This is a genomic window from uncultured Porticoccus sp. (genome assembly GCF_913061305.1).
Classification (GTDB): Bacteria; Pseudomonadota; Gammaproteobacteria; order Pseudomonadales; family Porticoccaceae; genus Porticoccus.
Genome location: NZ_CAJXST010000003.1, coordinates 1 through 57671, shown reverse-complemented (window position 1 = coordinate 57671; position 57671 = coordinate 1). Strand labels below are relative to the sequence as shown.

55 protein-coding genes (1 of these 55 running past the window's edge) are annotated in these 57671 nt (G+C 53.6%); 9 read left to right on the top strand and 46 right to left on the bottom strand.

Annotated elements, in window-relative coordinates:
- Together hrpA and QZ516_RS04060 are read right to left on the bottom strand one after the other, a co-directional pair.
- A protein-coding gene (hrpA, locus tag QZ516_RS04065) for an ATP-dependent RNA helicase HrpA (RefSeq protein WP_297186582.1) crosses the window boundary here: on the bottom strand, positions 1-1356 show its 5' portion. It extends 2523 nt beyond the left edge of the window; only the first 1356 of its 3879 coding nucleotides appear in the window; the start codon lies at positions 1354-1356; its stop codon lies beyond the left edge, outside the window.
- A gap of 21 nt (positions 1357-1377) precedes the next feature.
- Positions 1378-3060 (bottom strand): AMP-binding protein, encoded by a 1683-nt coding sequence (locus QZ516_RS04060; RefSeq protein WP_297186579.1) that lies wholly within the window; start codon positions 3058-3060, stop codon positions 1378-1380.
- A 168-nt stretch (positions 3061-3228) separates the two neighbouring features.
- Between QZ516_RS04060 and QZ516_RS04055 the strand changes: the two genes are divergently transcribed.
- Positions 3229-5169 (top strand): ATP-binding cassette domain-containing protein, encoded by a 1941-nt coding sequence (locus tag QZ516_RS04055; RefSeq protein WP_365332860.1) that lies wholly within the window; start codon positions 3229-3231, stop codon positions 5167-5169.
- Between the two features lie 4 nt (positions 5170-5173).
- Here QZ516_RS04055 and QZ516_RS04050 read toward each other — a convergent pair whose 3' ends face one another.
- The 10 genes from QZ516_RS04050 to QZ516_RS04005 all read right to left on the bottom strand — a co-directional run bounded on the left by QZ516_RS04050 (position 5174) and on the right by QZ516_RS04005 (position 13041).
- A complete protein-coding gene (locus QZ516_RS04050; RefSeq protein WP_297186576.1) occupies positions 5174-5545 on the bottom strand; it encodes a hypothetical protein in 372 nt (123 codons plus the stop codon).
- A gap of 165 nt (positions 5546-5710) precedes the next feature.
- On the bottom strand, positions 5711-6157 hold the full coding sequence (locus QZ516_RS04045; protein ID WP_297186574.1) for a YcgN family cysteine cluster protein: 447 nt from the start codon (positions 6155-6157) through the stop codon (positions 5711-5713).
- A gap of 11 nt (positions 6158-6168) precedes the next feature.
- Positions 6169-6453, bottom strand: coding sequence for a YcgL domain-containing protein (locus QZ516_RS04040; protein ID WP_297186571.1), 285 nt, complete (start codon positions 6451-6453; stop codon positions 6169-6171).
- The gene (rnd, locus tag QZ516_RS04035; protein WP_297186568.1) at positions 6446-7618 is read right to left on the bottom strand and encodes a ribonuclease D; all 1173 of its coding nucleotides are present in this window, start codon (positions 7616-7618) and stop codon (positions 6446-6448) included. Before rnd ends, QZ516_RS04040 begins: the two co-directional genes overlap by 8 nt.
- Before the next feature lie 57 nt (positions 7619-7675).
- Positions 7676-8269: a recombination mediator RecR gene (recR, locus tag QZ516_RS04030; protein WP_297186564.1), complete on the bottom strand. Its 594-nt coding sequence runs from the start codon at positions 8267-8269 to the stop codon at positions 7676-7678.
- Positions 8270-8348: 79 nt separating this feature from the next.
- Positions 8349-8666 (bottom strand): YbaB/EbfC family nucleoid-associated protein, encoded by a 318-nt coding sequence (locus QZ516_RS04025; protein ID WP_297186561.1) that lies wholly within the window; start codon positions 8664-8666, stop codon positions 8349-8351.
- Positions 8667-8683: 17 nt separating this feature from the next.
- The gene (gene dnaX / locus QZ516_RS04020) at positions 8684-10726 is read right to left on the bottom strand and encodes a DNA polymerase III subunit gamma/tau (RefSeq protein WP_297186558.1); all 2043 of its coding nucleotides are present in this window, start codon (positions 10724-10726) and stop codon (positions 8684-8686) included.
- A 70-nt stretch (positions 10727-10796) separates the two neighbouring features.
- Entirely contained in the window at positions 10797-11660 is an 864-nt protein-coding gene (gene ttcA / locus QZ516_RS04015; protein WP_297187288.1) for a tRNA 2-thiocytidine(32) synthetase TtcA, read from the bottom strand.
- An 88-nt stretch (positions 11661-11748) separates the two neighbouring features.
- Positions 11749-12366, bottom strand: coding sequence for a dUTP diphosphatase (locus tag QZ516_RS04010; protein WP_297186556.1), 618 nt, complete (start codon positions 12364-12366; stop codon positions 11749-11751).
- Positions 12367-12399: 33 nt separating this feature from the next.
- Positions 12400-13041, bottom strand: a complete 642-nt coding sequence (locus QZ516_RS04005) for an MBL fold metallo-hydrolase (RefSeq protein WP_297186554.1) — start codon at positions 13039-13041, stop codon at positions 12400-12402.
- 401 nt (positions 13042-13442) lie between these two features.
- On the opposite strand from QZ516_RS04005, the gene QZ516_RS04000 reads away from it, so the two are divergent.
- On the top strand, positions 13443-14048 hold the full coding sequence (locus QZ516_RS04000) for a hypothetical protein (protein WP_297186552.1): 606 nt from the start codon (positions 13443-13445) through the stop codon (positions 14046-14048).
- A gap of 74 nt (positions 14049-14122) precedes the next feature.
- On the opposite strand, the gene QZ516_RS03995 is transcribed toward QZ516_RS04000, so the two are convergent.
- Positions 14123-14401, bottom strand: a complete 279-nt coding sequence (locus QZ516_RS03995) for a hypothetical protein (protein WP_297186550.1) — start codon at positions 14399-14401, stop codon at positions 14123-14125.
- A 97-nt stretch (positions 14402-14498) separates the two neighbouring features.
- Positions 14499-14648, bottom strand: a complete 150-nt coding sequence (locus QZ516_RS03990; protein WP_297186547.1) for an SDR family oxidoreductase — start codon at positions 14646-14648, stop codon at positions 14499-14501.
- A gap of 324 nt (positions 14649-14972) precedes the next feature.
- Here QZ516_RS03990 and QZ516_RS03985 point away from each other — a divergent pair, with 324 nt between their 5' ends.
- From QZ516_RS03985 to QZ516_RS03970, 4 genes are all read left to right on the top strand, one after another.
- On the top strand, positions 14973-16268 hold the full coding sequence (locus QZ516_RS03985; RefSeq protein ID WP_297186541.1) for a nodulation protein NfeD: 1296 nt from the start codon (positions 14973-14975) through the stop codon (positions 16266-16268).
- Positions 16268-17014 (top strand): slipin family protein, encoded by a 747-nt coding sequence (locus QZ516_RS03980; protein WP_297186538.1) that lies wholly within the window; start codon positions 16268-16270, stop codon positions 17012-17014. Before QZ516_RS03985 ends, QZ516_RS03980 begins: the two co-directional genes overlap by 1 nt.
- Before the next feature lie 120 nt (positions 17015-17134).
- Complete coding sequence (locus QZ516_RS03975) at positions 17135-18592, top strand: NAD(P)/FAD-dependent oxidoreductase (RefSeq protein ID WP_297186537.1); 1458 nt, start codon at positions 17135-17137, stop codon at positions 18590-18592.
- A gap of 40 nt (positions 18593-18632) precedes the next feature.
- Positions 18633-19577 carry an alpha/beta hydrolase gene (locus QZ516_RS03970; protein ID WP_297186535.1) on the top strand — a complete coding sequence of 315 codons (945 nt, stop codon included), beginning with the start codon at positions 18633-18635 and terminating at the stop codon, positions 19575-19577.
- A 227-nt stretch (positions 19578-19804) separates the two neighbouring features.
- Here QZ516_RS03970 and QZ516_RS03965 read toward each other — a convergent pair whose 3' ends face one another.
- Together QZ516_RS03965 and QZ516_RS03960 are read right to left on the bottom strand one after the other, a co-directional pair.
- The gene (locus QZ516_RS03965; RefSeq protein ID WP_297186533.1) at positions 19805-20179 is read right to left on the bottom strand and encodes a hypothetical protein; all 375 of its coding nucleotides are present in this window, start codon (positions 20177-20179) and stop codon (positions 19805-19807) included.
- Between the two features lie 57 nt (positions 20180-20236).
- Positions 20237-20446: a helix-turn-helix domain-containing protein gene (locus tag QZ516_RS03960; RefSeq protein ID WP_297186530.1), complete on the bottom strand. Its 210-nt coding sequence runs from the start codon at positions 20444-20446 to the stop codon at positions 20237-20239.
- A gap of 333 nt (positions 20447-20779) precedes the next feature.
- On the opposite strand from QZ516_RS03960, the gene QZ516_RS03955 reads away from it, so the two are divergent.
- On the top strand, positions 20780-23713 hold the full coding sequence (locus QZ516_RS03955; protein ID WP_297186527.1) for an EAL domain-containing protein: 2934 nt from the start codon (positions 20780-20782) through the stop codon (positions 23711-23713).
- A 330-nt stretch (positions 23714-24043) separates the two neighbouring features.
- Here QZ516_RS03955 and QZ516_RS03950 read toward each other — a convergent pair whose 3' ends face one another.
- The 20 genes from QZ516_RS03950 to QZ516_RS03860 form a co-directional block, all read right to left on the bottom strand.
- Positions 24044-24937: an energy transducer TonB gene (locus QZ516_RS03950; RefSeq protein WP_297186524.1), complete on the bottom strand. Its 894-nt coding sequence runs from the start codon at positions 24935-24937 to the stop codon at positions 24044-24046.
- Positions 24934-25362 carry a TonB system transport protein ExbD gene (gene exbD, locus QZ516_RS03945; protein ID WP_297186522.1) on the bottom strand — a complete coding sequence of 143 codons (429 nt, stop codon included), beginning with the start codon at positions 25360-25362 and terminating at the stop codon, positions 24934-24936. Before exbD ends, QZ516_RS03950 begins: the two co-directional genes overlap by 4 nt.
- Before the next feature lie 3 nt (positions 25363-25365).
- The gene (gene exbB, locus QZ516_RS03940) at positions 25366-26322 is read right to left on the bottom strand and encodes a tonB-system energizer ExbB (protein WP_297186519.1); all 957 of its coding nucleotides are present in this window, start codon (positions 26320-26322) and stop codon (positions 25366-25368) included.
- Positions 26319-26744 (bottom strand): DUF6746 family protein, encoded by a 426-nt coding sequence (locus QZ516_RS03935; RefSeq protein ID WP_297186516.1) that lies wholly within the window; start codon positions 26742-26744, stop codon positions 26319-26321. Before QZ516_RS03935 ends, exbB begins: the two co-directional genes overlap by 4 nt.
- A gap of 49 nt (positions 26745-26793) precedes the next feature.
- Positions 26794-27147: a DUF3325 domain-containing protein gene (locus QZ516_RS12740; RefSeq protein WP_365332992.1), complete on the bottom strand. Its 354-nt coding sequence runs from the start codon at positions 27145-27147 to the stop codon at positions 26794-26796.
- An 8-nt stretch (positions 27148-27155) separates the two neighbouring features.
- Positions 27156-28865 carry a PepSY-associated TM helix domain-containing protein gene (locus QZ516_RS03930; RefSeq protein ID WP_297186513.1) on the bottom strand — a complete coding sequence of 570 codons (1710 nt, stop codon included), beginning with the start codon at positions 28863-28865 and terminating at the stop codon, positions 27156-27158.
- Positions 28862-29119, bottom strand: coding sequence for a DUF3649 domain-containing protein (locus tag QZ516_RS03925; protein WP_297186510.1), 258 nt, complete (start codon positions 29117-29119; stop codon positions 28862-28864). The genes QZ516_RS03930 and QZ516_RS03925 overlap by 4 nt, the downstream gene beginning before the upstream one ends.
- Positions 29120-29324: 205 nt before the next feature.
- Entirely contained in the window at positions 29325-31595 is a 2271-nt protein-coding gene (locus QZ516_RS03920) for a TonB-dependent receptor (RefSeq protein WP_297186507.1), read from the bottom strand.
- Between the two features lie 133 nt (positions 31596-31728).
- Positions 31729-32706 (bottom strand): FecR family protein, encoded by a 978-nt coding sequence (locus QZ516_RS03915; protein WP_297186503.1) that lies wholly within the window; start codon positions 32704-32706, stop codon positions 31729-31731.
- A gap of 12 nt (positions 32707-32718) precedes the next feature.
- The gene (locus tag QZ516_RS03910) at positions 32719-33228 is read right to left on the bottom strand and encodes a sigma-70 family RNA polymerase sigma factor (protein ID WP_297186500.1); all 510 of its coding nucleotides are present in this window, start codon (positions 33226-33228) and stop codon (positions 32719-32721) included.
- A gap of 453 nt (positions 33229-33681) precedes the next feature.
- Positions 33682-36117, bottom strand: a complete 2436-nt coding sequence (locus QZ516_RS03905) for a TonB-dependent siderophore receptor (RefSeq protein ID WP_297186498.1) — start codon at positions 36115-36117, stop codon at positions 33682-33684.
- A gap of 155 nt (positions 36118-36272) precedes the next feature.
- Positions 36273-37244, bottom strand: coding sequence for a FecR domain-containing protein (locus QZ516_RS03900; RefSeq protein WP_297186496.1), 972 nt, complete (start codon positions 37242-37244; stop codon positions 36273-36275).
- Positions 37244-37759, bottom strand: coding sequence for a sigma-70 family RNA polymerase sigma factor (locus tag QZ516_RS03895; RefSeq protein WP_297186494.1), 516 nt, complete (start codon positions 37757-37759; stop codon positions 37244-37246). Before QZ516_RS03895 ends, QZ516_RS03900 begins: the two co-directional genes overlap by 1 nt.
- 165 nt (positions 37760-37924) lie before the next feature.
- A complete protein-coding gene (locus tag QZ516_RS03890) occupies positions 37925-40354 on the bottom strand; it encodes a TonB-dependent receptor (RefSeq protein WP_297186492.1) in 2430 nt (809 codons plus the stop codon).
- 76 nt (positions 40355-40430) lie between these two features.
- Complete coding sequence (locus tag QZ516_RS03885; RefSeq protein WP_297186489.1) at positions 40431-41438, bottom strand: FecR domain-containing protein; 1008 nt, start codon at positions 41436-41438, stop codon at positions 40431-40433.
- A complete protein-coding gene (locus QZ516_RS03880; RefSeq protein WP_297186487.1) occupies positions 41435-41959 on the bottom strand; it encodes a sigma-70 family RNA polymerase sigma factor in 525 nt (174 codons plus the stop codon). Before QZ516_RS03880 ends, QZ516_RS03885 begins: the two co-directional genes overlap by 4 nt.
- A gap of 195 nt (positions 41960-42154) precedes the next feature.
- Positions 42155-43255 carry a histone deacetylase gene (locus QZ516_RS03875; protein WP_297186484.1) on the bottom strand — a complete coding sequence of 367 codons (1101 nt, stop codon included), beginning with the start codon at positions 43253-43255 and terminating at the stop codon, positions 42155-42157.
- Between the two features lie 146 nt (positions 43256-43401).
- A complete protein-coding gene (locus QZ516_RS03870; protein ID WP_297186482.1) occupies positions 43402-44367 on the bottom strand; it encodes a putative zinc-binding metallopeptidase in 966 nt (321 codons plus the stop codon).
- 137 nt (positions 44368-44504) lie between these two features.
- Positions 44505-44957, bottom strand: a complete 453-nt coding sequence (locus QZ516_RS03865) for a DMT family transporter (RefSeq protein ID WP_297186479.1) — start codon at positions 44955-44957, stop codon at positions 44505-44507.
- Between the two features lie 116 nt (positions 44958-45073).
- Complete coding sequence (locus QZ516_RS03860; RefSeq protein ID WP_297186478.1) at positions 45074-45871, bottom strand: class III extradiol ring-cleavage dioxygenase; 798 nt, start codon at positions 45869-45871, stop codon at positions 45074-45076.
- A gap of 185 nt (positions 45872-46056) precedes the next feature.
- Here QZ516_RS03860 and QZ516_RS03855 point away from each other — a divergent pair, with 185 nt between their 5' ends.
- Positions 46057-47325 carry a diguanylate cyclase gene (locus tag QZ516_RS03855; RefSeq protein ID WP_297186475.1) on the top strand — a complete coding sequence of 423 codons (1269 nt, stop codon included), beginning with the start codon at positions 46057-46059 and terminating at the stop codon, positions 47323-47325.
- A 94-nt stretch (positions 47326-47419) separates the two neighbouring features.
- On the opposite strand, the gene QZ516_RS03850 is transcribed toward QZ516_RS03855, so the two are convergent.
- A complete protein-coding gene (locus tag QZ516_RS03850) occupies positions 47420-48544 on the bottom strand; it encodes a GGDEF domain-containing protein (RefSeq protein WP_297186472.1) in 1125 nt (374 codons plus the stop codon).
- Positions 48545-48938: 394 nt separating this feature from the next.
- Here QZ516_RS03850 and QZ516_RS03845 point away from each other — a divergent pair, with 394 nt between their 5' ends.
- On the top strand, positions 48939-50261 hold the full coding sequence (locus QZ516_RS03845; RefSeq protein ID WP_297186469.1) for an ankyrin repeat domain-containing protein: 1323 nt from the start codon (positions 48939-48941) through the stop codon (positions 50259-50261).
- A 132-nt stretch (positions 50262-50393) separates the two neighbouring features.
- Here QZ516_RS03845 and ybaK read toward each other — a convergent pair whose 3' ends face one another.
- From ybaK to QZ516_RS03800, 9 genes are all read right to left on the bottom strand, one after another.
- A complete protein-coding gene (gene ybaK / locus QZ516_RS03840) occupies positions 50394-50861 on the bottom strand; it encodes a Cys-tRNA(Pro) deacylase (RefSeq protein ID WP_297186466.1) in 468 nt (155 codons plus the stop codon).
- 133 nt (positions 50862-50994) lie between these two features.
- Positions 50995-52032 carry a M48 family metalloprotease gene (locus QZ516_RS03835; protein WP_297186463.1) on the bottom strand — a complete coding sequence of 346 codons (1038 nt, stop codon included), beginning with the start codon at positions 52030-52032 and terminating at the stop codon, positions 50995-50997.
- 2 nt (positions 52033-52034) lie between these two features.
- Positions 52035-52613 (bottom strand): LemA family protein, encoded by a 579-nt coding sequence (locus QZ516_RS03830; protein ID WP_297186460.1) that lies wholly within the window; start codon positions 52611-52613, stop codon positions 52035-52037.
- A 439-nt stretch (positions 52614-53052) separates the two neighbouring features.
- Positions 53053-53658: an urea carboxylase-associated family protein gene (locus QZ516_RS03825; protein ID WP_297186457.1), complete on the bottom strand. Its 606-nt coding sequence runs from the start codon at positions 53656-53658 to the stop codon at positions 53053-53055.
- The gene (gntA, locus tag QZ516_RS03820) at positions 53655-54371 is read right to left on the bottom strand and encodes a guanitoxin biosynthesis heme-dependent pre-guanitoxin N-hydroxylase GntA (protein WP_297186455.1); all 717 of its coding nucleotides are present in this window, start codon (positions 54369-54371) and stop codon (positions 53655-53657) included. The genes QZ516_RS03825 and gntA overlap by 4 nt, the downstream gene beginning before the upstream one ends.
- Positions 54372-54657: 286 nt before the next feature.
- Positions 54658-54903, bottom strand: a complete 246-nt coding sequence (locus QZ516_RS03815; RefSeq protein WP_297187285.1) for an FMN-binding negative transcriptional regulator — start codon at positions 54901-54903, stop codon at positions 54658-54660.
- 45 nt (positions 54904-54948) lie between these two features.
- Positions 54949-55296 carry a VOC family protein gene (locus QZ516_RS03810; protein WP_297186452.1) on the bottom strand — a complete coding sequence of 116 codons (348 nt, stop codon included), beginning with the start codon at positions 55294-55296 and terminating at the stop codon, positions 54949-54951.
- A 74-nt stretch (positions 55297-55370) separates the two neighbouring features.
- A complete protein-coding gene (locus QZ516_RS03805) occupies positions 55371-56270 on the bottom strand; it encodes an FRG domain-containing protein (RefSeq protein WP_297186449.1) in 900 nt (299 codons plus the stop codon).
- Between the two features lie 495 nt (positions 56271-56765).
- On the bottom strand, positions 56766-57623 hold the full coding sequence (locus tag QZ516_RS03800; protein WP_297187283.1) for a nucleotide-binding protein: 858 nt from the start codon (positions 57621-57623) through the stop codon (positions 56766-56768).
- Positions 57624-57671 lie beyond the last annotated feature (48 nt).

The following is a 57671-nucleotide window of genomic DNA, read 5'->3' as shown; positions in this document are numbered from 1 at the left end:
CTGGTCCGGGGCCTCGACAAACGGAAAGTCACGGATATCACCAATTTTCAACTGCAGCATTTGTAGAATCACTGAAGCCAGGTTGGTGCGGACAATTTCGGGATCGGTATAGGCCGGACGGTTATTGAAGTCCACTTCGCTGTAGAGGCGAAAACAAACCCCTTCACTGACCCGGCCACAGCGCCCCTTGCGCTGGTTGGCACTGGCCTGAGAAACCGGTTCTATTGGCAGTCGTTGTACCTTGGTGCGATAACTGTAGCGACTGATTCTGGCCGTGCCCGGGTCAATCACATAACGGATGCCGGGCACTGTCAGGGAGGTTTCCGCCACATTGGTGGCCAGTACCACCCGTACACCCTTGTGGGGCAAAAATACCCGGCCCTGCTCCGCCAGACTCAAACGGGCATAGAGTGGCACCACCTCGAGGTGAGGCAGTTGCGCCTTGCGCAACAGATTGGCCGTTTCGCGAATCTCGCGCTCGCCGCTGAGGAACACCAGGATGTCACCCCGCTTTGGCAACGTCAGAATCTCTTCTACCGTATCCAGCACCTGCAGCGACAGGTCCCGGTCTTCCTCGGCGGGACGGTATTCAACGTCCACGGGATAGGTGCGGCCGGATACCTCGATAATCGGCGCATTATCAAAATGCCGGGAGAAGCGCTCTACATCAATAGTCGCAGAGGTGATAACCACTTTCAGGTCGGGACGCTGGGGGAGAATATTTTTCAGATAGCCGAGCAGGAAGTCGATATTCAGGCTCCGCTCATGGGCCTCATCAATAATCAGGGTATCGTAGCGCTGCAGCAGTCGATCGTGCTGAATATCGGCGAGCAGAATACCGTCCGTCATCAGTTTGACCAGCGTGTTGTCACCGCTTTGCTCACTGAAACGAACCTGATAACCGACCGTTTCGCCAAGTGGTTGCTGCAACTCCTCGGCGATACGGTTGGCCACCGTTCGGGCTGCAATGCGGCGCGGCTGGGTATGGCCAATCATACCGGCGACGCCCCGACCGAGCTCAAGACAGATTTTGGGTAACTGGGTGGTTTTACCGGAACCGGTTTCCCCGGCCACAATCACCACCTGGTGGCCGGCAATTGCTTTGCAAAGATCTTCCCGACGGGCCGCAATGGGCAGATCGTCCGGATACGTCAGCGGCGGCACACTGGCCCGACGCGCTTGATACTGTTGGCTGGATTTTTCCAGCCGTACCAAAAATGCCTGCATCTCCCGGTCAAACGGCTTGCCCTGCGCAGCCCGCCGGGCAATCTTGTCCAGTTGCCGGTTCAGCGGCCCACGGTCAACCCCGAGGCACAGCGCAATCCTGTCCCGCCATTGTGAAACATCGTCCGTCATCGTTGCATTCGTGCCATCCGGTCAGCTGTCACGCAACTCTCGACGCAAAACCTTACCGACGTTGGAGAGCGGCAGCTCATCACGGAACTCAATGTATTTTGGTAATTTATAGCGGGCCAGCTGCTTCGCACAGTAATCGTGCATATCGTCCGCAGTCAGCTTGGGGTTGGTACTGACCAGATACAACTTGACCGCTTCACCCGAGTGCTCGTCTGGCACGCCAACGACCGCGCAGTAACTGATGTCGGGGTGATGCGACACCACGTTTTCAATCTCATTGGGATAGACGTTAAAACCCGACACACTGATCATGTCTTTTTTACGGTCGTGGATGCGGAGAAATCCATCCCGGTCCACTGATGCAATGTCACCGGTTTTCAGCCAACCCTCGTCAGTAATGGTTTTGGCTGTCTCTTCAGGGAAATCCAGGTAGCCGGACATCACCTGCGGACCCCGTACCCAGAGTTCACCGTGTTCATCAACGGTTAATGCCTTCCCCTCGTCATCGACAATTCGCAACTCTGTCTCAGGAACGGCAATACCCACAGAGCCGGCCTTGCCTGAACCCCGTGGAGAAAATGACACGATCGGAGAAGCCTCGGTAAGACCATAGGCTTCGCTGATCTCGCAGCCGGTCTTGTCCTGCCAGGCCTTACCGGTGTCACTGGCCAAAGCGGAACCGCCTGACAGGGTAATTTTCAGGCCGGAAAAATCAATGCGGGTAAAGTCGGGATGTTTGAGCAATGCCACAAACAGGGTGTTCAGCCCGGAAAACAGCGTGGCGGGCCAGCGCCGCAACAGCTTGACGAAGCCCTTGATATCCCTCGGGTTTGGCACCAACAGGGAGTGAGCCCCGATATACACGCCGGTGGTTACAGAGAGCGCAAAGGCATAGATATGATAGAGCGGCAGCGGTGAGACAATCCGTTCTTTGCCCCGCTCCAGACCCGACATCTCAAGCAATGCCCAGGCCTGGCGAGTGACATTGACCATATTGCCATGACTGATGATGGCGGGTTTGGAGACACCCGTTGTCCCACCGGTGTATTGCAACAGCGCCATATCGTCCAGTGTCAGCGCAACTGGTTGATATTCGGCGTCGGCAGTCTCGGCAAATACCTGTTGCAAAGGGATTGCACGGCCGGGCTTCACCGCTTTACCCATCAGTTTAAGCACCACACTCATCAGCCGACGTTTAAGGGGTGGATGAAGATCGAAAGGAGTGGTGACAAACACGGTTTCAACCGGTGTCTGATCGCGTACGGCTTCCACGATACCCAGGAAGCGGTCAAACACCACCACGGCCTTCACCCCGGCGTGGTTGAGCTGATAGTCGAGTTCCACCTCGGTATACATTGGGTTGATATTCACCACCACCAACCCGGCTTTAAAAGCACCGTAAGCCACCACCAGGTACTGGATCAGACTGGGCATCTGAATAGCCAGGCGGTCACCGGGCTTTAGCTGGGTGTGCTGCTGCAAATAGGCGGCAAACCGGGTGGAAAGGGTATCCAGCTCAGCAAAGTTTAGCGTCCCCCCCAGGGACGTTACCGCTGGATTATCCGGAAAATGCGATACCGCATCCTCCAGCACATCCAGCAGTGACTGAAAATCACAGGGCGGCAACTCGGCGGGTAACCCAAAGTGCACCCACGATTTGCGTACTGCTTCGTTCACATCCATTGGCTGATGATTCTCAGACATTGCTCTCCCCCGGGATTGTTATGTTTTTACCGCACGGGTCATTCTGCAATGGTTTTAGCCCGATAACCAATGCTAACCAAATGGCTGGCGGACGTACAACAGAACTTGTAGTGGTTTGCTGACCATCATTGAATTAATTGCCAAAAGCACTGTAAACGACGTCCGCCAATGCGGCTTAAAGACCACAAATCCGTCATAATGCCGGCCATGATCATTCTGGAAAACATTACCCTGCAGCGGGGCACCAAACGGCTACTGGAAAAAACCAGCGCAACCATCCACCCGGGTCGAAAAATAGCATTGATTGGTGCCAATGGCGCTGGTAAATCGAGCCTTTTCAGCCTGCTTCTGGGGGAGTTGACAGTGGAGGAAGGCACGCTGCAGATCCCCGGTCAATGGCGCATGGCCCATATGGCACAGGAGGTGCAGACAACCGACCGGGCTGCGCTGGACTTTGTCATTGATGGTGATCAGGTCCTGCGCAAGCTGGAGGCAGACATCGCCCGGGCCGAAACCGATCAGGCCAACGACCGTCTGGCCAACCTGCATCAGGCACTGGACGAGATCGATGGTTATACCGCCCCACTGAGGGCAGAACAGCTACTGGAGGGACTGGGCTTTTCTGCAGTGGAAAGAGCTTCCCCGGTGAGCAGCTTTTCAGGTGGCTGGCGGATTCGCCTGAATCTGGCCAGAGCATTGATGTGCCCATCCGATTTTCTAATGCTCGACGAACCTACCAACCACCTGGATATGGATACGACTCTCTGGCTGGAGCGATGGCTGCAGAATTACCCGGGTACCGTTCTGCTGATATCCCACGATCGGGATTTTATCGACAACGTCTGCGAGGAAATTTTTCATATCGAACACGCCAGCCTGCTCAGCTACCGCGGCAACTACTCGGCGTTTGAGCGCCAGCGCAGTGAGCGACTCACCCAACAGCAGGCTGTTTATGAAAAGCAGCAACGTCGTATCGGAGAAATCAATCGGTTCGTCGCGCGCTTCAGGGCTCAGGCCACCAAAGCCCGACAGGCCCAGAGTCGCCTGAAGGAACTGGAGCGAATGGCGACCGTCGCTCCGGCTCATATTGATTCACCATTCGACTTTGAATTTTTCCCACCGGGGCGTATCAGCGATCCGCTGCTATCGCTCAGTAAAAGTGTGGTGGGTTATCCCGACCAGCCCATCCTCAGCGAAGTCGGCCTGACATTGCATCCGGGCAGTCGAATCGCACTGCTCGGCGCCAACGGCGCCGGTAAATCGACGCTGATAAAAACCCTCGCCGGTGATTTACCGGCCCTCGGTGGCGAGCGCGTTGCAGGGGAACACCTCTCCATCGGCTATTTCACCCAACACCAACTCGATGCTCTCGATATGTCCGCCAGTCCCCTGCTACATTTGCAGCGACTGACACCGACCGCCACAGAACAGAGCATGCGCAATTTTCTCGGTCGCTTTGATTTTCGTGGCGATATGGCACTGGATGTGATCGAGCATTTCTCAGGTGGCGAAAAGGCACGACTGGCGCTGGCGATCATTGTCTGGCTAAAACCCAACCTGCTGTTACTCGACGAACCCACCAACCATCTGGATCTTGAAATGCGCCATGCGCTGACCATGGCGCTACAGGACTTTGCCGGCGCCGTGGTATTGATCTCCCACGATCGGCATTTGATACGCAATACCGTTGATGAACTATTGCTGGTAAACGATGGCAGAGTGGCACCCTTTGAAGGCGATCTCAACAGCTACACCCACTGGCTGCTGTCACGTTTGCGCGACAAGGGCGGAGAAACATCTCCCGGGCCAGGGCCTGCTATACAGCGAAAACAGCAACGGCGTGAAGGGGCTGAAATCCGGCAACAGCTGCGCCCGCTCAAGAAGGCCCTGAGTGAAGCAGAAGTTCGCATGAACAAGCTGGATGAGACTGTCGGTGATATTGAAAATCGTCTTGCCGACCCGGCAATTTATCAACCCGAACACAAAGAGGCGCTGCAGTCACTGCTGCTTGAACAGAATCAGTTCAAACAGCAGCGAGAGGCGGTGGAGATTCAATGGCTGGAACTGGCCGAACAGCTGGAAGCGCTTGAAGCAGCCCTGACTCTCTAAGTCTCTAGGACTTCATTTCGTGGTCTGCAGTCCTGGAAGATCGAACTAGCTGACTGGCAATCAGCTGTCCACCGGTATACACCAGCAATGCTGCAAAAAAACATACGAAGATGGGCAGCGCTCCACGCAAGTAACCCTGCTCTGAAACACTGGTTAGCCCCTCATACAGGCTGACAAACCAGGCAGGTGCAAGATAGTTGAGGTCGGGGTAGGCATTGATTGGTACCAGTAGAGTGGCACTGATCAACAGCAGTAGCACATTGCGAAAATGTCTACCGGGTAACAGATCGCGAAAACGCCACAAAAAAAGCAACACCAGCCCACTACCGACATAATAGGCGACCAGCCCCCAAAGATAGTTTTCATCTGAATACATAAATACGCTCCTTTCCCTTTGATACGTCCGTTATTCAATCCGTGATCAGCGAGTATAACCTAATGGCGATGATTGCTTGGGATGTTTTGATTCACCGGCTGAAGCCGGGGTCGCTACTAAAAACCAGTTGGCAGAAAATGTCAAAGAGAACTCAAACAAACCGGATCAGCTGTTCACCCAGTGGATTACATGGTCCTCCATATCCTGCTCTGCCACTGAAAATTCTTCAACCACCCTGCCCCGGACCGAAATACCTGCCCGATGTACTGATTCAGGATCACCGGAAACCAGCGGATGCCAGGCTTTCAATTGACGACCGGCAGCCAGCAGGCGGTAGGCGCAGGTATCTGGCAACCAGTGAAATTGATCTATCTTTTCGGGTGACAGGGCCAGACAATCCGGCACTTTCGCCAGCCGATGCCGGTAATCGACGCAACGGCAGCTGGTCTGGTCGAGCAGCTGACAGGCAACATCCGTATAAAAGATATCGCCATTCTCCTCATCTTCAAGCTTGTGCAGACAACATCGGGCGCAACCATCACAGAGCTGCTCCCATTCGTACCGACTCATCTCTGCCAGTGATTTTTCTTCCCAAAAAGGTTTTTTGCTCAATCACTTACCCTTTAAAGCTTGTCGTTTTTATTACGCAATTCCTGCATATATGCCTCGGGACTTGGTGGCAACTGCAGGTAATAACCCTGCTCTCTGATCGCTTCGAGCACCTTGGCAATATCGGCTCTGGCCAGCTTTTTATCCAAAGACAACGCCAGGGTCATTGCCAGTTTGGGTTTGCCAAATCGCTGCAACAACGGCTCGGGGATTCGATCCAGGTCCTCCTGATGATCGACATAGAGATACATGGCTTCGTTTTTCGAGCTGCGATAGATTTTGCAGATTTGTTTACTCATTGACGGCACTCGGATTGGATGACAAAAGACGACTGACTTCTGCAAGAAGCGCCTGTCCGATCAGCTCATAGCGCCAACCTTCCCGCAAAGCAGCGGAGAGACGGGGCTTGCCGGTACCGACCGCCGAACGCACCAACTCTTCGATATCGCGCTTTCTGACCAGCATTTCAACCGACAGGTTGCGGGATTCTGCACATTCGCTGGCCACCGCCTTAAGCGCCTTTGCCATATCCCGGGCCGCTTTTGGCAAAGGCGCATCCAGCGGCGGCAAGGGTTTGGGATTTGATACATGATCACCCTGCGCCCGATGAATCAGCGACAGAAGATCGTCGCCATACCGGCGTAAAAAACCGGGAAATATACCTTCGATGCCGGCCAGTGACTGCTTGTTGGCCGGTTGCGCGATGGCGATATCCAGCAGGGTCCGGTCAGCTATCAGGCGGTTGCGCGGACGATTGCGCTGCCGCGCTTCGGATTCCCGCCACTGGCAAATTGCCTGCAATACCTGCAATGCTTTCGCTTCCAGCTTCCAGGCACCCTTAACCTTGCGATAATAGTCTGCAGTGTCATCGGTCTGAAGCGAACGACCGACCAATGTCGCCATTTCCTCGTCCATCCATACCGTCCGGTCAAGTTTTTTAAGGGCTTCAACCAGCAAATGGTAGACAGGCAGCAGGAAATAGACATCGGAAGCCGCATAACCCAGTTGCGCTTCACTGAGGGGCCGCTGCAGCCAGTCTGAGCGGGTCTCGCCCTTGGGCACATGATGACCCAGCATGTCATCCACCAAGGCAGCATAGCCCCGGGAGAACCCGAAACCGGTCAGGGCAGCCGCAATCTGGGTATCAAACAGGGGTTGAGGCAGAGTACCCATCACATGCTGCAACACCTCCAGATCCTCAGAACAGGAGTGGAACACCTTGATGATTGCCGGGCTTTTAAAAACGCTGCCCAGCGCATCGAGTGATTCCAGCGCCACGGGATCAATTAGCCAGCATTGCTGTCCGTCAAATATCTGGATCAAACCCAATATCGGGTAAAACGTATCGGTCCGCATAAACTCGGTGTCAACGGCCAGCACATCGGATTTATGCAGCGCTTCGACACAGTGGCTCAAAGCGGCACTGTCAGCCACCAGAATCGGTGGCGGCATTTGTTCAGACATCAGTGCTTCCCGTTACAAAGGTCATTAAGAAATCTGCGGTATGAATTGGCAGACCCACTATAGTTGTTTGCGGCTGGTAAAGGCATGGGACAGGGTTCCGCCATCCACATATTCAAGCTCGCCACCCATTGGCACTCCGTGGGCGATACGACTCACTGTCACATTGAGCATTCTGGCTCTTTCACTGATGTAATGAGCCGTGGTTTCGCCCTCGACGGTGAGATTCGTGGCCAGAATCAATTCATTGATCTCTTCTTCAGCCAACCGGGACATCAGATGATCGACACCGATGGCATCCGGCCCAATACCATCAATCGGCGAAAGATGGCCCAGCAGGACAAAATAACGCCCCCGATAGCTGCCGCTATGCTCAATAGCAAACATATCGGCCGGTGTTTCCACCACGCATAACTGATGGATGTCGCGACGCCCGTTACTGCATATTTCACACAGGTCGGCTTCTGTCAGCGTCCGGCACATCTGGCAACGCCGCACGTGTTCAGCGGCCTGACTCAGAGCACTGGAAAGGCGAACGGCGCCATCGCGGTTGCGCTCCAGCAGTTGCAGCGCCATTCGCTGGGCGGACTTTGGGCCCACACCGGGCAGACAGCGCAAGGCATCAATCAATTCGTCTATCAAGGGGCTGAACACAATCTGTTTCCAATCTCCGGGGAATTATTCGAACGCACCCTTCAATCAATGCGTCCTGTCTTGCCGCCTGATCAACAGTTCAAAAAGGCATCTGAAAGCCCGGCGGCAGCTGCATGCCACCGGTGAGCTTTTCCATCTGTTTGCGCTGGTCCTCCTCGACCTTCCTGACGGCATCATTGACAGCCGCTGCCAACAGATCTTCCAGGAACCCTTTTTCTTCACTGAGCAGGGATGGATCCAGATTGACCTTCCGCACATCGTGGCGACCATTCATCACCACCTGAACCAGACCGGCACCCGCTTCCCCGGTGACCTCTGTTTTGGCCGCCTCGGCCTGCAATTGCTGCATCTTTGTTTGCATGTCCTGAGCTTGCTTCATCAATTCATTTATATTCATAAAGTTACCGATATTTATTAATCTATTGGTTTAATCGTATTTTCCAGCAAAACCCCGTTAAACAGCTCGGTGATTCGCCGGACATTGGGATCCAGTCGCAGCTGCTCCACCGCCTGCGACTGGCGTTCACGGCGCAGTCTTTCAGTGCGGGCCAAAGGGGTTTCAGTAGCGACTGCACCTACTTCAATCTGCACGGTCACTGGCTCGCCAAAGTATTCTGTGAGGACATCGGCGAGGCGCTGCTGATGCGATTCCTCATACAGCGAACTACTGGCGATATCCAGCACAAAGTGCAACGTTGGGCCATCGACTTCCACCAGGCACAAATTGGCGGCAATATTTTGCAGTAAACCAGCCACCTGAAGTCCCTGGTAAATCTCAATCCAGCGATCCGGCACAGCCTCAGCCAATAGCACCTTAGTCACTGTATCGGGAGTCACTGTACCTGGAGTCACTGCTGCTGAAGGAATCGCACTTTCAGCCATCTCAGGCACCACGTCATCGGTCTGCACTGCCGGCGTCAAATCACGAGTTACCCCTGGCTGCTGACCCGATACAGGCCCCGTTTTATTCTCAACAGCAGCCTGATGTCGGGCCTGACGGGAAAATGAGGCCAGCGTCTCCGACTCAACCCACGGTGCCGGCTCTATGGACGTTACCGCCACACCTGTAGTTGATGGCTTGGGCGGATCGACGACAGCGGGATTGGCGGGCAGCGTTTCCGTTGCCTCGGCTGCAATGGCACCATCCATCGCAACATCCGGGGCAGCGTCAACCGATGATCGATCCACAGCTGGTTTCAATGTTTCTACAGAGAAGGTTTCTACAGAACCTGCCTGTACAGTCGCTGACGACGCGCTGTGGTGATCACCGGATAGGGGCTTTTTTGGCGCCCCCTCCGCCTCCTCTGCGGTCGGAGCAGCGGACACAGTAGGCGCACCCCCTGCAACCGGGGGTGGTTGTACAGCACTTTCTGCCGCTGGCTGAAATGCCAGCATTCTCAGCAGAGCCATTTCAAAGCCGATTCGGGGTTCCGGTGCCAGCGGCAAATCGCGTCGCCCCAACAGGGCTATCTGGTAAAACAACTGAACATCTTCGGGGCTGAGTGCTTTTGCCAACTCGCGCACCAATGGGTCATCACCATGACGATTGTCCAGCGCATCGGGAACGGTTTGGGCGATGGCAACCCGGTGCCAGACCGACAGCAGATCGGCCAGTGCGGCACCAAAATCCGGAGCGTGCTCCGCCATACGCCCGACTACCGCCAGTACATCCACCGCATCACGGTTGGCCAGTGCCCGGGCAATATCGGCAATAGCCCCAAGGTCGATGGTGCCCAGCATGTCATAGACTTCCGCCTCGGTGATTTTGCCACCACCGTGAGCAATGGCCTGATCGGCTAGGCTCAGGGCGTCTCGCATACTGCCGTCGGCAGAGCGGGCCAGGGCCCAGAGACCCGCCTCCTCGCAGGGAACCTTCTCCTCACCCAACACAAACTGCAGATGCGCCACAATCCGCTCGGGGCTTAGATGCTTGAGATTAAATTGCAGGCAGCGCGACAGAATCGTCACCGGCAATTTTTGCGGATCCGTGGTGGCCAGCAGGAATTTTACGTGAGGCGGCGGTTCTTCGAGGGTCTTCAGCAGTGCGTTGAAGCTGTGACCAGAGAGCATATGCACCTCATCGATCAGGTAGACCTTGAAGCGCCCCGCCGTCGGTGCGTATTGAACGTTGTCCAGCAACTCCCGCGTATCCTCGACCTTGGTACGGGAAGCCGCATCCACTTCAATCAGATCGACAAATCGACCCTCTGCAATCGACACACACGCACTGCATGTACCGCAGGGATTAGAGCTGATACCCGTATCGCAATTGAGACACTTGGCCAGAATCCGGGCAATAGTGGTTTTCCCCACGCCCCGGGTACCGGTAAACAGGTAGGCATGGTGCAGCCGGTTGTTATCGAGGGCATTGATCAGGGCCCGCAACACATGCTCCTGCCCAACCATCTCGCTGAAGTTGCGAGGGCGCCACTTGCGGGCCAGAACCTGATAACTCATGGGGCAGTATCCGCCTTGCTGAAAGGAATGATTATAGGGTGATCACTCCGGCATCGAAAGCCGCAGCGCATCAGGCAGACTCGCGAACAGTGTCGCTGTCGGCATCCCAGAGATTGACCGCACCGATACGTGGCGCCCGTTCCAGTTTTAAATCCGCAAAGTCAAACAGGGCGGCATCGGCCAGCTGGGAGGGCTCAACGGACTGAATGGCACTAAAGATCGTTTCCAGCCGTCCGGGATGCTCTTTTTCCCAGGTTTGCAACATGTCCTTGATGACCTTGCGCTGCAAGCCATCCTGAGAACCGCACAGGTTACAGGGAATAATCGGAAACTGCTTGGCTATGGCATAGCGCTCCAGGTCACTTTCCTTGCAGTAGGCAAGTGGGCGTATCACCATATTCTGCTTGTCATCGCTGAGCAGTTTTGGCGGCATGGACTTCAGTTTTCCGCCGTAGAACATATTCAGAAACAGGGTTTCAATGATGTCATCGCGGTGGTGGCCAAGGGCGATTCTGGTGGCACCAATCTGCTCGGCAAAACCGTACAAGGTCCCGCGCCGCAGCCGCGAACAGAGACTGCAGTAGGTCTTACCTTCCGGAATCAACTCGGTGACAACACTGTAGGTGTCCTTTTCCAGAATATGAAAGGGAACCCCCAGTTCGGTCAAATAGCGGGGCAGCACCTCCGGCGGAAAGCCGGGTTGTTTCTGGTCGAGATTGACGGCGACCAGCTCAAAGCTGACCGGTGCGGTTTTCTGCAGGCCCAGCAAAATATCCAGCATACCGTAGGAATCTTTCCCGCCGGACAGGCAGACCATCACCTTGTCACCCTCTTCAATCATATTGAAGTCGGCAATGGCCTTGCCCACATTGCGGCGCAGGCGTTTTTGCAGCTTGTTGAATTCCAGCCGCTGTTTGCGAGTATCAAAATCGATCATGGTTGTCTTGTAACAGTTTTTAGGTTGTGGAACCACTCAGAAAAGAGGCTATTCTAACGGTTTTTAGCGCATGCGCCCAAACAGGTCAGGCGCTGTCGGCATAGCGGTTCTGCAAGGCCTGATAAAGATCATCCTTGAATTCCGGGCAACGATGATCAAGCTCGGCAACCGCTTCCACTAGGTGTTCATTATCTTCCTTGCTGCCCCACTGCTTGCGGTAGCTGCCGTCCTGGTAACCGTGGTCCTGGCGAAAAAAATTCAGCACATTTTTACCGACATAGCGGGTGTAGAGCTCATCAAAACTCAACCCCACCCCCGCCATCAAGGCACCGAACCCGGCCACATCAAATTTTTTGGTTTGCAGGGTGTTCAGGGTAAAGGCCTCGAGGTCTTCGCGAAAATCCCCGGAGGGTCCCGCATTTGCCAGCTGCTGTTCCACCAACTGGGCAATATCGCCATGATTCCGGGATTCCAGCAGCAGGATACTGAGACCGAAATGCCAGATATCCACCAGCTCCAGTTTTACCTGGTTGGCATCCGGCATCTGTTTTTTCCACCACTTCCAACCGTAGTGATCAAGCAATTCGGCACACTCCACCCATATCGCCCGATACCACGCAAAATGCTGCTCTGCCCAGTTCTCGTTCACCCTGCTGTTCATCGCATTCTGCAACTCCAGCATCGCCAGTATCTGTTGCTTCATAAGCACTCCGTCTCTGTTGGGGGAAGCGGGCACTCAGGCCCGCACGAATCTGTTGTGGTGCTTCTCATCACCGATCGTGGTGCCCGGACCATGTCCGGTGACCACGGCCACATTGTCATCCAGGGTGTAGAGCCGCTCGCGAATGGACTTGACGATCTGGCCGTGATTGCCACCAGGTAAGTCGGTGCGGCCGATACCACTGCGAAACAGGGTATCTCCGGCGATCAATAGATCGGCCGGCTCGAACCAGAAACTGGTGGAACCAGGCGTGTGCCCCGGGGTATGCAAGGCCACGCCGCCACAACAACCCAGATCATGGTCATCCTCAAAGTAATGATCCGGATCGGGCAGGGTCACCAGGGGCACGCCAAACATGGCACATTGTTCCGCTACACCACGCCACAGAAACATGTCCTGCCGGTGCAGATAAATCGGTGCACCGGTGGCCTTTTTGATCTCACCAGCGGCCAGTATATGATCCAGATGCGCATGGGTATGAATAATTGCCACAACCACCAGCTGCAGTTCAGCCAGAATGGCCTGAATATCTGCGGCATTGCCACCGGGGTCAACCACCAGTGCCCGGCGGGTGGCCGGGTCGCCTATGACCGTGCAGTTACACTGCAACGGCCCCACTGGAAAGGTTCGAACGATATAGGGTGTCGCTTGGTTCATAACAGGCTGAATTCATCAATCGCAAACCCGGCATCTTAGCATAGTTGGCACTATTCATTGAGCACACGGGGATCCTGAAAAAACAGAGAAACCCGACCTCGGACTCCTGCTTCGTTTTCGCTGATCCAGATATCTTCCTCCCGCGTAATTATTGACGAAAGGTTCTTGCACCAGCTGTGATCAAAATTGTCCTGCTCAGGAACCATCGATAACGGAAAGACTCATAGTTGCCGATATATCGGTAACATCTGTGTTTAACAGCACCATTTGCGAAACGGCTATGAGGCGATGCTGGAACGTTATCCAGCAATAAACAGGTTGAAATGCACAGGCAAAAGCGCAAGCATACCGACCAACAAAAATGAACGCGTCAAGCACTCATCAATACCATGGAGTCACACATGAAAATAATTCCACAGATCCTTGCCCTGTTGGCACTGGCTTCCCTGCAGGTCCACGCCAGTTCAGACAGCGAACCTGTTTCCCAGGAAGCTTCCAAAGAAGCCAAAATCAATTGGCAGTCCCCCGAGGAAATCAGCACCCTGATCGAATACAAGATGGATCCGGTGAACGGTGAAATCACCTACGGACCAAACTTTGCCCTCTCGGAAAAAAAGCTGTCCGAGAATTTTTCCGAGATTTACCTGGTGCGCGCTGTCGACCTTGAAGGTGAGGACCAGTACATCCTCTACGTCACAGCTCAGTACAACGATGAGGGCTGGCGCTCCTATAGCAAGGCAACCACCAAGGATGGCGAGCTTCGCCTGGTCCCCATGTCGAAAGATGAAAATGTCTGCGAGGCAGCCAATTGCCGCTACGAAGAGAGAATCGCCCTGCCAATCTCATTTATCAATTTCTTTGATAGCGCCAATATGGGAATGGATCTCACCATCACAGGCAATCGCACTTACCAAATCAAACTGCCCAGCAGCTACTTCAAGGCAATCCTGAATGCCGCACCCGATGACGAGGTCTATGAGAATCTCCCGAAAGGCCAGAAAATTTGATGTAATACTGACTCAAATATTATAAAAAAGGGGCTGTACGCCCCTTTTTTATGCCTATTGCTGTTTGAATGACGCTACCTGCTTCCCCAGATTTTCACCACGGCCCCATCGCTGCCTAGCAAAGCGACCACAAGACAAACAGTGCCCGCAACCAAAAAGCCTATTACAGGAATCAGCCCCCCGATCACTGCTGCTGCAATCACGAAATAGAGAGATACGCCGGTCAGCAGCAAAAAAAGAATGCCCACAAAAAGCAGAATTTTTCGATTCAGTGGACGATAGCCCTGGGCCGGCGCATCGCGCTCGAAAATACGCAGGATAGGCCAGAAGATTTTTCGAAACACCGTTTTCATAAAACAACCTGTTCAGAGTTGATAACAACTTTCCAGTTTCGGCAAACCACTGCCGCCTCTACGCCAGCTAATAGAGTTCCGTGCTAATAGAGCTTCATTAATAAAGTCGCGTGGTATCACCACCGTCCACTGGCAATACAGCGCCGTTCACAAAACTTGCCGCATCAGAGCAAAGCCAGGCAGTGGCTTCGCCCAACCCGGAAGTTGCGCCGGTGACAATCACGACTTTTTCGGCAAAGGTCTTCATCAATATTCTCTACTGTGTGTTCACTTCATCCATTGGCAGATGGCTTATTTTTTATCTGGTTCTGCCCTTTTGACGCAGTCTACCCGTCGGCCCACCCACCGGCAAAGACAATTGGCAGCACTGCTCACCCGGCAAAATCTGCTGAACAGCTGATATTCACCCTGATTCGGCCGGGTCAGAAGGGCCGATAAAGTAAACAGCGCCAACTGTCTGTTCTATACTGGCATCATGAAACTTTTGTCATGTTGCACGAGTTACCTCCCTCGCAGCTGTCTGCTAATTTGCCTTTTGCTCTTCTCTTCTGTCCTCCGGGCAGACATCTGGGTGATCGATGTCGACGGCGCCATTGGGCCAGCGACGGCTGACCATATGGAACGGTCTCTGGACAAGGCCATCACAGCCGAGGCCAGCCTGATCGTGCTGCGCATTGATACGCCGGGTGGCCTGGATATGGCCATGCGGGAGATGATCAAGGTCATCCTGGCTTCCCCTCTGCCAATTGTCGGCTATGTGTCCCCGAGTGGGGCCAGGGCCGCCAGCGCTGGCACCTACCTGTTGTATGCCACACACTTGGCCGCCATGGCACCCGGCACCAATCTCGGTGCAGCAACGCCTGTTCAGCTCGGCGGTGGATCACCGGGGTTGCCCAACATGCCGGGTAGCGATGACGCCAAAGATGGCAAAGCTGAGGGAGAAAGCAAGGGAGAAGCAGCTGCCCCGCCGGGCGATGCCATGGAGCGAAAGGTGGTAAATGATGCCGTGGCCTATATCCGTAGCCTGGCACAATTGCGAAACCGCAACGGCGACTGGGCGGAACGTGCAGTGCGGGAAGGAGTCAGTCTCTCGGCAAACGATGCCCTTGAACAGGGTGTTATCGAACTGGTTGCAGACTCCATGGAAAACCTGCTGACGCAACTGGATGGCCGCCAGGTCGCGTTGGCAAAAAAATCCGTGACACTGTCCACTGACGGGGAAACCATCCACTATCAGCCGGTGGACTGGCGCAGCGAATTTCTGGCAGTTATCACCAACCCCAATATTGCCTACATCCTGCTCATGGTCGGTATCTATGGCCTGATTATCGAATTCTACAACCCGGGTATTGGCCTGGCGGGTATTGTCGGGGCAGCCAGCCTGCTGGTTGCCATGTATGCCCTGCAAATGCTGCCAATCAGCTACGCAGGGATGGGCTTGATCCTGCTGGGCATCGCCCTGATGACCGCAGAGGCCTTTGCCCCCAGCTTCGGTCTCATGGGTATCAGTGGAGCGATCACCTTTTTGACCGGCTCGGTCATGCTGATGGACACCAATTTGCCCGCCTACCAGATTGCCCTGCCGATGATCATTGCATTGACAGTCTTCAGTATCGGCCTATTGGTGTTTGCCCTGAGCATGCTGGTTAAGGCGCGACACCGCAAAGTGGTCACAGGCACGGAGCATCTGATCGGCACCATGGCAACGGTGGGACGGGTCGATGGTGCAAGCGCCTGGGTTTGGCTCGAGGGAGAACTCTGGCATACCCGGTCAGAATCACCCCTGCAATTGAATGAACAGGTACGGGTAACGGCAATTGACGGGCTGACCGCCGTGGTCAGCAAACCCACTGAAGGAGACTACTGATGTTCGAGATGCAAACATTTTTTGGGATACTGCTGGTATTGGTGGTCGTATTACTGGCCTCCATGTTCCGTATTTTGCGAGAATATGAACGCGGCGTAGTGTTTATGCTGGGCCGCTTCTACAAGGTGAAGGGCCCCGGTCTTGTCATCATCATCCCGGTGCTGCAACAAATGGTACGGGTGGATTTACGCACCCTGGTCATGGATGTGCCCACCCAGGACGTTATCTCCAGGGATAATGTCTCTGTCCAGGTCAATGCGGTTATTTATTTTCGGGTCATGGACCCCGAGCGCGCCATCATCCAGGTGGAAAATTACCTTGAAGCCACCAGTCAACTCTCGCAGACCACCCTTCGCTCGGTGCTGGGGCAGCACGAGCTCGATGATATGCTGGCCGAGCGCGACCGCCTCAATGCCGACGTGCAGACCATTCTCGACAAACAGACCGAGGCCTGGGGTGTCAAAGTGGCCAATGTGGAAATCAAGCATGTGGACCTGAACGAATCCATGATCCGCGCCATCGCCAAGCAGGCGGAAGCCGAGAGAGAGCGTCGCGCTAAAGTCATTCACGCCATGGGTGAGGCCGAAGCGGCAGAAAAACTCGCAGAGGCAGCAAAGATACTGGCCACAGAGGAATCCGCCATTCAATTGCGCTACCTGCAAACCCTGGTGGAAATTGCCGGGGACAAGAGTTCCACCATTGTGTTTCCGCTGCCCGTCGACATCATGAAGAAATTTACCTCCTGAGGCTGGCAATCAACCAACATTCCGTCGATAGCCAGGATGATGTTGGGGCCAACCGATGACATGGTGGAATGGCCCTTGTAATGTCATGGCCGGAGCGTACGCCGGCAGAGAGAAACCACCGTGCCAGCACAAGACATCGATGTATTGATTATCGGGGCCGGACTGTCCGGTATCGGCATGGCTTGTCATCTGGCCCGGCAGTTGCCAGCCAAACGCATCATGCTTCTGGAGCGCCGCGATGCGATTGGCGGCACCTGGGATCTGTTTCGCTATCCCGGCGTGCGCTCCGACTCCGACATGTTCACCATGGGCTATGATTTTCAGCCATGGATGAAGCCAAAAATCCTCGCCGAGGGCTCACTGATCCGCGATTACATCAGGCGGACGGCCGAGCAATACGGGGTTGATCAATACATCCACTTTGGCCTGAAAGTCACCGCTGCCGACTGGTCCAGCAGCCGATCTCAGTGGACGGTCACGGCGCTCAATGAAACCACCGGTGACATCGCAACCTACCGCTGCCATTTCCTGATCAGTTGCGCCGGTTACTACAACTACGATGCTGGCTATTCACCGGAATTTCCCGGCATCGAGTCTTTCAAGGGGCAGTGTATCCATCCCCAATTCTGGCCTGAATCCTTAAATTATCGTGACAAAAAAGTGGTGATTATCGGCAGCGGAGCCACCGCAGCCACAATCGTGCCAGCAATGGCTCGAGAGGTCACCCAGATCACTCTGTTGCAGCGGTCACCGAGCTACTATCTCAGCACCCCCCGCTACGACAATCTGATCAAGCTGCTCGAAAAAATACTTCCACGGCAGTGGCTCTACCACATCCTGCGCTCTGCCAACATTTTCCTGCAGCGCCTGCTGTACAAAAGCGCCCTGCGTTGGCCTGGGAAAATGCGTAAATACCTGCTGTGGAAAGTCAAAAAGTCGATTGGTCAAGATGCCGACATGCGTCACTTCACGCCGCATTATCCACCCTGGCAGGAACGACTTTGCGTGGTGCCCGGTGGGGACCTGTTCAAAGCCATCAAATCCGGTAAAGCCCGCATAATAACCGATCAGATAGACCACTTTACCGAGCGGGGTATTCAACTCAAATCCGGACAGGCACTGGATGCAGATATTGTGATTAAGGCTACCGGCCTACAGTTACAGACCTTTGGCGGCATGGCCCTGAGTATCGACAACAGGGCAATACCGGCAAACAGGCTGCTGAGCTATAAATCTGTGCTCGTGCAAAATTTGCCCAACATGGGCTTTATCCTCGGCTATACCAACGCGTCCTGGACACTCAAATCTGATATCGCGTCCCGCTATATCTGTCGCTTGCTTCAACACATGGACAGTAACAACATCGCCGCTGTCACGCCCCGCGCACCCGACAACGAAGCAACCGAAGAGAATGTCATGAGCATACTGAGTTCGGGCTATATTCTACGGGGTAAAGATCAGCTCCCGCGCCAGGGCAGACATGCTCCGTGGCGAGTGTCTCATGCTCTGGAAGCTGACCGGACCATGTTGCTCAGCGAGCCGATTGATGATGAATTGCTGGAGTTTACCGCCAGATGAGTACCACACACGCCCACAAACCCGTTAAGGTGATTCGTCAATGAATCCTATCTTTGGCTTTCTGCTCGCGAGCTTTGCCGTAGTTATTGTCTGGGTCACGTTGAACCGGGTATTTCCCCGGCAGGCGGCAAAAGCTGTGATTGGTCTTGAACAATGGCGTTCCTGTCTCAACAGCAAAATAGCCACTGTTCCAGGTGCTACCATGCCCTACCTGGAGGGAGGTTGTGGTGAGCCGTTGGTACTGATTCACGGCTTTGGCGGTGACAAGGACAACTTCACCCGTATTGCTCGTTTTCTCACCCCCCATTACCACCTGATCATCCCGGACCTGCCGGGCTTTGGTGATGCCAGCCGCGACCCGGAGGCCAGCTATCAGGTCACCGATCAGGCGAAAAGCCTGTGCGAGTTTTTGAATGTGCTTGGTCTCAAGCGCGTTCACCTGGGGGGCAACTCCATGGGCGGCTTTATTGCGTGCCAATTTGCCGCTGAACAACCCGAACGGGTTGCCAGCCTGTGGCTTTTGAATGCTGCCGGCACCACCCCCGCCTACGAGTCGGACCTGCTGAAACGTTATCTCGCCACTGGCGAACTGCCCATGCTGTTGCGCACGGCCAGTGACTTCAATCAGCTAATGCAGATGACAACCAGGCACCCTCCCTTTCTGCCCTATTCCCTGAAATACACACTGGCCCAACGAAGCGCCGCCGATTACGTCTTGCACAGCGAGATCATGCGGCAATTCATCGCATCGCCCATGCTGGAAACACAGTTCAACACCATCAACACACCCACTCTGATTGTCTGGGGCGACGAAGATCAAGTCCTGCACCCTGCCGGGGCTGCGGCCCTGCAATCCCTGCTGCCGGACAGCGAGGTTCAGATGATGGCCGACATTGGTCATCTGCCCATGCTGGAAGCACCCCGTCGGACTGCCCGGGATTACATTCGCTATCGCAACGGGCTCTCGGCCGAAAACAATAAATAGAGAGAATTAGAGAAACAGATAAAGGGCAGAATACTTAAGCCATAAATAAGCCGTCTCGGAAAGGCTGTTTGCCTCTGCAATGGCCTAAGCAGGCTGTCGTCCAGCCATGAGGCCAGCAGTACCACCGCAACGGGGGTTGCCTCCCAAAACCCGGTCTACAAATGCATCGATCTGATATTGTCGACGTTTCACATCAGGACAGCAAAAGAATCGCAGGTGCTCAGCCGCTAGTCATCACAAACTGCCGGGCAGTGCTTACCACCCTTGTTCGCCGGGTTGCAAGGGCCGCCCTTTCCCGCATAGCAGGCACCACCCAAACCTTTATAGGCCGGACCACCGAGGCCATCGTATCTGGCGCCGCCGTAGCCTTTGTAAGCTGGACCGCCCAGCCCCTCGTAGCGAGCGCCGCCTTTACCGGTGTAACAGGGCCCACCGATGCCGGCGTTGGCCGGCCCGCCGGGACCGGCATAAGCCGGGCCGCCTTTACCCGCATAGCAGGGTCCGCCCGGTTTTTTGGAACCTTCGCAATCACAAATATCGTTGGCCAGCGCACTGTAAGGTGTGAACGCTACAACGAGGAACAGAATGGTCCATTTCATCATGATGCTTTCCCAGTTAGATCATTGGCGATGTTGTCTTTGGGTGAATAGAGCTTATCACTAAAGCGGCTGCTCGTTTACTCCCAGCCGCTTAATCAGCCAACTGAAATTGCCACGATCCAGACCCGACTCCCGCGCGGCCCGGGACTGATTGCCATCACAGCGGCGCAATGCCTCACTGACCAGACGTCGCTGGAAATGCGCTGTGGCATCCCGCAGGCTCGGCGAGCTGACTGCATCTGGACTTGAGTCGGTTTCTGGTTGCGACACAAGCTCTCTACCCAAATTTATGAGCACCTCATGCAGAACCCCATAATGGGCAAAAGGAGTGCCTGTAACCCTTATTGAGGAGCTTGGTATTAGTGGCAGCTTGCTGACGCGCTGCGTACGTGGAGCAGCTGCATGAAACGCCGTCTGTCTACCCTGTAACACCCACCATCCAAATAAATTTGAAATCTACAAAAAAATCATCTACTTCTATTTAAGGAGGATAAATATAATAAATAGTTATAAAAAACTGTATGCAATGGCAGAATCAATTAACAAACGAACAGTAGTCCGTTCGACGTAGCAGTATGCAACCAGAGCATGGAATCTCTATAAATGAAATTATTAGGAAGCATAAAGACTCGACTATTGTTGCCTTTAGTAGCAGTAATTCTCTTGTTGTCAGGCCTGGCAACATACAACGCCGTTACTGCCAGAGCCCTGAAAACCCAACAAACCCAGATGACCGCCCTCCACCTGGCAAGGCACATCGCGATCAATCAGGCTCAACATATAGAAAGCACCCGCCAGTTACTGATGCTATTGGAAAAATTCGCAGGCGAAAAGTTGACTGCAGGTGGATATTCCTGTGATCAAGCACTCGCCGAAACCCGACTGAACTATACCCAGTATGCCAATATCGGCGTGATTGCTCTCGATGGCAGGGTATTGTGTAGTGCCCTCCCTTTCCGTGAAGGTGTCAGACTCAATAAGCGAAAATATTTCCAACGCACACTGGATAGCCATGGATTCGCCGTAGGCGAATACCAAATTGGACTGATCACTGGACGCAGCAGCCTCAATGCCGGTTATCCATTGCTAGATAAATCTGGCAATATTGAGGCTGTCATCTTCGCAGCCCTGGATCTTGGCTGGGTGAGTCAAAGCCTGTCGAGGATACCGCTGCCCAAAGACACCATCACCACAATTGTTGCTGGAGATGGCACTATCCTGGCCCGGTATCCTGACGATGGTTTGACCGGCAAACCCTTTGGCCGAGGTTACAATTTACCCCCCTTATCCGGGACAGAGGAATCGACGGGAGATTTCACCGATGCCGACGGCGATGTTCGCTTATTCGCATCAGCACGTATGCTGGACTGGTACGGTGAATCATCCCGCGTTATCGTCAGCATATCTGACGATGTCGCCTATGGCGTAACCAACGCACTCTTCATCAGGCAAATCATCGGGCTTCTGATCATCTCATTTCTGGCGGCAGGCTTTGCCTGGTTTTGGGCAAAACGCCTCATCCTTAGCCCCATCGAATCACTGACGTCTGCAAGCCGCGAGCTCAGCAGCGGCAACCTTAAAGCCCGTGTCGGGCTTAACTCCCCGGTAAGGGAAATGGCCCAGCTGGCCAATAGCTTTGATGGCATGGCGGACTCACTGGAAGAGAGATACCACAAGATTGAACAGCAGGACACGGAACTACTGCAGACAAACCGTGCTTTGCAGACCCTGAGTGCCGGCAACCGCACATTGCTCAGAGCTATTGATGAACAGAAGCTACTTGAAGAAATGTGCCATACCGCCGTGGACATTGGCGGTTATCGGCTCGCCTGGGTCGGATATGCCCAAAAGGACAAGACTATTCTCCCTATGGCTCAGACGGGATTGATCACTAACTTTCCTCAAGAATTACCGCTCTCCTGGGACGAAACCATAGCAGGCAGAACATCCGCCGGGCTCAGTATCAGAAGCGCAAAAGCTGTCGTCGCCAGAAAGTTGCAGGACCACCCAACTGACAGTCTGTGGATGGAATTTTTCCAGCAGCTCGGCCTTCACTCCAGTATCTCGCTGCCACTCGTGGTAAATAGCCAGGTGATCGGTGTATTCACCATTTATTCCGAGAAAAAAGAGGCCTTTGACACAAGGGAACAGGCCATTCTGGAGGAAATGTCCCAGGATCTGGCATTTGGTATTCAAACACTGCGTACACGTATCAAAAAGGAAGAAGCGGAACAGCGTATCCACCACCTGGCTTATCACGACCCCCTCACTGATTTACCCAATTACAGACAGCTTGATGCCTGGCTGACAACCTACATTGAAAGTTCGCATAGCGAAAATCCCCGACTGGCTTTAGTCAATATCGGCCTTGACCGACTGCGAGATATTAACGTTTCCCTGGGATTCAAGATTGGCAACCAGATACTCAAAAAGGCAGCGGCCGAAATCAGTCAGATGTTATCTGCAGACGAGAAAATGGCTCGCCTGCAAATTGATGAAATTGCCGTATTCATCCCCAACGCAGGCGCTCAGGAAGCAGAGGCTCGAACAGAGGAAATTATTGCTGCAATCAATGGGCGGCGCCATCTGCTGGATGGATTAACATTGACCATCTGTGCCAGAGCCGGCATTGTTCTCTATCCAGAGCATGGACTAACGGCGGCCGAACTGATACAGCAGGCGGGGGTCGCCCTGCAACTGGCCAGGGACAATAAGGATGACTACGCTCTTTATTCAACCAGGGAAGACAAAGATAGAAAGTACTTACTGGGACTTGCCGGCAAGCTCCATCACGCGTTGGAGCACGAAAAACTGGAGCTTTTCTACCAGCCCAAAATCTGCATGAACTCCAACCGCATCCTTGGCTTCGAGGCACTGGCCAGATGGAACCATCCTGACAATGGCATGATTTCCCCGGATGTGTTTATCAAAGTTGCTGAAAATACAGGAATGATCCACAGGCTCAGCCGCTGGGCTCTGGAAAGGGTGCTCGGTCAACTATCCAGCTGGGCTCAGCTGGACATTCACTTGCCAGTGGCGGTTAACCTCTCTCCTCAGGATCTTCACGATAATGAATTAATCGGGTTTATCGAAGAAACGGTAGCACACTATCAACTGGCACCGGACCTGTTAGAAATTGAAATCACTGAAAATGCCATTATGACAGACCCAGAAAACGCCCTGCTGCAACTGACCAGACTCCGTGCTATGGGCATCGCGCTTTATATCGACGATTTTGGCACAGGTTTCTCCTCCCTGGCATCACTTAAAAAACTACCCTTCGATGCCATCAAAATCGACAAATCCTTTGTGATGGATATGCTAAAAGATGCGGACGCCGGCATCATCGTGCACTCCACCATAGCACTTGCCCATGAGTTGAACTTGTCTGTGGTTGCTGAAGGTGTTGAAACTGAGGAAATATGGACCGAGCTTAAAAAGCTGGGCTGCGATACCGCCCAAGGATATTTCATAGCCAAACCCATGCCTGTAACTGCGGTTGAAGAGTGGCTCCACGAATCCATTTGGGTGGAATAATGCCGAATACTGAAAAACAAGGCTAACAAGAAACTGGGATAGGTTTAACCTGACCCTACTTATCAGGCTAACAAGAAACTGGGATAGGTTTAACCTGACCCTACTTATCTAACCTGACCCTACTTGTCTACTGGTACATCACCCTCCAGCCAGCACTTTCAGCTCAGCGCGAACACCACGAGAGAGATTCCAGGTTGTAGTCGCCTTTCCAGCACGAGCCTGCCATCGCAGTATATTTCCTCGGGCCAAAACCCTTTATACAGGCCTGTTATCGTGCGCTCAATGAGATGAAAATGGCGAATATCGGCTTCTCGAGCACCACTCAGGACACTATCTACTCAAAAAGAATTCGACCGGAACCACAAATTCCAGCGCTTCACCCTGCATTTCCGCTGGCGGTTTGGGTAGGGGTTGAGCGCGGTCGATCAGTGCCAGTGTTTCCTCATCCAGCAACGGATACCCTGCACTTTGTTCGATACTTTTCGCCAGCACCTTGCCCTCACGATCCATGGTAAAGCGTAGATAAGCGATGCCTTCCTGTCTGTAACGGCGGGCTCGAGCCGGGTAGCGCTTGGCCTCGTTAAGCTTCAGCATCAGGCTGTTCTGCCAGGTGGGAATGGCATTCGAGTTAACGGCGGGTACAGACACGCCCTGATTTGGCGCAGCAGCTTCCGGGTCCTCACGAGGCGCGTCGGGTACTGCACTGGCGGTGCTGGATGGTTTCTCTTCGGGTGGTGCCTCTTCCGGTTCTTCTGGAGGTGACGGCTCTATTGGCGTTTCTTGTATTTCAGGTTTTGACTCAGGCACAGGCTTTACCGGCACCTCCGGTTTAACCACCGGCGGGGCAGGCGGGATTTCCGGTTCCGGCAGTGGCTCGGGTTGCGGTTCAGGTTCAGGCGGTGTCGCTTCGGCCAGCTCCGGACCAGGCGCCTGCTCTGCCGGTGTGGGGGGTGCAACGGGCACAGGGGCCAGCTCCACCACCATGGCAGCGGGCGGCGGCGTATTGGGACCGGATAATTCTTCCGGAATCAGCCACCAGGCCAAGGGGGCACCATAAATGATCAAGACAATCAGTAGAGACGTTAACCAGCGAAAAGCATCCTTCTCTGGCTGGGCCGGCTGACTGTCAAGTTCGGGAGCGAGGACCGCGACATCCGGCGGACTCAGTCTTCCGGCCTCCTCGACCAGTACCAGCCGAGGTTTGCGCGCGAGGTTGCCTTTCACTGCCCAGCTCCCGCCACGCCTTCCAATCCGACCAGTGCCACTTTCAGGTAGCCGGCTTCCCTCAACCGGTTCATGGCCTGCATCAGTGTCTCGTACTCCACGGACTTGTCGGCGCGGAGGAAGATTCGTTGCCCTGTGTCGCCATTCGACGCAGTTTCCAGTGCAGCGGACAGTTTCTCCAACGTCACATCATCGTTGCCCAGTGCAAGGCTGTTATCCGCCTTGATAGTCAGGTACAGAGGGCTATCGGGCTTAGGTTGAGCCTCGGCGGTAGAAGCGGGCAGATCCACGTTCACATCCACGGTAGCCAGAGGCGCTGCCACCATGAAGATAATCAACAGCACCAGCATCACATCGATAAAAGGCGTCACATTAATTTCATGGTTTTCCACCAGTTCGTCGTCGTGTTGGATTTTGGCGCCCATGGATCAGCCCTCCTCCACTGCTTTCAGACCGGCCACTGAATGACGGCTGAGATCACGGGACACCAGCCGCAGAATCGCGGCGGAGGTATCCCCAACCATTGCCTTATAGGCAGCAATCTGACGAGCAAAGTGGTTGTAGATCACTACAGCGGGGATAGCGGCGACCAACCCCAGTGCCGTAGCCAGCAGTGCCTCGGCAATACCGGGCGCGACGACGGCCAAGTTGGTGGTCTGAGCCTTGGAGATACCGATGAAACTGTTCATGATTCCCCAAACAGTACCGAACAGTCCCACGAAGGGTGCGGTGGCACCGATCGTGGCAAGAATGCTGGTGCCCCGGGTAATCTTTCGGCCACTGGCGGCTTCCAGACGTTCCAGGTTGGACGCGACGCGCTCCTTCACCCCTTCCGCATCCGCCAGGTGGCCAGCGGACAGATGGAGCTCTTTGGTAGCAGCACTGATGAGCTCGGTGCTGCCTTTGCCTTCAACAAGTTTTTCGTGAGCAGACTTCAGACTCTCCGCCTCAGACACAACCAACAAGGTTTGGCGCTGCCGTTTCACCAGCACACGCAGCTCACGCGTCTTGGCCACCAGCACCGTCCAGGTAGCGATGGAGGCCAGAGCCAAGCCAATCATCACAGCTTTAACTACCCAGTCCGCCTGCATAAACATGCCCCAGGCGCTCAGGTCGCTGGGCAACACGGCCACACCTGATTTTCTCTGTATCGCAATATCCGGGGTATTGGTAGTTTCAGTGCCTTTTGGTACCACGGACAGCCCTTCTGCCACCTCGCCATACCTAACCACATCGGCAGACAAAACACCGTCCGCTTCACTGACAACGAGCCTGGCTTCGCCAGGTTGCGACTCCACCGGTTTCGCGAGCTGTGCCGTGGCTGCAAGGGAACACAACAGGCAGACCAGGGCAAAACCCTGCCGCATCCAACCACGAAAAATCATGGGCCGTTCCCTTTGATTTCCTGTGAGGGGACAGAGGGGTCGCGAATAATTTTATCTGCCAAATTCAGATAAGCACTGCCTTTGATTCTCGCGATATCTGTTGCAGCTCGCTCAGAGGCGACATGTACTTTCTCCAGTGTCTCCGCCAACCCATCAAGGTCTGACCGAATTTTGTTCAAGGCATTTTCCAGGGTGTAGGTCAGCTCGTGTATCTGGGCCATATCCCTGGACGTTATCTCCTCCTTCTTCAGGATAGCCGCGAGTTCCTTGTTATATTCCGTAAAGTTAGTGAGTGCAGCCTCCAGTGTTTCGGCAGGTTTCCCCCGGAAGTGATCTGGCCTTTCCGAGGCCAGTGCCGACCCAAAAGGACCGAGGATAAATAACATTCCCACAATAAATACGGGCAAATTTTTCACGATCATGGTGATTCTCCTGTTGAATAAAAAGGAATAAAAATTGAATGAAAAAGCGTTAAAACAGCACATAAAAACCTGTCAATATTGGGCCCACGGCAACGCAGGCTAATGACGCAGGAACAAGCCAGCGAGGTCGATAGGTAATTAGAGCGATGACCAGCAAGGTTACTGCTGACAGCATGCCAAAAAATGAAACCAGGCCAGGGCCCCAGCCCCGGGCACTAACCACGATGGCTATTGAAAGCGCCAATAATGACCACCCCATCCACTTCTGACCCGGCCGCCATATCCGGTAATTCAGGTTACCGATCTGTCGGGCATGAGACTTCATGGCATGAGACTTCATGGATAGACACAGGGATCCCATGCCGCCAAAGCCCAACACCCATTCTGTCAAGCTTGATAACATCGACACCATTACGACTGCCCACCTGGAAGCTCTTGCGCTGATCTCCCCTGTTTTATGGAAATCTCCCCCGTATCTATTAGCGAGCGTTTCTGCCAGACCCGCCATGCGGTCCAGCCAAGCATCAGACCAACAATCAGCACCGTCAGGTCAAACCCCACGAATACCCAGTCGTTGGCCACCAGGCTATGCCAAAGGCCACGGTCTGTAGTGAGCAGGTTGAGCAACGGAAGCAAGCCAAAAGCGAGTCCGGCTATGGCCAGCTGCTCCACCCAGGCGCGATGGTTGGGACGGCACGCGGCATGGATGAGTACCATCAGCCAGGCCAAAAACATGAGGTGTACCTCCCAGTCGGCACGACCCACTGACGCCACAGGTAAAAGACGATTAGCCCAGAAATAGGCAGCAATACCGATGGGTAATCCCACCACAGTGCCCACGTTGAGCTTTTCCACCAGTCGCAGTCCGAGATGGGGCAAGCTATGCTTCTTCTCCATCCGTTGACGCCGCTTGACTGCCCACAGCACCAGGCCGGTGGCGATCATGCCGCTGCCCAGTAATCCGGAGAAAAAAAACAGCCAGCGCAGCACTGGCGGAGCAAATAGTCCCTCGTGCAGACCGACAAACAGATCCCGGGCACCCTTTGCGGCCGATGTCGCCGGTGGCACCTGATGCAATAGCTCGCCGCTCACACCGTCAAATATCAGGCGCTCGCCGCCGCTGGCCACACGTCGTTCGATATTCTCGTAGAAAATTATCCGGGCGTTGCTATCGCCGGGATGACGGATATCGATACTGCGAACCCGGTTCTCGCCCCAGCGGTCTTCTGCCGCTGCAATCAAGTGGCCCAAGGGGACCAGGGGCGCAGGTTCTCTGGCTGAGTCCACCAATCCGGGAGGGTCAAACACCTCAGAAATGAACTGTTGCCGGGCCTCGTCATCCACTCCGTAATGGGCAGCCACAATCAAGGGCATATAGGAAAAGCCCATAAAAATAAGGCCGGAGTATGTAATCATCAGGTGAAAGGGCAAAGCCACCACGCTCAACACATTGTGGGCATCCAGCCAGGAGCGCTGGCCCTTGCCGGGCCGGAAAGTGAAGAGATCCCTGAATATCTTTTTGTGAATAATAATCCCGGTGATCAGGGCCACCAGCATGAACATCGTGGCAAAGCCGACGATAATGTCCGCCTGGGTGCGCGAGAGATAATGCAGACGCCAGTGCATCTGATAAAGCAATTGCCCACCGCCGGTGTCCCGGGCAGAAAAGGGTTCACCGGTGTTGCCATTCACCTGTAGCTCGCCACTGGCGGCGCTGGCGCCCGCCTTTGTTGACGCTCCCTGCCAGAAGATACCCGGGTATGGCTGATGGCGGCCAGCGGGCAGTGTCAAAAACCAGCGATCCGCCCCGGGGGCCTCGACTCGCAGGCGATCGAGCAGGACCTGTGCGGTGTCGGTGCTATTCAGACCGGTTTGCGCCTGGGGCAATTCCGGTTGCATCCAGCGGTCGATCTCCGTATCGAAATAGCCGACAGTACCGGTCAGGAAGATAAAGAACAGCACCCACCCGAGCGTGAGTCCCACCCAGGTATGCAACCACGACATGGCCTGACGGAAACCACCTGCTGGGGAGCCATCAGCTTTTAGAGAGCCGTCAGCTTTTGAGGAGCCGTCAGCTTTTGGAGAGCCGCCGAGACCCTTGCCCACGGAAGTACGCGTCATCCCGCCCGACCCGTCAGTAACAGTCCGCCAGTCACCAACGTACAGGCGGGTATCATCAGACCCAACCAGACCTTGACGGGGCGACGTACCACAAATGTCCAGATCACCGCACCGGCATAGACAGCAAAGCTGAGCAGATTGCCAACCAGCGCCGCTTCACCCCGGGACATGGGCAAGATGCCGCCGAGGAAAATCCCCACCGCCGTGGCCAGCGCGTAGCCCCCGACGAGAGCGGCCGCCACCAGAGATGCCAAGCGCCTCCCCGTTAATCCCATTATTCAGTTACCTTATCTATTACCGCAGACATAAAACCACCCCTGGCGCAGGCACCCGGGGTAGCGAAAAACGGCATCCCTGCCGGGCATATCGCCCTTTTTTTCCCTTCTACCTATAAAGACGGATGAAAATAAAAAAAGGGGCAATCCCATGTTGGCTACACTTGCACCAATAAGCCTGAAATCAGAAGCTGTACCGGGCGCTAACGACAAATGAACGGCCCGGCTCCAGCAGAGGCTTTACGGTGGTGAATTCCTGTCCATAGCTGGCACGGTCTGTGTAGTCATCATCGGTTAGGTTGTCCACGGCAAAACGCAGGGACAGATGTTCCAACAGGGCATAATCGGCGTATAGATTGACCACGGTATAACCTTCCTGCTTGGCACCGCTGCTCTCGATGTCATCGTTGTCCAGCGCCACTTCCGCGTTCAGGCCCAGGGACAGCCGAAAAGCAGGGAAGTCCAGTACCCCGCTGACCGTAATCAGCTCCCCCAGGGGCACAGTAAAGTAGTTTCCGTCGTAGGAAGTGGCAGGTTCGCCATCTTTTTCTGAGTCAATATTGGCGTATTTCAGGTTGATCTCACCCCGGCTGCCGATATAGCCGAAGGACAGGTCGTAGCCTTCGATATCGAAGTCCGCCACCAGCTCCGCGCCACCGCCCCAGGACGGGGTGCGCCCGTTGTCGATACGGGTGCGATAGCTGTTGGCCTCGGCCACAAAACCATTGAACTGTCCGCGTATGCCCAGGGTATGGTTGCTGGCTTCAACGGCTTTCAGACCCGTGTAATTCCAGGCGCCGTTGAGGATAAAATTCTCCGCCAGCGCAGCACCACCCCAAACTTCGGCGTAGCCGGCGTTCAGGGTAATGTAGTCATTCAGACGGACTTCCCCGAACAGGTTGCCGCTCACGCCCGAATCGTCGTGGCTGGAATCATCCGTGCCGGTAAAATCCTGGCGGTCATAGCGCAAACCGTAGGAAAGATTGACCTTATCGCCTAACGGTTGGCGGAACTGAATAAAAGCGCCCATGTTTTCCGCCTGTTCTTCCAGATCCGGATCGCCGGAAAATTGGAATACGGCACTGTCGTCGTAGTAGTCCAGGCCCGCCGTAATATCGGCAAAACCTGCGTGCAGAGTATTCTTCGCGGTGGCAGAAACACTCTCAGTTATGCCGGTGTAGACAATGGTCTGGGTAGGATCACTCAGTGGCTTTTCCCGTGTATCCAGCTCGGTTTCACTCTTGGCAATAGTGACGCTGGGGTTCCAGTAACCCGAGCCTGTTTCCCGGCTGTAGTTAAAACTGGTGTTGCGCCGGGTCAGGTCGTAAACACGGGATTCTGGTACCGGACGACCAGCGCTAAGTCCGACAAAATTCGCTCGGTAGGGTCGGTCGGCCTCGTCGTTGACATACTCGTGGGATAGCTCAAAGCGACCGACTTGCCCGTTTTCGTAGGCTATCTTCCCCAGGCCGCTGAGCAGGCCCGGCGCAGTATGACGCACCGTATCGCCATCGCCATTTTCATAATCATTACCGTCGGTATGGTTGAGATAGCCCAAAAATTCAAAGCCACCGCTGCGCCCATAGAGCGATCCGGCAGTTGTCACCTGGTCGCCATTGGAGGCATATCGGCTATTAACAAAACCACCCAGGGAGCGGCCAGGGTCTAGCACATCCACCACATCCACGGTCTCGTAAACCAGGCTGCCACCCAAAGCGCCTGGCCCGTCATCAGCCGCCGCGACCCCAGCCGAGGCACGAACAGCCTTGAGGAGGGCTGGGTCAATCAGGTTGGTAGCATTATGGTGAAAGACCTTGTTGTTCTGCCGGGCACCATCCACTGTCACTAACATGGCAGTCTCTTCCACGCCTCGCACATAGACCTTCTGGTTGATAGGAATAGAGCCACCGACGGAGACGGCAGATTCCCTGCGAAACAGGTCCTTCAAATCCTGAGGTTGCAGTGCCTCAATCTCGTCACGGCCATAGCCCACCGTGCTTTGGGCACTGGCAATGGATGAGGCGCTGATTTTGACGGCGGGTAACGAGGTAATGTCACCGGAAATCCTGCGCAGCGAATAGCCTCCAGCACCCGTACTCACCAATTGACAGCCGCTGTTGGCCAGCAGGATCGAGAACCCTTCCTGTACGGTATAGAGGCCTTCCAGCCCATCACTTTGCATGCCTTCCAGTAATTGCGGATCAAAGGACAGGGGCACCCCCGCCGCCGCCGCAAACCGGGCCAGCACATCACTGAGCTTGCCCGCCGAAATGGAATAGCTGCGTTCTGCAACCGTTTCCTGTGCCTGGGCGGCGTGTGGCACAAAGGAAATAAAGGAGGTGGCGCCCGCAAGGGCAAAGGCCAGAGCCAGGACGATTAACCTGGGCCTGGGAGTGACTGCCTTTGAATAGGGCGTCGACTTGTCGTTGGATTGCTGGCTCTGCTTTGTCTTCATGGGTGTTCCTGTCGATGTATTGATTTGAAATAAAGGTATCTGACAGGTACACCGGACTGGATTTAAAAAGGTATCACCACTTGTTGAAAAAAATGATTACAGCCCGCCAGCCAGGTATCCATGACTCATTGCTTTATCTGGCTTTCAGCGTCACCCACCAGGGTGTAATGCGGCTCACCTGCACCGGCAGGGTTTGCTGCAAAAGAGTCAGGCTGGCATCGGTGTCGTTGACCGGAAAAGCCCCGGAAACCTGGAGGCTGGCGACTGCCGGGGCACAGCGCAGCACACCGCGGCGGTAGCGGCCGAGCTCACGCACCAGTTCGCCCAAATGCATCTCTCTGGCCAGTAGCATGCCCTGTTCCCAAAGCTCGGCGTTATCTACAGCACGTTCCGGGGGATAAATCCGGGTGCTAGAGAACAGGCGCTGCTCCCCTGCCACCACCACAACTTTGCCAATGGCATCGTAAGGGACAATCTCCACAGCGCCCTCATACACCGAAAGACGAGTCTGGCCATCCGATTGGTGTACGGCAAAGCGGGTACCCAGAGCCCGCAATTGCCCCTGCCCAGTACGAACCAGGAACGGGCGGGCAACCGGGGCAGGATCCTTACCAGTAGTAATCAGGATTTCCCCCTGCAACAGGGCAAGGCTGCGCACATTGTCAGTGAAGGACACATCCACCACGGTCGAGGTATTCAGCACCAGTCGGGTGCCGTCCGCCAGGTCAAGGGACTGCTGCTCGCCAGTGGCGGTCTGCAGGTCGGCTTGCCATTCCCGCCAGGGCTGTTGCCGATAAGCGACCCAAGTGACAGGAGCTACCATGAGTACCAGTGCGAAGGCTTTCAGCGCCCGACGCCGACCCGCGTTCTCCAGCTGGGAAAGAGTGCCCCGAGCTACGGGAGCAGATACCTGACCGAAGGCCCCCATCACTGACTCCGCTCGCTGCCACGCGGCCAGATGCATGTCACTCTGGCAACGCCAATGTTCCAGGCTTGATCGATCCTCGTCCGTAGCGTCCCCGGAGCGCAGCAACGTCAACCAGTCCGCGGCCTCCTCCAGGACGGCGGGCTCAATACGGCATAGAGGGAACGGATGTGCTAATTCAGGCATGGCTTTATCCTGTTACTCCAAACTCAAGCAGGCCAAAAATGCCTTGCGCATATGCCGCTTGACGGTGGGCAATGAAATATCCATCTGATCGGCAATCTGCCGATACTTCATACCATCCAGCTGGGCCAACAGGAAAATTTGCCGGGTGAGCCGGGGCAGCCCCCGCAGCATCGCCTCGATGCGGTAGAGCGTTTCCAGCACCAGCCAGCGAGTTTCTGGAGATGGCGCCTCTGGCTCCGGCAGATGGGCGATAGTCTCCAGATAAGCCCGTTCTACATCCTGCCGCCGCCAATGGTCTATCACCAGGCAGCGGGCAATATGCGTCAGCAGCGCACGGGGCTCCTCCCCTAACCGTGCGGCATCCCGGCGGCCGCCAAGCAGTCGCATGAAGGTATCCTGGGCAATATCCGCCGCATCACAGTGGTTGCCCAACTTGCGGCGCAGCCACCCCTGCAGCCAACCATGATGGTCGCTGTACAGGATATGGATTTGGGTTTGTTGAGCCAGCTCGGTGCCGGGCACGGGATGCTCCTTGTATTACGAAATAAGTCTACATACAAGAGTTAATGAGAATTATTCGCATTCTATGGCAAGGGGCAAACAAAGGCAAATTCGCGAAGATCAAAAGAGTTCACCGCTATAGCACGGATACCTCCTCTCCCCTGGCACGCCTGTGTGGATTGTGTGGATTGTGTGGATTGTGTGGATTGTGTGGATTGTGTGGATTGTGTAGATACGGGAATTCAAGCAACTCGCCTACCCGAGGTACTTCACAAAGACTCGACCGACTAGATGGTCATGGCGCCGCCCCCGTCACCTCAACGTTCCGAGCTAACAGCAAATGAGAAGATTTGGACGTACAGGCAGAATAAGAAATTGGGGGGTATTCGTTGACCCCTTAGGAAAATAAATACGCCCCCATTTTTTCGTAAAAATTAGTGTCTGTTTTGTTTCTTGACTGGTATTCCGGGTCAATTAGAAGTCATATTTTAACATCAGGTTTATATTACGTGGTGTGCCATAGGCTACCTGACTGTAAAAACCGTTATTGATGTAATATTTTTTATCAAACAGGTTATTAATATTCAGCTGTGCGCTTAATACTGGTGTTACCTGATATTTGGTCATCAGTCTTACAAGCGTGTAACTTTCTTGCTTTAACTTTTCGGTTTGGCTAAGAGGATTGGTCGCCCATGTGTAATTTGAGCTCTCCCAGTTCACCCCGCCACCCAATGTTAATTGATTCAAGTGATAAGTTGTGAATAACGTCGCGGTACGGCGCGGATAATTGGTATTGACCGCTGTACCATCAACATCCTCAGCCTGAAACTGCGACCAACCCACTAACAGATTCCAGTTATCAGTCATAGCACCTGATACTTCTACTTCAAAGCCTTTACTGGTGGTACCTTCCGCAGCGTATGAAGCTTGAGTCGTGGTACCTGGAACAAAAAATCCGACATCGCCCTGAGCAAGATTATCCTGTTCAATACGAAATACTGAGAACATGGCATTGACTCGACCTTGTAGATATTCGGCCTTAATGCCAGTCTCATAGTTTTTACCTTCCAATGGTTCCAGATAGTTACCATTTCTATCCTGAGCATCTTGGGGGTTAAAGATATCGGTATAACTGACATAAGCCGAATACACATCATTGATGTCATAGATCAAACCAGCATAAGGCGTGACCACTTGATGATGGTCAATATTAAATTGCTCACCATTTGATTTCATGCCCCGCATTTCCCAATTAGTGATGCGACTACCCAAGATCAACTTCAACGAATCTGCCAACGATATCCTTGCTACGGCATAACCACCAACCTGTTTGGTTTTTTCTCTAGTGTTGATAGTTTTTCCGCCCCACTCAGGCTTAGGATAAGAACCATCCCATTCATAAAAATTGCCTATTGGTGCAACAGCGCTCAAAAGAGTAAGTCGCTCTGTAACAAAGTCCCGCTTACTATGTAAAAGACCGACCGTTAACTCATGACTTTGACCTGCAAAATCAAATGGTAATGTGCCATAGATATCAATATCGTTCTGCTCACTATCAACATCGTACCCAGCAGGACCGCCAGTTGTCATTCCCAGTCCCGTTGTACGATCAGGAAACCCCCTTAGCCATAACAGTCGTTCAGCGGCTTCATTTTTCGTTTTAGAATAGCCAGCATAAAGTTTTAGTCCGGAATCAAAAATATGCTCAACATTGGCAAAGTAATTGGTTTGGGTTGAACTCCACTCCGCCCAATCAGTAGCTTTTGTTTTTGAACGGGACCAATCCGTTCTACTCCCATCACTAAACCAGGCAGGTAAACCACCCCAAGTTGAGCCAGTTGGTTTGTTTTGCTGCTCGCTGATGCCAATGTTCATCAAGGTGTTATCAGTAAGATCGGCGGCTAATGTGCCATAAAACACTTTTTTTTCATTTTCCAGCAAGTCGATAAAAGAGCGCTCATCTAAATAGCTACCAACCACTCGACCGCGTACGGTTCCTGCCTCGTTTAAAGGCATCGAAATATCCACCGTACCCTGATAGCGATCCCAACTTCCTGCACTGATAGAGGCATGCCCGGTAAATTCTTTGCTATCGGCCTTTTTACGTATCAAATTAATCGCCGCCGAAGGATTACCTGCCCCGGAAATCAAACCACTGGCACCACGCACTACTTCAATACGATCATAAATCACCGTGTCTATTTGCGATTCTCCCGCGGACCAACCACTTTGCCAACTTGTTGGTACGCCATCAATCTGGTAATGATTAATATTAAACCCACGGGCTGAAAAACTATTTCTAGAACTATCCTGATTTGTTGAAGAGATACCCGTTACGGTATCGACTACATCGGTCAGTGACTCCAGCTGCATATCATCAATCATCTGCCTCGAAACAACAGATACTGATTGTGGCGTTTCACGAATAGATAATCCCAAGCGAGTTGCGGTATTCATCGATCTGGTAGTGTAGGAATTAGTACCTTCCGTGGTATTGCCAATACTATCAGCACTCACCTTTACCGACGGCAGGGTCGTCACCCCCTGTCGCTCAAGGGCAATGCTGTACCCCCCACCACTTTGCGGCGTTGCCACCAGGCCGCTTCCACTGAGTAAATGCTCCAACGCCTGACCTGGCGCAAAATGCCCATTCAGGCCATTGCTGCTCTTGCCACTGACCAATTCACTGGAAAACATCAAAACAATCCCAGCCTGGCGGCCCAGGGCGTTTAGAGCCTGCTCCAGGGTGCCGGCGGGAATCTGGTATTCCTGCTTTTGCTGCGCTTGCGGAGACGCGGGTTGAGCATAGCCGATGGCGGGCAAGGTCAGCGGGAGGACGATAGCCAGTGCGAGTGCAAACAGCCTAAAACCTCTGCAACCGTTAGCAGGGAGCGCGTTACGTAATGGCATTGTGGGTTCCTTTTCAAGGGTTGAATATCGCCAATTAATATTGGTACCTACCCTTGAAGTCGGATGAGTGCAGCAAACAGCTCAGACTTTTTATGATTTTCCAATATTCGGACGGGATGTATTGGTGGGTACAACCTCGGCAGGCTGTCGACGACTCAAGCCGGAGCCAGTGTCACCCAGTAGCGGGTCACACTGCGCAGTTGTATCGGCAATGCGCCCGCCAGGCTTTGCAGCACCGTGTCGGTTTCTGTGACAGGATAGGTGCCGGAGACGGTCAGTTCCGCCACCCTTGGATCGACCCTCAGAATACCGGGGCGGTAGCGGCCAAGTTCCTCGATAAACTTCCCCAGAGGCATGGCACGGACCACGATTACACCCTCGGTCCAGGCGGCTTCGTCAGTTTTGACCGGACGCAATGGCGCCCAGCCGGTTTGGGTAAATAGCGTACTGTCACCGGGATTAAGCAGGCAGCTGCCCACCGACTGCCGTGGACGCAATTCGACCTGCCCCTGGTAGACCGCCAACCGACATTGCTTACCCAGTTGCCGCAGGGCAAACCGGGCACCCACGGCCTGGACAGTGCCCTGCTCCACTTCGATGAACAGGGGAACAGAATGTCGTTGACCAGTGGCAACGTGAATTTCGCCTTCCAGAAGATGGACGCGCTGCTCTACGCCACTGTTCCCCACCCGAATAGCGCTACCACTGTTGAGAGTGATTTCCGTGCCATCGGCCAAGGTCAATCTGCGCTGCTCGCCAGTCACAGTGTGGTAATCGGCCCGCCAATGGTTGAGCAGGCCACCCTCATTTGCCCCATAACCGGTAGCACCAACGACCAGCAGGGCAGACAAAGCCTTGAGGGCATGGCGGCGGGACAGTCCGGCAGCATCAAGGGCATGTTGGGCCACTGCTGCCCTACCCGGCTCGGCCAAAAGGCCAAAACGCTGATTGAGTTGTTCGATATGCTGCCAGGCCCGCTGATGATCGGGATGGCGGGCGCACCAGTCCTCCAGCTCAGCTGCCGTTCTATTGGGGTCATCACTGCTCTGCACCGCCAGAATCCACGCTACAGCGCGCCGGGCCACTGCGGGTGGCACATCCGGGACGGCAGGGGATTCCGGCATCATCAACCACCCGCCTCCAATGCGAAATAGCATTGGGTGTAGGCCTGCGTCAGGTAGCGCTTCACTGTACTTAAGGAGACACCCAGCTCGTCGGCGATCTGCTGTTGTTTCAGACCACCCAACTGGGCGTGAAGAAAGGCGTGCTTGACCACCACTGGCAAGCCGGCCAGACGGTGATCAATATCCAGCAGGATTTCCAGTATCAGGTACTTCTCTTCTGGCCCGGGGGCATACTGCTCCGGTAGCTGCGCCAGCGCTTCCAGATAGGCCCGCTCCACCTGCTCGCGCCGCCAATGATCCACCAGCACCCGCCGAGCAATGGTTAACAGGTAGGCACGGGGCTGCTGGAGGTTCTGCAGTTTGTCCTGGGTCAGCAGACGCAGGAAGGTATCATGCATCAGGTCCGCGGCTCGTTCGGTACAGCCGAGCTTCTTGCCCAGCCAGCCACGCAGCCAACCATGATGGTCGCTGTACAGGGTATGGATTTGGACTTGTTGAGTCAGCTCGCCGCCAGGCACGAAATGCTCCTAGAATCAGAAAGTAATTCCCTTTACAAAATATTAATGAGAATCATTCGCATTCTAGGTAAATCCCGACAGGGGTGCAACCGCTGATTGGCAATATCCTTTCCAGCGACGGGTACGCAGACACACCGAGGTCTTCTCTCCCCGCCGCTAACCAGACTAAAGGGCAATTTCCACACCCAGCTTCAGGGTTCTTGGTGCTCCCTGAGCCAGCGAGGTGCTGCCCGTAGACGTAAGCCAGTATGACTCGTTAGTGATATTGTCGATATTCAGACGAAGGGTGACCGGCCGGCCTATAAACGTGGCTTCGTACCGTGCGCCGAGATCGAACAGGGTTATGGAATCGACGTGCCATTGGCCAATCGGGTCGATCGGTCGCTTGCCCACGTATTGGGCACCAGCGCTCAACACCAGTGGTAACTTTGGAACTGAGAATTCTCCGTAGAGCCTGAACTGCTCGCGGGCGACCCCCTGGATTTTTTCACCTTCAAGATTCGCATCCGCGGTTTTTTTGTTGAGTGCATCCAGCCACAAGGCGCTCGCCGCAAGCAGCCAACGATCGCCAATGCGGGCCTTGGTCGACACTTCCAGGCCCTCAAAGCGAGCTTCACCATCCTGCTTGAACACATTGTCTGGGCCGGTGTAAGTGAGTCCCCTGCGCAACTGAAACAGGGACGCATTCGCTGTCCAACGTTCGGCGTTCATCTTTATGCCCACTTCGTACTGCTCGCTAACCAGGGGCTCAAACACTGTTCCCCCGTTGGCTGCTGTCTCCGGTGCTATTGCACCCTGCTCCAGTGCCTCGACATAGCTGGCATAGAGCGACACCCAGTCCACTGGTCGATGCACAATTGCCAGGGTTGGGGTGATCTCACTCTCATCGTAGTCACCGTATTCTTCCTTGAGGTTGCCGTGACGCAGACCGATGATCAGGTCCCACTGTGCGCCGATATGCAGGGTATCGGACAGAAACCATTCGCGGCGCTTGATACGAGAGTACTCCGAGATATCCGCATCTCCCCTGGACAAGCGGCCAAAGGGGCGAAGGAACTCCTCGGGGTTGTCGAGATTGCCCGACCCCAGGCCCACAAAACGGTTCAACGGTCCACTGTTGGACGATACCGTCTCGGTATGGGAGGCACCAATAACCAGGTTGTGGAGGATGAAACCCGTGGTGAGTTCTCCGGTGAGCATCAGCTGCGATTGTTCGCTTTCGAAATGGTTATTGTAATTGTAGAGATAAGCCGAATAGTCGTCTGCTGCATTGGCAAAGATACCGGGCAAATGAAAGATACGGTAACTGTCGGACTGACGGTGGGCCAGCTCCAGACTCCAGTAATCCGCAAACTGCCAGTTGAGATCCGTGCCCCAGGTTTCATGAACCGAGCCATAGCTGGCCCACTCCGGCGCTAGACGTTTATCACCGTCGATGGGATCTGGCGGCTTGGCCGGCGAAAAATTGCTGGCTTGCCCATCCGAATTGGGAACCACTGCCGACTGGCCACCGTAACGCGTATGGCTGGCCTTGAGGGCATCGACGCGCCAGGCAACATCCGGAGTAAGCTGCCAATCCAGGGCGATGGAGGCTGAGTCCCGCCGGGATTCGCCATCGTTGATATAGGTGTCACCGGACTCATGTACGGCATTAACACGATAGCCGAACTGATCTTCCTGGCCGAGGCGACCACCAAAGTCACCGTGCACAAGCGACAGCCCGTTATCCATCACCTGTAAGTTGACTGTGCGAAGGGGGGCGTCCGTCGGTCGCTTGAGAGTGTAGTTGATGATGCCACCGGGCGCGCCGAACCCGTACAGAAACCCGCCCGCGCCTTTGAGAATATCGACACTCTCAATATGCTCCAGAGGCAAGTCAGTGGCGCGGCTACGCAGATTCATGCCATCAAGTTTCTGTCCGGTATCGAAATCCGGGGCGACACCGCGAATGGCAATGGTGTTGTTCTCCGCCACCAGGTCGCCGGATGACAGACTGACCGAAGCGTCCAGCTTGGTGACATCGGAAATGGAACGGGCCTGGAGATTATCCATCAAGTCCCGTGAGTAAACTTCAACACTGTAGGGTGTGTCCTGAAGCGATCTGTCACCAAGCACACCGACATTCGTGGACTGGATTCGGTAACCATCGGCAGCCGTGCCAGTGTCTGCGGGACCTACCGACGTGGCGCTCACTTTCACGGGCGGCAACGTCGTTGCCCTGGCGCGCTGCAACACATAATCTCCGTTCGCCTGGCGTACTGCAGTGGCTCCGGTGCCGGCCAGAAGATTGGCGAAGCCCGCCTCCACAGTGTAGCTGCCCTGTAATCCTGGTGAATTTAAATTCTTGAACTGTCTTGCGTCGAAGGAAAGCGCCACATTGGCGGCACCTGCAAACTGACTGAGCACCTGACTCAGGGGAGCGGCGGGAATATCAAACTTTTTTATTTTTTCACTGCTGGCCTGACCGTTGCTTGTTGGTTGCTGATCTGCACGGGCTTCGCCGGACAGGGAGAGCGCGGCAGTGATAATCAGGGTGGCCAGTCCGACGGCCAGGGTCAGCGGACGAGGTCGCGTGAATTCGCTTGGCTTTGGCATAGTTGGTCCTTGGTTTGAATACGGAGTGTTCAACCAGAAGCCGAATCAGAAAGTCAAAAAGTGCAAAGGCAAGTCGTTATACGCCGGTCAGACGCACCCAATATCCCGCCCAGCGCCGCTCCTGCACAGGAAAGGCGCGAGTGATGGCGTCCAGGGCACGGTCGGTGTCGTCGAGGGGGAAGGCACCTGAAATTTTGAGTCCGGCAACATCGTCGCTGCAGGAGAGGATGCCCCGGCGGTAGCGGGACAGTTCGGCCAGCAGTTCTCGCAGGGGCATATCAACCACCGTCAGGCTGCCGTTTAGCCAACTGCCGGCATGGTTGTCAGCGCTAACAGTGGGCGCAAGCGAATGGGAGGTGAAGCGAAGCTGCTGGCCGCTTTTGAGGTCCCGTTGTTCCCCGCCAGCCGTCGGGCTGATCCGCACGGTTTTCTCCAGAACAGTGACGGTGGTGTGATGACCACCGAAACTGACAATGAAGCGCGTGCCCAGGGCCTGAATACTGCCGTGCGGCGTGGTCACCCAAAAAGGGCGATTCTGGGTAGGACTATCCGGCGCGGTCTCAATATAAATTTCACCGCGATAAAGCTGGATCAGACGGACATCAGCACTGTAGTCAACGTCTACGGCAGAGGCAGTATTAAGTATGAGCCTGCCCCCGTCGACCAGGGTCAGCGAGTGCTGCTCGCCCGTCCCGGTAGTGTACTCTGCCTGCCACCCCAGCCAGGGCTTGAGCCGCCAGGCCGTCGTCGCCATGGGAGCTGCCACCACCACAACCCCCAGGCGACGCAGTAACTCCCGACGCGATATAGCCGCATCCCGCAGTGCCGGCAAGGCAATCTCGCCCGGTACTCTGCTGAAACTGGCCTGAACCTGTTCCACCTCGCGCCAGGCCAGACGATGACTGGAATGTTGCAGCAACCACACCTGCCATTCCTCGTGATCGGTAGGCGTGACCGAAGGTGACTGAAGCACCGCATACCAGCGGGCCGCAGCCCGGACAGCCCGCTTCAGTTCATCGTGAGAAACTGTTTTCACCGCTTCGCCAAAGGCCGTTTCGGATTCATTCAGGGCAGCGTCACTCACGTCCCACCCTGCTCCAATCGGTACAGGCAGCAGTGTTCCATGGCTTTGGCCATGTAGTTTTTCACTGTGCGCAGGGAGACCCCCAGCGTTTCGGCAATACGCAAATAGGTCAGTCCCTCTATCTGGGAGAGAAAAAACGCCTCCCGCACTCTGGCGCCAAGGCCAGCCAGCATGCCATCCAGCTCCATCAGTGTTTCCAGCATCACTGCCCTATCCTCCTCTGAGGGCAACAGAGGCTCCGGTAAGGAAGCCAGGGCCTCCAGATATTGCCGCTCCAGGCTGCGCCGACGAAACAGATCCACAGTCAGGCCCCTGGCGACCGTCACCAGGAAGCGCCTTGGTTCCCGCAGGCCGCTGAGGTCCTGTGTCGAATGGATAACCCGAACAAAAGTGTCCTGAACCAGATCTTCGGCATCCATTAAGTTACCGAGGCGGCCACGCAGCCAACCTTTCAGCCAGCCGTGATGCTCGCTATATAAGGCGTGGATGTCGGTCTGATATACCAGTTGGATGCCGGGCACGGGCTGCTCCTAGAATCAGGAAATTACTCCCCATATAAACTATTAATGAGAATCATTCGCATTCTATAAAAATGCCGGCATGGCTGCAACTGATGGGTGGGAAACCGAAACCTGCTACAAATTGAAAAAGCAGAAAATGTTGGAAAATTTAAATCTGGGAAGCTGTCCCTATACTCGCTTGTTCAGGCGCGGTTTTTAGTCATCGTCGATAAATGCCGTGCGATGGAATTCCGCCGCTTCCATCACCTCCTTCACACCACACTCCAGAATTTCTGGTGCATCACCTCCAGCCAGCACCTCCAGCACAGCGTGAACACCACGAGAGAGCGATGTCAGGTTGTAGCCGCCTTCCAGCACAAACACGAGCCGGCCATCACAGTATTGGTCGGCTATATTCTGAACGATACGCGTGAGGACCTTAAAGCCGTTATAGGTCAGGTTCATGGCCATATCATTGTGGTGCGGATCGAAGCCCGCCGAGACAAGCACAAGATCGGGTCTAAAGCGCTCGGCGGCCGGAAGCAAGATTTCACGAAAAGCTTTCTCGACAGCGATATCACCGGCGGTTTCAGGAAGCGGCACGTTGATCGTGTAGCCTTCGCCAAGCCCAGCACCCACTTCGTCAAGATGGCCGGAACCGGGATAAAAAGGTGCGGCGCAATGGGTATCGAAAAACAGCACATCGGGATCCGCCCAGAATATATCCTGAGTGCCATTGCCGTGGTGCGCATCCCAGTCAATGATCAGAATGCGCTCGCAACCCAGCTTGGCCTGGGCGTGAGCCGCCGCCACCGCAACATTATTCAGCAGACAGAAACCCCTGGCTCGAACCGGCTCGGCGTGGTGGCCCGGAGGCCGCACCAGGGCGAAAGCACTTTGTGATTTCTTGTTGATCACGCTTTCCACTGCGGCGATGGCGTTGCCGGCCGCTGCGGTGGCGGCCTCAATGCTGCCGGGTGAAACGGCAGTGGTATCTCTGTCCAGCCAGGCGCTTTCGCCTGCCAGTGAGAAAATATGGTCCAGGTAGGAAGTCGTATGCACGCGGCTTAACTGTTCGTAGGTGGCACTGGGACCCGAGGTGAAGTGAGTCCCCGGAACAGGATTCTCGTCAAGATAGGTCTTGATAGCACTCAACCGCCCGGGGTGCTCGGGGTAACTCCACTTGAACTTCAGTTCCTGCAGGACGGTTCTGACGCGCTTCTCCACCCGGCTGGGAATAAAGGGCAGATCCACCTGTGGGTCATGACCCAGCATCACCTCGTCATAAAAGACACTTACTTTGCGATCACCTATCACTCAATTCCCCTTTGACTGTTCGAAACCGCCTGTTTACAGGTTACGAGTTCACCGCCGTTTTGTCAGGGCCTCCTGCACACCTGCCGTGAAGGCCGCAGCGCGGATCCCCGTGGGCTTAAGCCCGAGCTTGCTCCCGGTCGCCACATTCAAAGGCCCTGGGCACCCCGCCGCAACCAGTTATGAACAAATGCCAGCTTGTAACGGGCGTGGTTCGACAGCACGAATGGATAGAGATCCGATAGACCCATGGAACGATTGACGTGGTTGACACCCACGGTAAGCGTCGCCGCGATCTGGATCAGCCGCTCGGCATCGGGCTCCGAATACGGGTCCCAGCCAGCGTGAGGAATCTGCGGCGATGACAGACCGGTGGCCACAAAGCTGTCGGCAATGTCCGTCAGGTGCAGCAGGTGTGCCACCGTTTCCGCCCAATCTTCATGGGGGTGCGTGGAGGCATAACTGGTCAGGTAATGCTGTCTCCAGTTTGGTGGCGGACCGTTTTCGTAGTGGTATTGAAGCGCCCCGACATAGTCCACCCGCTCATCGCCGAACATCTCCCGGAATGCATCGAGAAAATCCTCGCGAAGACTCAGCCGCCACCAGAGCATGTGGGCAATTTCGTGGCGCATATGGCCTATCATGGTGCGATAGGGTTCCTCCAGCGCTTCACGGCGGGTAGTGAGTAGCACGGGGTCCACTTCTGCCACACTGATGGTCACCACGCCTTCGACGTGCCCCATCAGAACTGGAGTCGGACCTTCGGCAAGCAGATGAAACACAGGCGGTGCCCCCGGATCCTCGGGACGAAACCAATGCCAGCGTCCCAGATTATCCAATGCCCACCGCTTGGCCGCCTCGGTCTGCGCCCAGTTGGGGATGGCATTAGGGATCGAAGGATCAGGTGCCAATGCCGTCATGGTACAGGACCGACAGAAGGCTCCCTCTTCCGGTGCTATCCAGTTGCAGCCGATTCTGTCCCGGTTGGCACAAAATGGTGGCATCGGCAGGAAAGCCCGCGCCTGGGGGTCGTAGGCGACGGGCGTCCCGTCGGCTGTGGCAAGGTTGTCGAACCAGAGAGAGCCGGCACCAACTGGATTGGCAAAAACACGCATTTAGCAAGCTCCAAAAGAGATGTAAGTGACCGATGTAATTAGCCATGGTGGGCCATGAACCCGCTTGGCCACAAGTGGAAACGGAATAGTTTTAACCCGACCCCTCTTATCTCTGATATCACTTATTGCTTGCCGGGCTAACGCCGAACCGCAAGAAAAACGCCAATTGCCATCAAAACCAACCCGGCAAACCGGACCAGATTTACCGGGTTGTACGGCGCACCGAAAAGCCTGAAATGATCAATGACTGCCATCGAAACAATCTGCCCCAGCAAGACGAACGAAACGGCATTGCCCACACCAAATTTTGGCGCAACCCAAGTGATGGTTAATATATAAAAAATGACGAATGTGCCACCGAAATAGTAATAGACCGGGATATGGCCCGGTACGGACTTTGGCAGGCTGCCGGAAACAACCAGATAAACAATGGATAGCAGGCCACCAACCACAAAAAGAATGGTTGTCGCCAGGGCCGGGTTTTGTAATTTTGTGCCGAGGCCGCCATTCAATGCTGCCATGACAGGTATACCCAGGCCAGCCAGCAGCATCACTGCGGCATATAAATAGAAAGTATGGTTGCTCGTCACTCGCGATTTCCTTTAATAGTCAATTCGGGCCGTAATATGCCTAATAGTCCGCCCTGCGGCAAATTTGCAGTGCAACGGAAAATTGGCTGCGAGTGATGCCCTTGTAAAAAGGTGGATCACCACAGATACATGCTCGATTTCCTGTTCATGATAGTGAGTTCAAATTGTTCAGTGCAGCGGGTTTGAGACCGGCCATAACACACATGAAGTGGCAGAAGATGCTCTTCTCTCGGGTGGCAAAATCGAGCACCGGGTGCCTCTTCCCAACCCACCAACAGATCTCGCCTCTCCTTCTCCAGGTATTGATCATCGGTACAGACATTCAGCAGCCACTGTTCAAATGAGTGATTGAGTTGTCGGGATTTAGTACTCTCGGGCGCGAAAAAGTCCTTCAGGTTATGAAATGAAAAACCGGAGCCAATAACCAATACGTTCTGCCGCTTCAGCCCCTGCAGCGCAGCTCCAATATCGATGTGAAACGAAGCATCCAAAGTGCTCACCAAAGACAACTGAACACAGGGAATATCGGCTTCCGGATACATGATTTTGAGAGGCACGAAAACGCCGTGATCGAAGCCCCTGTTCTCGTCTAGTTGCGCTGCTATCCCGCAATCGCCAAGCATGCGCTGAATGTCTATCGCCAGAGAAGGCTCACCAACGCATGGATACCTGATATCGTAAGATTCAGGTGGGAATCCGTAGTAGTCATATATCAAGGCGGGAGAGCGCCCTGCTGTAATCGTTGGCGTTGTTTCTTCCCAGTGGGCACTGACGACCACAAGCGCATCGGGCTTAGGAATGGCCGCAGCAATACCCTGCAGACAGGACACCATCTCACTATGCCCCGGATCTCCCAATAACGGCAAGGGCCCTCCGCCATGCGAGATAAATAGGGATTTTGGCAGCTGCCTCATCAAGTTCTCCTCAACATGCTGACGCGAGACCAGGCAGTTCCCGGGCAAGGACGTCTGGTGGATGACCGCAGGTCCACAAACAGGCGTAAGCGCTTTGTTCCTGTACTTTTGCTAGGTATCCTGCTCGAATAACAAAACAGCCTGGAACTCTGCAGGTTTTGATTTTGGACAACCAGGGCCTGAGCTTGAAACCACTGACAGACCACGCAACCACAGAAACTATACTCTGGACCGTCCTGTTCGAACAATCCGGAGACGCCATGGTGGTACTCAGACGAGATGGCAGTGTGTACCGGGCCAACCAGCGTTATGCCGACATGCTCGGCTATACACTCGAAGAAGTGGGCAGCCTTCACGTGTGGGACTGGGATATCCGGTTCAGCGAGCAGGAACTGCGGAAAATGCTTCTGTCCGCCGACAATTCAAGCGCACATTTTGACACCCGGCACCGCCGCAAGGACGGCACGATTACCGATGCGGAGGTCAGCACCAATGGCGCGCTCTATAATGGCGAGAACCTGGTTTTCTGCATTGTCAGGGACACCACGGTACGCAAGTCCTTTGAGGAGCGGCTCCGGCAGAGCAAGGAACTGCTTGAACGCATCGCCGCCCAGGTGCCCGGTGCACTCTACCAATACCGTTTGGCGCCGGATGGTACACGCAGCTTCCCCTATTTCAGTGAGGGTTTCGCCGAACTGGGTGGTCTGGAGCAGAAGGAATTGTCCGGTACCGACGTAGACCATATCGCCTCCCGCGTTCTTCCGGAGGATACACCCGAAATCGAGCGCAAAACCGAGGAATCCGCAAGGACTCTGTCGCACTTTCATGCAGAGTTTCGCATCCGACATATCGATGGCTCTATTCGCTGGATCGAGTCCCGTGCCACACCAGAGAAGGAACCGGACGGCTCCATTATCTGGACTGGAATACTTCTGGATATCACCCAACGCATCCATGCCGAAGAGCAGGTGCGCATTATGGCCATTACGGACGGTCTCACCGGCATTAATAACCGGCAGGAGTTCGACCGCCTGCTGGAACACGAGATAGAACGTGCCAACCGCTACCAGACCCCGCTTGCACTGCTCATGTACGACCTCGATCACTTCAAGCAGGTCAACGATCGCTTTGGCCACAATACCGGTGACGCGGCATTGAAAACGGTTACCAGCCTGGTCAATGACAACATCCGCGGCATTGACATCCATGGGCGCTGGGGTGGCGAGGAGTTTATGGTATTACTGCCGCAGACCGGGCTGGACACAGCAAGGGACGTCGCCGAGAAGTTACGACAGACCATCACCGCCCATCCCGTCGACAAGCTCGGCAGCGTCACGGCCAGTTTCGGGGTGGTAGAACTTGCCCCCCATGAGAATGCCAAATCATTAGCCCAACGGGTCGATGAAGCACTCTATCGGGCAAAAGAGCTTGGCAGAAACCGGGTCGAGGTTTAGTGGGAATTGGGGAAGAAAACGGGGAAAGACAGTTGGACCGGCCCCCTCCTGTTGATAGTAAATGAGTTTCCGGACTGCCCAAAAATGTTAGCAGCTAGATTGTCTGAACGCTGCACACCCTGTTGCGCCCCGCCGTTTTAGCCGCGTACAGTCCCTCATCAGCCATGCGCAAGAGCTCGGAAGTGTGGGTCATGGCCTCTGTAGCGCAGGCCACGCCGATACTCAAACTGCCCTGCCAGGCTCCACCCTGAACCGGCAGCGACAAGCCATTGATGTGAGCCAGTAGCCGGTCCGCGAGCTCCAGCGCCTTGGCGAGGGGCGTCTGTGGGCATATAACCAGGAACTCATCTCCGCCGATGCGACAGACCAGGTCATCGGTTCGAAAGCCCTGACGGATCTCCGTCGCCAGCCCCTCCAACACCCGGTCCCCCTCCTCGTGCCCAAAGTTATCGTTGATCTCTTTGAAGTGGTCGGCGTCGATCATCAGGCAGCTGACGGGCCGGGTTTTCCTTTCCGGCCAGTGGGCGTCGAGAAAGTCCGTGGCCTGGCGGCGGTTGGGGAGTCCCGTAAGCGGGTCATGCATGGCGAGTTGATGCATGGCATCGTTGAGCTGACGCAGCTCCAGAGTACGCTCGGCTACGCGAGTCTCCAGAGCGGCATTAGTGGCCACAAGCTCCCGATTTTTTTCCTCGACGATCTGGAGCAGGCCCACGATGGCGTGGAGAAGTGGCTGTACCGGCCCCGCATCGAAGGCCAACTCCTCTTCGTAGGCGGCGACAGGCGAAGTCCCGGACTTGATGGCACGCAGCTGCCGGGCCATGGATTGGTCGATGCCGAGGATATGGTAGCCGAGCCAATGCACCATGTAGTCGAGAACCTGCCCGATCTCCCTCTCACCGAGAACCGGCAGCCTGCTGTCAATGTGCTCGATTTCCTCACAAAACCGTCGGTGAGCTTGCTGGTGGGCAGACAATGCCCGCTCATCAATACCCGCTGTCACCATCAACTGCTCTTCCTCACGGAAATGGTAGCGGGCATACTGACGCAGCCGGGAGAGGATGGCGGCAGTTTCCTCTACGGAAGCATCCCCGGCGACAACGCGATCGCTGAAATCATTGATAAGGTCGACCAGACCGTGGTGTTGTTCGTCGACTTCCGCAATACCGGTGACGAAGTGTTTGTCCCAGGTGAAAGCTGTCACACCGTCTTTGCTCATCATCAGCCCTTGCCTTTAATCCCATTTATTGACTTATTTTATTTGCGGCTTATTCAATAGGGGATATACCCCTATGTCAAAAGACGATTACATGGTTCACCAAGGTAAAGGAGGCCTCAAGAGCTGGTATAACTGGCGACAGGCAAAATGGATCCAAATATCCGCCACCAGTGGGCTCCTGGCATATTCGCATATACGCCAATTCTGACCCGGAGGGGTAACAGACGGGGAGAAGATGCCACGACTCGGTTTATTCTACTTATTCGCAGCATTGATGTTAGCATCGATGTACTGACAGAACTCCTATCGTTATATTGCAAAGCAATCCGGCGGGTAAGTGTTCTTTTCACTGCATTGAAGGCCAAGGGATATTTAATAAAAACAAAGGGATATTCATATGAAGGCTAATATTTTATGCGCTGCGATTATTTGTGTGGTTTCGCAGGGGGCTTTTGCCGGTGTAACGATTGATCATTCTGTTTCAGATTCGCAAATTTCGCAGGTTGCCTATAATGAGCAAGCGACCACCAGCCTTAAAACACTCTCCGAAAGTTTTAAAAAGGGTGATGAAATACTCCTTGTAGCACCTATCAAGCAGGGTGCTGATGTCAATGTTAAGAATAAATATGGCGCAACAGCACTTTTTATGGCTGTCCTGGCGGATTCGACGACAGGGGTCCGCATTCTCTTGTCAGCCGGTGCAAAGCCAGATGCGTTAAGACCAAAGACCGGTGAAAGCGCCCTATTTATGGCGGCGCAAAAGAAAAACCTGGAGATTGTTGACGCATTAATTGGCGCGAAGGCTGATGTAAACCTGGCCAGTCAGCGTGGTTTGACGCCATTATTTATTGCTAACGTAATGAATGCGAACGACATTGTAAGGCAGCTTATTAAAGCGGACGCAAATCCGAATATAAGAGATATTAAAAAGAATACATCGCCCTTATACATCGCGGCGGAGCGCGGTAATGTCGAGAACATTCAAATGTTATTGAAGGCGAAAGCCAACATCAACAACCGTACAATTTCTGGGGCAACGCCATTATATGTTGCTGCAGAGAAAGGGCATTTAGATGCGGTTGTGGCTTTGCTTGAAGCCGGCGCAGACCCGCATGTTGGCGTGATCGTGAATGATACGGTACAGGCCCCATTGGTGGCCGCGCACGCCAATAATCATAATGATGTCATCGCCTTTCTGGAGAAGAGCCTGCCGAGCTGTTCTGATCGAACAGACTTTCACGATTGGGGGGTTTTCTGGATGGAAAATTACTTTTCTCTTGAGGCTGATTTGAAAGCCATGAACGCGAAAGATGAAAAATCGAACCTGAGATTTTTAAATACATCGAATGAGCACTATGCCTTTGATTTTAACGAGGGAGCAGCTGTGCGAAATGAGACAGACAAACATCAAATTTTTGTTGATGGCAAACAGGTTTATGAGGGGCGTTGGACAAAAAGCGTGAAAGAGAACGGGTCAGTGTCATACGCAACGCCAAAAATGGATAGCGCTGTGATTGAGTTGATGTCAAAAGGGCACATCGGTGAGATACGTGTCATTGCGAATATGAGTGGTGAGTTTTTGGCAAAGTCCGTTAAATTCTCTTTAGAGCATTTTTCTGACGCTTTGGAGCTGGCAAAGAAAAACATGAGTGAAGTTGAAAAGAATAAGGCATCGGGGCGCTGTCGTATTTCAAAGGGACTATTTAGTCCTCTTTTCTAGCTTGTAATATATCTAAGCTTCAATGAATAGAAATGCCCGATACTGCAAGGAAATCATGCTGGAGATATCAACTCGGGAGAAGTTTGTACCTGTCCCCGCTTACTTTACGCACCTGTTATTGTCAGGGTGAATTTACTGGCAAACCCCAGCAAATACCCCATTTACCAGATTTTTTAAGTCATCCGGATTTAATTCTATCTCTAACCCTCTGCGACCAGCACTGACAAACACCGAGGAATGATGACTGGCGGAAATATCGATTATTGTTCTAAGCCGGTTTTTTTGACCGAGCGGGCTTACACCACCCAGAACATAGCCTGTAGAACGTTCCACATCAGATTTAGCGGCCATAGTAGCCTTCTTTGCTCCGAAGGCCTTGGCGATGAGTTTCAGACTCAACATAGATGAGACGGGGATGACCGACACGGCCAGTTCCTTACCATCAAGACTCACAACCAGTGTTTTGAACACCCTCGCTTCGGGAACTCCCAGTTTTTCGACAGCTTCGTGGCCGTAGGACCTATTTGATGAGTCATGGGAATACTCATGCACCCTATGCGCAATTTTATGCTTCCTGGCAACGTTAATTCCGGGGGTCATTACCGCCTCTTGCTAACATTCGACATTAGAAACTGGTCAGGAAATCATATTGAGGATATCAACCTGGGGAAATTTGAAGAAAGTTGTACCTGAGCCCACTTATTGCCACGTATTTTCATACGCTTTCAATTGACTACGCCCCTTTTGGCTTCTCGGCGTTTTCCATTGAAGGCCAGCCATTGTTGTCAGGATCAAAGCTGGGATCCAGGGCTTGTATACGCTTGACCAACGGCGGATGTGTCGACATCAGGCCGGACATTTTGACAGAGAGCTCGGCAAACATCATATGCCTGGCCTCTTCCAGTTCATCGTGGACGGCTTCTTTCATACCACTTCGCTGGAGTCCGCCGATTTTTTTCAGGGCCCCGGCCAGGGAGTCGGGGTCACCGGTATAGCGCGCGGAATCCGCATCAGCCAAATATTCACGTTGTCGTGAAATGGCTGCCTGCATAATTTTGCCCATAAAGGCCCCCAACAACCCTAACAGGATAATGGCAATGCCTATTAACGCTATTTGCGCCCCGCCTTTTCTTCCTCCACCGCCGGAATGCATCAGGATGCGACCCACAACATAGAGGACCATTAAGCCATGAATCAGGCCGATAACCCGTACATTCAAACGCATATCCAGGTTGCGAATATGTGCAAACTCATGGGCGACAACAGCCGCCAGTTCACCGCGGTTTAACAGCTTTAAAGCACCGCGCGTAACGGCAATAGCCGCCTTGTCCGGTGAGCTGCCGGCGGCAAAAGCATTGATCCCCGGTTCGTTTTCGAGCACAAAGATGCGGGGTGCTTGCATGCTGGCACCGAGGGCCACTTCTTCAACAATGTTTTTGTACCGGGTAATAAGCGGGTCGCCAGTCTCATCACTGACATCGGTAGCGCCCAAAGAACGGGCTACTTTGGCACCATCCCCGCCCATACTGACCATTTTCCAGAGTGATGTTAAAACAATCACGCCGGCCACAGCCAAAGCGACATAAACAAACAGCCGCCAGTCGACAACGATCTGGTTGGCCTGATTTGCTGTTTCCGGGGTTAAACGCACTGAGGCCAATGAGGCAATCAGCACGGCGATCAGCAATACTGAAAAAATGAACAAGGAGGTAATCAGCAGGCTTTGCTTACGGGCATTCGCGCCATGCTGATACATACTCATTTCAGCCATGCCTAGAACTCAACTTCAGGGGCATTTTGAATCGCTTCACGATCATCAAAATCCAGCTCTGATGCACGTTTAAAGGTAAACATGTTCGCCAGGATATTGGTCGGGAAGGTTTCCAGCACATTATTGTATTCAAGCACGGTATTGTTGTAGCCACGACGTGATGCGGTCACCTTGTTTTCAATAGTGGTCAATTGCTCCATCAAATCACGAAAAGCGCCATCGGCCTTAAGATCGGGATAGGCTTCTGACAAGGCAAAAATCCCGCCCATCGCTTTACCGAGTAAACCTTCGGCCTGCCCCAGTGCCAGCATTGATCCTGCGTCGCCCGAGTCGCTTTGACCGCGTAATTTTTCAGCTTGATTCCGGGCATCGATAACGCCAGTCAACGTGGCCTGTTCGTGCTTGGCATAGCCTTTTACGGTGTTGACCAGTTGCGGAATCATGTCATGTCGTTGTTTCAGCGTGACGTCTATCTGTTTGAATGCATTTTGAAAGACATTGCGCAGCCGAACCAACTTATTGTATTCCAGGATTACATATAAAATCAGCACGCCCAGAATTGCGAGTAATACCCACTCCATATCCCTACTCCTTTCTATTTAAACAAGTAATAACCTGGCATTCATCGATTGATCCCAAGAAATATTTTTTCATTGTATCTTGTTGAGTCATCATGTGTTTGAACCTGGAACAGGAAAGAAACACTGAAATCCACAAGAACTCCACTAAAGAACCCGGGATATTTGTAAACCAGTATACGCGCGGGTAACCCCACATCCAGCATTGCCGGCGATGGCTGCTTTCACTGTGAAACGCTTGAATCATTGTCGGCGGACTTCAGCATGGTACGAATACGGTCAATGTGGACTTGAGAATCTTTAGCCCGCCGGGAAGTCGATGAGGGCATTTTTCTCTTTTAGTCATCGATAAGCCCCCATTGCCATAGATTATCTGAATTGGCTTGGCTTTCTGCCACGGCAATCAATCTCGCTTGGAAAATTGCCTGCTTTTCCAGTGCGGCTATTGCGACCTCAGCACCTGGAAATCAATTGGTTTAAAGCAAAAGTTGTTCGATTGCCCGGCGGAGCATGCGGTCATCGCCACCACCAGCGGCATCTCGGCCCGCAGACGAACGTAATCCCCCGCCTTGCTAAGCGGCGGTAGAACGCTGAATTCGCCGGTTGTCGCATCTACCGCAACATGCATGAAAACGTTAAATGCGATGGGAATCTGATCGACACCGATGTCGTAAGACGCCAGTGCTGCCACCAGATTGCCCTCACAACCCGGGCGTCCTTCATTCTCCCCGTATATGATCCGGAAGGTATCTTGCGAACAGGGTGTCAACGTAAAGTCGTGTCGGCCGCAGGTATCCTCCAGGATAGTGAACATGGGTCGGCTACGATTGGAGTACAGGATATCGCCAGTTGTAAGCCACAGGCGTGAGGCGTAGTCCAGAGAACGACCTGAAGACAGATACTCCTCAAGATCCGGATGCCCAAACGCCACCAGATCGCTCACTTGCTGACCTTCGGGGTCAATAATCACCAGCTCATCGCCCACACCGAGCTCGACCGTCTTCGCTGAGCAGGGAGGAATTCTCACCGTCGCTACATCTGCCTTCACTGTTTCTCCTCGAAATCAAATGGACAACGCCAGTCGACCTCTACTTCGCGGCCACTGTACTGCCTGGCCTCACTCAATTCTCCGAAATCCGCCAGATTGGGATTGATGGACCCTTGCAACTCGATGTCGCGTGAACGCGTAGCCGCCTGCATCTTCTCATAGCGGCCATCCCCTTTGAGACTTTCGAACTGCCGGTGAGAATTGAACACCAGCACTGGGTGCGTGAAACGCCTGGCGAGTCGCGACGCATACGGGTGGAGCCCGATCAGGAAGAATGGATGTCCCGACATGCTCAGACTGAATCGTGGACTATCCGTATCACTACTGACATCGTCGGCGGGTAAATTGCCTGCCAAAACATCAAGTTTGTGGATTCGCCACAATTGCGACCACATCAATGACTCGAAACGGTGCTCATCCATATCGAACGGTCCGTGGAATATTGCCGCATAGGAATGCACTATGTTTTTTTCGCAATCACTTGCCTCGATCATCTCAACAAATTGAGCGAGCCCATCGGCAATCGGTTCGTCATTGTTGAACTCCCCCATTGCTCCGAACTCATGCGTCTCGATCGAGCCATGGGCCAACGCTGATTTGGCCCCCACACAAGGGTAGGCATTGTCACCGAGAAACGCTAGAAATCTCTCGCCTATTGGCGTGACGGACTTGTGTTTAATTTCAGTGGCTTGAGAAGCCTCGTTACGTACCATCAGTTTCTCTTTAATTCGCAAATCTGGAACCGAGAAAGGCACTAATGGCCGGAATGATGACAGTACCTTAGACGGTGCTAAGGTCTAAAAAAACCTTGCGGAAAAATACTAGCGTTCATTGCGAACAAAGTATGTACGCTCCCCAACCTAGCCCATGTCACCCTTAAATCTTTATTAGCAGGCAAGTGCTGGTGGCGGTCATAAAAATTATTAACATAAACATAGCTTTATAGACTTACTTCCGGCCCAACTGACCGGGCTTTACCGGTAGTTTTGAGCTGCGTAGCTAAAAAACCCGTCCCCACAAAAGAAAGAGAGAAAGAGAGAAGGCCATGACACGAGCCTGCCCGCCCTCTCCACCCTCAAGACCGGCTTTGACACTCACCCTGTTTCGCTCCGGTTGGTTTTGGCTCGCTTTCAGTTGACCGGTCAGGGATACAATCGTGATCTCTACGCCAACAATGCCCTGCATCAACTGTTCAGTGTAATCCGCTGGCGCATCATCCAGCGACCAGGAGTTGTCCCTGCCTATTGCTACTTATTCGCTTGTTATAGGGCGACCTGATCAAATCCTTTATCACTCTGACCAGACGGCATACTCATTGCCACTTGGGTCGCTAAAATGAAACCTGCGACCACCGGGGAAGCTAAAAATTGATTTCACGATTTTACCCCCGGCTTGCTCCACTTTATTAAGAGATGCCTCCAGATCGGAACTGTAAAGAACAACAAGAGCGCTACCCTTCCCAACCTCAGCCACTAGAGGTGATCGGTAAAAGCCCCCATCAAGGCCGGCATTCTGGATCGCAGCATAGTCAGGGCCATAATCTACGAACTGCCACCCGAAAGCATCCGAGAAGAACCTCTTTGTGCCTTCGAGGTTACTCGCCGGCAATTCGATATAGTTGATCTTTTCAGATGTCACAGTTCACCTCGTAGTCTTAATAACGCCTGAGCGCACTGGCGGCCATTTTATGGCCGTCCGCGTGCCGTGATTTGTTAGATTTTATTCGCCACTTTATATTGATGCCTAAGGTGTTTTGCAACGCTATCTATCTCTGGGAATAAACTGGCTTCAGTAATTCCCAACGAAGCGAGTTGTCCCAAAATTTTGTCTTTTTCATCGTGCTTGATCAATATTCTGCGCGACTCAGTAGTTACGGCATAACGACTAGGGATTCGGGAGGGTCTAAGTTTGCTTCGATTCACCCCAAAGAGGAAGAAAGCTCCGTCCTGTTTGATTATCCGCGAGTTGTCCATCATTGGCTTGACACATACGGTTGACTCTAGGTGCTCAGAAACTATTACTGATTGAAAATAAGGCTTTTCCTTCTTTATTTCGTGAAGTAAATAGCCAATTTCCGATTGCTTATTGAATTCTTCCTTCGATAAGTCCTCAACTGGTACTTCAAAGGTGGCGGGTCGTCGACTAATGTTAGCAATGACCGATACGGTGTCACTGTCGTAATATTTAACTTCTCTCTTTGGAACTTTAAATACAACAACTTCACCTGCCTCGTTCGGTATTTCTCCTTTTGAACATGCGAAGTACAACGCTGCCAAGGGATTCATCGTGATATCGAGGAGCCTCGTCGGGAGCGAATAGTGCTGCATCTTCACTAATGTTTGGAAGGTTGATGCATGCTGATCAAAATCAGAGGGGCAGCGCAGTATCAGTTCTTTATGTAGAATATCCTCGTTTTTTATCCAACCTTCGTTCCGATATATGGTTGGCAGAAGTTCATAACTGAAATTTGAGTGGCCTCGAAAAAAAATGAAAAATTCACGCTCAGAATTGAGCTTCTCGATAGCATCCAGAAATGTCCGGACACTACCAACGCGAATGGCACCTTCAGGTTCTTGGTGCGGTTTTTTAGCTTGCTTATAGGTAATCGCCATGAACCCTCATAAGAATCTAACGCTTCAAGCAGGGGCGCGCGTTAGCGCGTCCCGGCGCGAAGCGCCCTTGCTGCCTTGACTTGTTAATGGACCGTTTACCACAACTGCCACCACTTTTTCTCAGACTTGGCGTTCAGTTCCTTAGCTCGGTCATAGCATGCGCCGCATAAAAGTGAAACACCCGCAAATGACTCAGATTCATCGTTCCATTCCCCAATTCGATTTACCAGATCCTCGCATTCGCCGCACCAAGAGTCGGGTCTGGGGTTTTCTGGGCTCTCCTCTGACGAAAAGAATCCCCTAGGCTTGCCATCGCGCAAGGTCTGGATGATGTGCTGGCAAACGTACGTCGCTTGCTGTTGTCCGTGTTGGCAGCACTCTACATGTTTGTCGTCGTTGCTCACCAGCTAAGGCCCATTAACGCCGCCAGCAGGGGACGAAAAACTAGAGCTAAGCGGCGGTTTTTTGGTCCCTCTGTCTGGCTTTGTTAGCCTTTTATATAAGGTCATTCATATCAATTTCGTAGCCTGACTGTTTCATTTCTTTTGCAAGTTGAAGGTGCCAAGCTGATGCTTCATCTATGTTGATGTAGACAACACCGCTAATATCGTTAGGCAATTCAACTGGCGCCTCAACTAGTGCCGTCACATTTTCTCTACCGAGTTTTCCTATAAGGTAGCCATGCTCGAATACAACATTTTGACGGGCTCTACCATTCAACTCTTCCGCTTTTCCTTTAGCATTACCAAGGTCATCAGGTGTATATAAAACGATGGCAAAGCCCACATCTGAGTAATGCTCGATTTTCTCAATGATAGTTCTTCCAGAACTGGCTTTCTCGTGAAGAATAATGGCCTCTAATCCTAGTTTCTCGACAAACCTTGCGGTCTTTGACTGTGCAGCTTCATCATGACCATGAACAATAAATACTTTGCTTTTATCTAGTGGCTTTTTAGTTAATCTATCAGTCTTGGATACTAAATCTTTCTTATAGCCAGGAGGACCTTCAATGAACTCATCAGTAACATCGTCTGCTTGGCTTACCGCTGTGTGCGTATAGGAAGGGCCGCCAATAAATGCCACAGACGAATTCATTTCTTCTGCTCTGATAGCTGGGATGTAGGATTCTATTGTTCTTTCACTTCGAGAAATTCTAATTCTCTCTATATCATCAGGCTCAACAGTTTTGCCATTTATCAATATTGCCTTTCCCTGCTCATAGGGCTCAACATATCGAGCTATCAATTGCTCCCGAGTAAGGTCAGTCTTATTCTCGCCATATCTTTTATCTGATTTTGGCTTAATTCTTACGTGATAAAACACTTTTTCTCCGATGCGTTGTGAGGTGGTCATACCCACAAAAAGTAGACACTCTAACTATGCGGCTACTGCCGCAATCCT

What these genes read in the sequence shown, in the direction of transcription:
- QZ516_RS04060 (WP_297186579.1), bottom strand. Translation starts at nt 3,060, where the DNA reads ATGTCTGAGAATCATCAGCCAATGGATGTGAACGAAGCAGTACGCAAA.
- QZ516_RS04055 (WP_365332860.1), top strand. Translation starts at nt 3,229, where the DNA reads ATGCGGCTTAAAGACCACAAATCCGTCATAATGCCGGCCATGATCATT.
- QZ516_RS04050 (WP_297186576.1), bottom strand. Translation starts at nt 5,545, where the DNA reads ATGTATTCAGATGAAAACTATCTTTGGGGGCTGGTCGCCTATTATGTC.
- QZ516_RS04040 (WP_297186571.1), bottom strand. Translation starts at nt 6,453, where the DNA reads ATGAGTAAACAAATCTGCAAAATCTATCGCAGCTCGAAAAACGAAGCC.
- rnd (WP_297186568.1), bottom strand. Translation starts at nt 7,618, where the DNA reads ATGTCTGAACAAATGCCGCCACCGATTCTGGTGGCTGACAGTGCCGCT.
- QZ516_RS04025 (WP_297186561.1), bottom strand. Translation starts at nt 8,666, where the DNA reads ATGAATATAAATGAATTGATGAAGCAAGCTCAGGACATGCAAACAAAG.
- dnaX (WP_297186558.1), bottom strand. Translation starts at nt 10,726, where the DNA reads ATGAGTTATCAGGTTCTGGCCCGCAAGTGGCGCCCTCGCAACTTCAGC.
- QZ516_RS04010 (WP_297186556.1), bottom strand. Translation starts at nt 12,366, where the DNA reads ATGAAGCAACAGATACTGGCGATGCTGGAGTTGCAGAATGCGATGAAC.
- QZ516_RS04005 (WP_297186554.1), bottom strand. Translation starts at nt 13,041, where the DNA reads ATGAACCAAGCGACACCCTATATCGTTCGAACCTTTCCAGTGGGGCCG.
- QZ516_RS04000 (WP_297186552.1), top strand. Translation starts at nt 13,443, where the DNA reads ATGAAAATAATTCCACAGATCCTTGCCCTGTTGGCACTGGCTTCCCTG.
- QZ516_RS03995 (WP_297186550.1), bottom strand. Translation starts at nt 14,401, where the DNA reads ATGAAAACGGTGTTTCGAAAAATCTTCTGGCCTATCCTGCGTATTTTC.
- QZ516_RS03990 (WP_297186547.1), bottom strand. Translation starts at nt 14,648, where the DNA reads ATGAAGACCTTTGCCGAAAAAGTCGTGATTGTCACCGGCGCAACTTCC.
- QZ516_RS03980 (WP_297186538.1), top strand. Translation starts at nt 16,268, where the DNA reads ATGTTCGAGATGCAAACATTTTTTGGGATACTGCTGGTATTGGTGGTC.
- QZ516_RS03970 (WP_297186535.1), top strand. Translation starts at nt 18,633, where the DNA reads ATGAATCCTATCTTTGGCTTTCTGCTCGCGAGCTTTGCCGTAGTTATT.
- QZ516_RS03965 (WP_297186533.1), bottom strand. Translation starts at nt 20,179, where the DNA reads ATGATGAAATGGACCATTCTGTTCCTCGTTGTAGCGTTCACACCTTAC.
- QZ516_RS03955 (WP_297186527.1), top strand. Translation starts at nt 20,780, where the DNA reads ATGAAATTATTAGGAAGCATAAAGACTCGACTATTGTTGCCTTTAGTA.
- exbD (WP_297186522.1), bottom strand. Translation starts at nt 25,362, where the DNA reads ATGGGCGCCAAAATCCAACACGACGACGAACTGGTGGAAAACCATGAA.
- exbB (WP_297186519.1), bottom strand. Translation starts at nt 26,322, where the DNA reads ATGATTTTTCGTGGTTGGATGCGGCAGGGTTTTGCCCTGGTCTGCCTG.
- QZ516_RS03935 (WP_297186516.1), bottom strand. Translation starts at nt 26,744, where the DNA reads ATGATCGTGAAAAATTTGCCCGTATTTATTGTGGGAATGTTATTTATC.
- QZ516_RS12740 (WP_365332992.1), bottom strand. Translation starts at nt 27,147, where the DNA reads ATGTTATCAAGCTTGACAGAATGGGTGTTGGGCTTTGGCGGCATGGGA.
- QZ516_RS03930 (WP_297186513.1), bottom strand. Translation starts at nt 28,865, where the DNA reads ATGACGCGTACTTCCGTGGGCAAGGGTCTCGGCGGCTCTCCAAAAGCT.
- QZ516_RS03920 (WP_297186507.1), bottom strand. Translation starts at nt 31,595, where the DNA reads ATGAAGACAAAGCAGAGCCAGCAATCCAACGACAAGTCGACGCCCTAT.
- QZ516_RS03915 (WP_297186503.1), bottom strand. Translation starts at nt 32,706, where the DNA reads ATGCCTGAATTAGCACATCCGTTCCCTCTATGCCGTATTGAGCCCGCC.
- QZ516_RS03905 (WP_297186498.1), bottom strand. Translation starts at nt 36,117, where the DNA reads ATGCCATTACGTAACGCGCTCCCTGCTAACGGTTGCAGAGGTTTTAGG.
- QZ516_RS03900 (WP_297186496.1), bottom strand. Translation starts at nt 37,244, where the DNA reads ATGATGCCGGAATCCCCTGCCGTCCCGGATGTGCCACCCGCAGTGGCC.
- QZ516_RS03890 (WP_297186492.1), bottom strand. Translation starts at nt 40,354, where the DNA reads ATGCCAAAGCCAAGCGAATTCACGCGACCTCGTCCGCTGACCCTGGCC.
- QZ516_RS03870 (WP_297186482.1), bottom strand. Translation starts at nt 44,367, where the DNA reads ATGCGTGTTTTTGCCAATCCAGTTGGTGCCGGCTCTCTCTGGTTCGAC.
- QZ516_RS03860 (WP_297186478.1), bottom strand. Translation starts at nt 45,871, where the DNA reads ATGAGGCAGCTGCCAAAATCCCTATTTATCTCGCATGGCGGAGGGCCC.
- QZ516_RS03850 (WP_297186472.1), bottom strand. Translation starts at nt 48,544, where the DNA reads ATGATGAGCAAAGACGGTGTGACAGCTTTCACCTGGGACAAACACTTC.
- QZ516_RS03845 (WP_297186469.1), top strand. Translation starts at nt 48,939, where the DNA reads ATGAAGGCTAATATTTTATGCGCTGCGATTATTTGTGTGGTTTCGCAG.
- ybaK (WP_297186466.1), bottom strand. Translation starts at nt 50,861, where the DNA reads ATGACCCCCGGAATTAACGTTGCCAGGAAGCATAAAATTGCGCATAGG.
- QZ516_RS03835 (WP_297186463.1), bottom strand. Translation starts at nt 52,032, where the DNA reads ATGGCTGAAATGAGTATGTATCAGCATGGCGCGAATGCCCGTAAGCAA.
- QZ516_RS03830 (WP_297186460.1), bottom strand. Translation starts at nt 52,613, where the DNA reads ATGGAGTGGGTATTACTCGCAATTCTGGGCGTGCTGATTTTATATGTA.
- gntA (WP_297186455.1), bottom strand. Translation starts at nt 54,371, where the DNA reads ATGGTACGTAACGAGGCTTCTCAAGCCACTGAAATTAAACACAAGTCC.
- QZ516_RS03805 (WP_297186449.1), bottom strand. Translation starts at nt 56,270, where the DNA reads ATGGCGATTACCTATAAGCAAGCTAAAAAACCGCACCAAGAACCTGAA.
- QZ516_RS03800 (WP_297187283.1), bottom strand. Translation starts at nt 57,623, where the DNA reads ATGACCACCTCACAACGCATCGGAGAAAAAGTGTTTTATCACGTAAGA.